Annotated in this window: 51 protein-coding genes, 2 tRNA genes and 1 pseudogene (2 of these 54 only partly in view); 17 read left to right on the top strand and 37 right to left on the bottom strand. The window is 68.5% G+C overall.

The window, feature by feature from the left end; all coding sequences use genetic code 11:
- From rplN to rpsL, 17 genes and pseudogenes are all read right to left on the bottom strand, one after another.
- Positions 1-272, bottom strand: the 5' portion of a protein-coding gene (rplN, locus tag JCR33_RS01035; protein WP_198880144.1) for a 50S ribosomal protein L14. 97 nt of this gene lie to the left of the window's left edge; 272 of the gene's 369 nt are visible here — the first part of the coding sequence; it begins with the start codon at positions 270-272; the stop codon falls past the left edge of the window.
- 228 nt (positions 273-500) lie between these two features.
- Positions 501-746 (bottom strand): annotated as a pseudogene (gene rpsQ / locus JCR33_RS24775) (30S ribosomal protein S17); the annotation flags it as partial.
- A 10-nt stretch (positions 747-756) separates the two neighbouring features.
- Positions 757-969 (bottom strand): 50S ribosomal protein L29, encoded by a 213-nt coding sequence (rpmC, locus tag JCR33_RS01025; RefSeq protein ID WP_198880142.1) that lies wholly within the window; start codon positions 967-969, stop codon positions 757-759.
- A gap of 3 nt (positions 970-972) precedes the next feature.
- The gene (rplP, locus tag JCR33_RS01020) at positions 973-1,386 is read right to left on the bottom strand and encodes a 50S ribosomal protein L16 (protein ID WP_198880141.1); all 414 of its coding nucleotides are present in this window, start codon (positions 1,384-1,386) and stop codon (positions 973-975) included.
- A gap of 12 nt (positions 1,387-1,398) precedes the next feature.
- Positions 1,399-2,109 (bottom strand): 30S ribosomal protein S3, encoded by a 711-nt coding sequence (gene rpsC, locus JCR33_RS01015; RefSeq protein ID WP_198880140.1) that lies wholly within the window; start codon positions 2,107-2,109, stop codon positions 1,399-1,401.
- Complete coding sequence (rplV, locus tag JCR33_RS01010; RefSeq protein WP_198880139.1) at positions 2,109-2,489, bottom strand: 50S ribosomal protein L22; 381 nt, start codon at positions 2,487-2,489, stop codon at positions 2,109-2,111. The genes rpsC and rplV overlap by 1 nt, the downstream gene beginning before the upstream one ends.
- A complete protein-coding gene (gene rpsS, locus JCR33_RS01005) occupies positions 2,489-2,767 on the bottom strand; it encodes a 30S ribosomal protein S19 (protein ID WP_198880138.1) in 279 nt (92 codons plus the stop codon). Before rpsS ends, rplV begins: the two co-directional genes overlap by 1 nt.
- Positions 2,768-3,601, bottom strand: coding sequence for a 50S ribosomal protein L2 (rplB, locus tag JCR33_RS01000; protein WP_198880137.1), 834 nt, complete (start codon positions 3,599-3,601; stop codon positions 2,768-2,770).
- Between the two features lie 4 nt (positions 3,602-3,605).
- Complete coding sequence (locus JCR33_RS00995) at positions 3,606-3,902, bottom strand: 50S ribosomal protein L23 (protein WP_198880136.1); 297 nt, start codon at positions 3,900-3,902, stop codon at positions 3,606-3,608.
- On the bottom strand, positions 3,902-4,561 hold the full coding sequence (gene rplD / locus JCR33_RS00990) for a 50S ribosomal protein L4 (protein ID WP_198880543.1): 660 nt from the start codon (positions 4,559-4,561) through the stop codon (positions 3,902-3,904). The genes JCR33_RS00995 and rplD overlap by 1 nt, the downstream gene beginning before the upstream one ends.
- A complete protein-coding gene (gene rplC, locus JCR33_RS00985) occupies positions 4,561-5,379 on the bottom strand; it encodes a 50S ribosomal protein L3 (RefSeq protein ID WP_198880135.1) in 819 nt (272 codons plus the stop codon). Before rplC ends, rplD begins: the two co-directional genes overlap by 1 nt.
- Before the next feature lie 80 nt (positions 5,380-5,459).
- Positions 5,460-5,768 (bottom strand): 30S ribosomal protein S10, encoded by a 309-nt coding sequence (gene rpsJ, locus JCR33_RS00980; protein WP_198880134.1) that lies wholly within the window; start codon positions 5,766-5,768, stop codon positions 5,460-5,462.
- 234 nt (positions 5,769-6,002) lie between these two features.
- Entirely contained in the window at positions 6,003-7,193 is a 1,191-nt protein-coding gene (gene tuf, locus JCR33_RS00975; RefSeq protein WP_198880133.1) for an elongation factor Tu, read from the bottom strand.
- Between the two features lie 81 nt (positions 7,194-7,274).
- Complete coding sequence (fusA, locus tag JCR33_RS00970) at positions 7,275-9,350, bottom strand: elongation factor G (RefSeq protein WP_198880132.1); 2,076 nt, start codon at positions 9,348-9,350, stop codon at positions 7,275-7,277.
- Between the two features lie 24 nt (positions 9,351-9,374).
- Positions 9,375-9,845, bottom strand: a complete 471-nt coding sequence (gene rpsG / locus JCR33_RS00965; protein WP_198880131.1) for a 30S ribosomal protein S7 — start codon at positions 9,843-9,845, stop codon at positions 9,375-9,377.
- Between the two features lie 3 nt (positions 9,846-9,848).
- The gene (locus JCR33_RS00960) at positions 9,849-10,229 is read right to left on the bottom strand and encodes a DUF4189 domain-containing protein (RefSeq protein ID WP_198880130.1); all 381 of its coding nucleotides are present in this window, start codon (positions 10,227-10,229) and stop codon (positions 9,849-9,851) included.
- A gap of 2 nt (positions 10,230-10,231) precedes the next feature.
- Positions 10,232-10,603, bottom strand: coding sequence for a 30S ribosomal protein S12 (gene rpsL, locus JCR33_RS00955; RefSeq protein WP_075219909.1), 372 nt, complete (start codon positions 10,601-10,603; stop codon positions 10,232-10,234).
- 659 nt (positions 10,604-11,262) lie between these two features.
- On the opposite strand from rpsL, the gene JCR33_RS00950 reads away from it, so the two are divergent.
- Entirely contained in the window at positions 11,263-12,039 is a 777-nt protein-coding gene (locus tag JCR33_RS00950) for a DODA-type extradiol aromatic ring-opening family dioxygenase (RefSeq protein ID WP_211109990.1), read from the top strand.
- Positions 12,040-12,135: 96 nt separating this feature from the next.
- Here JCR33_RS00950 and rpoC read toward each other — a convergent pair whose 3' ends face one another.
- From rpoC to JCR33_RS00905, 9 genes are all read right to left on the bottom strand, one after another.
- Positions 12,136-16,350, bottom strand: a complete 4,215-nt coding sequence (gene rpoC / locus JCR33_RS00945) for a DNA-directed RNA polymerase subunit beta' (protein WP_198880129.1) — start codon at positions 16,348-16,350, stop codon at positions 12,136-12,138.
- Positions 16,351-16,450: 100 nt separating this feature from the next.
- Entirely contained in the window at positions 16,451-20,593 is a 4,143-nt protein-coding gene (gene rpoB, locus JCR33_RS00940) for a DNA-directed RNA polymerase subunit beta (protein ID WP_198880128.1), read from the bottom strand.
- Positions 20,594-20,759: 166 nt separating this feature from the next.
- The gene (gene rplL / locus JCR33_RS00935; RefSeq protein WP_198880127.1) at positions 20,760-21,152 is read right to left on the bottom strand and encodes a 50S ribosomal protein L7/L12; all 393 of its coding nucleotides are present in this window, start codon (positions 21,150-21,152) and stop codon (positions 20,760-20,762) included.
- Between the two features lie 37 nt (positions 21,153-21,189).
- Positions 21,190-21,744, bottom strand: coding sequence for a 50S ribosomal protein L10 (gene rplJ, locus JCR33_RS00930; RefSeq protein WP_198880126.1), 555 nt, complete (start codon positions 21,742-21,744; stop codon positions 21,190-21,192).
- Positions 21,745-22,215: 471 nt separating this feature from the next.
- Positions 22,216-22,914: a 50S ribosomal protein L1 gene (rplA, locus tag JCR33_RS00925; RefSeq protein ID WP_198880125.1), complete on the bottom strand. Its 699-nt coding sequence runs from the start codon at positions 22,912-22,914 to the stop codon at positions 22,216-22,218.
- Positions 22,914-23,342, bottom strand: coding sequence for a 50S ribosomal protein L11 (rplK, locus tag JCR33_RS00920; RefSeq protein WP_198880124.1), 429 nt, complete (start codon positions 23,340-23,342; stop codon positions 22,914-22,916). Before rplK ends, rplA begins: the two co-directional genes overlap by 1 nt.
- Positions 23,343-23,459: 117 nt before the next feature.
- Positions 23,460-23,990 carry a transcription termination/antitermination protein NusG gene (gene nusG / locus JCR33_RS00915; RefSeq protein ID WP_198880123.1) on the bottom strand — a complete coding sequence of 177 codons (531 nt, stop codon included), beginning with the start codon at positions 23,988-23,990 and terminating at the stop codon, positions 23,460-23,462.
- A gap of 46 nt (positions 23,991-24,036) precedes the next feature.
- Entirely contained in the window at positions 24,037-24,222 is a 186-nt protein-coding gene (secE, locus tag JCR33_RS00910; RefSeq protein ID WP_198880122.1) for a preprotein translocase subunit SecE, read from the bottom strand.
- A 215-nt stretch (positions 24,223-24,437) separates the two neighbouring features.
- Positions 24,438-24,513: transfer RNA gene (locus JCR33_RS00905), tRNA-Trp, on the bottom strand.
- Between the two features lie 178 nt (positions 24,514-24,691).
- Between JCR33_RS00905 and mprF the strand changes: the two genes are divergently transcribed.
- Positions 24,692-27,388, top strand: a complete 2,697-nt coding sequence (mprF, locus tag JCR33_RS00900) for a bifunctional lysylphosphatidylglycerol flippase/synthetase MprF (RefSeq protein ID WP_198880121.1) — start codon at positions 24,692-24,694, stop codon at positions 27,386-27,388.
- A gap of 211 nt (positions 27,389-27,599) precedes the next feature.
- Positions 27,600-28,364 carry an HpcH/HpaI aldolase family protein gene (locus JCR33_RS00895; protein WP_198880120.1) on the top strand — a complete coding sequence of 255 codons (765 nt, stop codon included), beginning with the start codon at positions 27,600-27,602 and terminating at the stop codon, positions 28,362-28,364.
- Between the two features lie 3 nt (positions 28,365-28,367).
- On the opposite strand, the gene JCR33_RS00890 is transcribed toward JCR33_RS00895, so the two are convergent.
- Complete coding sequence (locus JCR33_RS00890) at positions 28,368-29,108, bottom strand: GntR family transcriptional regulator (RefSeq protein WP_198880119.1); 741 nt, start codon at positions 29,106-29,108, stop codon at positions 28,368-28,370.
- A gap of 283 nt (positions 29,109-29,391) precedes the next feature.
- Here JCR33_RS00890 and JCR33_RS00885 point away from each other — a divergent pair, with 283 nt between their 5' ends.
- The 10 genes from JCR33_RS00885 to JCR33_RS00840 all read left to right on the top strand — a co-directional run bounded on the left by JCR33_RS00885 (position 29,392) and on the right by JCR33_RS00840 (position 39,585).
- Entirely contained in the window at positions 29,392-30,657 is a 1,266-nt protein-coding gene (locus JCR33_RS00885; protein WP_198880118.1) for an ABC transporter substrate-binding protein, read from the top strand.
- A gap of 80 nt (positions 30,658-30,737) precedes the next feature.
- Positions 30,738-31,685 carry a carbohydrate ABC transporter permease gene (locus JCR33_RS00880; RefSeq protein ID WP_198880117.1) on the top strand — a complete coding sequence of 316 codons (948 nt, stop codon included), beginning with the start codon at positions 30,738-30,740 and terminating at the stop codon, positions 31,683-31,685.
- A complete protein-coding gene (locus JCR33_RS00875) occupies positions 31,685-32,554 on the top strand; it encodes a carbohydrate ABC transporter permease (RefSeq protein ID WP_198880116.1) in 870 nt (289 codons plus the stop codon). The genes JCR33_RS00880 and JCR33_RS00875 overlap by 1 nt, the downstream gene beginning before the upstream one ends.
- A 2-nt stretch (positions 32,555-32,556) precedes the next feature.
- On the top strand, positions 32,557-33,633 hold the full coding sequence (locus JCR33_RS00870) for an ABC transporter ATP-binding protein (RefSeq protein WP_198880115.1): 1,077 nt from the start codon (positions 32,557-32,559) through the stop codon (positions 33,631-33,633).
- On the top strand, positions 33,630-34,319 hold the full coding sequence (locus JCR33_RS00865) for an RraA family protein (RefSeq protein WP_198880114.1): 690 nt from the start codon (positions 33,630-33,632) through the stop codon (positions 34,317-34,319). Before JCR33_RS00870 ends, JCR33_RS00865 begins: the two co-directional genes overlap by 4 nt.
- 4 nt (positions 34,320-34,323) lie before the next feature.
- Positions 34,324-35,292 (top strand): NAD(P)-dependent oxidoreductase, encoded by a 969-nt coding sequence (locus JCR33_RS00860; RefSeq protein WP_198880113.1) that lies wholly within the window; start codon positions 34,324-34,326, stop codon positions 35,290-35,292.
- Positions 35,289-36,056: an amidohydrolase family protein gene (locus JCR33_RS00855; RefSeq protein ID WP_198880112.1), complete on the top strand. Its 768-nt coding sequence runs from the start codon at positions 35,289-35,291 to the stop codon at positions 36,054-36,056. Before JCR33_RS00860 ends, JCR33_RS00855 begins: the two co-directional genes overlap by 4 nt.
- Complete coding sequence (locus tag JCR33_RS00850; RefSeq protein WP_211109988.1) at positions 36,049-37,020, top strand: Gfo/Idh/MocA family protein; 972 nt, start codon at positions 36,049-36,051, stop codon at positions 37,018-37,020. The genes JCR33_RS00855 and JCR33_RS00850 overlap by 8 nt, the downstream gene beginning before the upstream one ends.
- A gap of 108 nt (positions 37,021-37,128) precedes the next feature.
- Positions 37,129-38,235: a CaiB/BaiF CoA transferase family protein gene (locus JCR33_RS00845; RefSeq protein WP_198880110.1), complete on the top strand. Its 1,107-nt coding sequence runs from the start codon at positions 37,129-37,131 to the stop codon at positions 38,233-38,235.
- A 144-nt stretch (positions 38,236-38,379) separates the two neighbouring features.
- Positions 38,380-39,585, top strand: a complete 1,206-nt coding sequence (locus JCR33_RS00840; protein ID WP_198880109.1) for a PQQ-dependent sugar dehydrogenase — start codon at positions 38,380-38,382, stop codon at positions 39,583-39,585.
- 47 nt (positions 39,586-39,632) lie between these two features.
- Here JCR33_RS00840 and JCR33_RS00835 read toward each other — a convergent pair.
- Positions 39,633-39,706, bottom strand: a tRNA-Gly gene (locus JCR33_RS00835).
- A gap of 72 nt (positions 39,707-39,778) precedes the next feature.
- On the opposite strand from JCR33_RS00835, the gene JCR33_RS00830 reads away from it, so the two are divergent.
- Positions 39,779-40,420 (top strand): pyridoxamine 5'-phosphate oxidase family protein, encoded by a 642-nt coding sequence (locus tag JCR33_RS00830; protein ID WP_332461088.1) that lies wholly within the window; start codon positions 39,779-39,781, stop codon positions 40,418-40,420.
- 3 nt (positions 40,421-40,423) lie between these two features.
- Here the strand turns inward: JCR33_RS00830 and JCR33_RS00825 are convergent, their stop codons facing one another.
- From JCR33_RS00825 to JCR33_RS00785, 9 genes are all read right to left on the bottom strand, one after another.
- Positions 40,424-42,274, bottom strand: a complete 1,851-nt coding sequence (locus JCR33_RS00825) for an ABC transporter ATP-binding protein (RefSeq protein ID WP_198880107.1) — start codon at positions 42,272-42,274, stop codon at positions 40,424-40,426.
- 186 nt (positions 42,275-42,460) lie between these two features.
- Entirely contained in the window at positions 42,461-42,925 is a 465-nt protein-coding gene (locus JCR33_RS00820) for a response regulator (protein WP_198880106.1), read from the bottom strand.
- A 202-nt stretch (positions 42,926-43,127) separates the two neighbouring features.
- A complete protein-coding gene (locus JCR33_RS00815; RefSeq protein ID WP_198880105.1) occupies positions 43,128-44,270 on the bottom strand; it encodes an FAD-dependent oxidoreductase in 1,143 nt (380 codons plus the stop codon).
- Positions 44,271-44,377: 107 nt separating this feature from the next.
- Entirely contained in the window at positions 44,378-45,484 is a 1,107-nt protein-coding gene (locus JCR33_RS00810) for an S-(hydroxymethyl)glutathione dehydrogenase/class III alcohol dehydrogenase (RefSeq protein ID WP_198880104.1), read from the bottom strand.
- Positions 45,485-45,689: 205 nt separating this feature from the next.
- On the bottom strand, positions 45,690-49,130 hold the full coding sequence (locus JCR33_RS00805) for an indolepyruvate ferredoxin oxidoreductase family protein (RefSeq protein ID WP_198880103.1): 3,441 nt from the start codon (positions 49,128-49,130) through the stop codon (positions 45,690-45,692).
- A gap of 369 nt (positions 49,131-49,499) precedes the next feature.
- Positions 49,500-50,456, bottom strand: a complete 957-nt coding sequence (locus JCR33_RS00800; RefSeq protein ID WP_198880102.1) for a M15 family metallopeptidase — start codon at positions 50,454-50,456, stop codon at positions 49,500-49,502.
- 239 nt (positions 50,457-50,695) lie between these two features.
- On the bottom strand, positions 50,696-52,150 hold the full coding sequence (locus tag JCR33_RS00795) for a L,D-transpeptidase family protein (protein WP_198880101.1): 1,455 nt from the start codon (positions 52,148-52,150) through the stop codon (positions 50,696-50,698).
- A gap of 147 nt (positions 52,151-52,297) precedes the next feature.
- The gene (locus JCR33_RS00790) at positions 52,298-53,254 is read right to left on the bottom strand and encodes an acetyl-CoA carboxylase carboxyltransferase subunit alpha (RefSeq protein ID WP_198880100.1); all 957 of its coding nucleotides are present in this window, start codon (positions 53,252-53,254) and stop codon (positions 52,298-52,300) included.
- A gap of 74 nt (positions 53,255-53,328) precedes the next feature.
- Positions 53,329-54,282, bottom strand: coding sequence for a tyrosine recombinase (locus tag JCR33_RS00785; protein WP_198880099.1), 954 nt, complete (start codon positions 54,280-54,282; stop codon positions 53,329-53,331).
- 374 nt (positions 54,283-54,656) lie between these two features.
- Between JCR33_RS00785 and JCR33_RS00780 the strand changes: the two genes are divergently transcribed.
- The 3 genes in view from JCR33_RS00780 to JCR33_RS00770 are tightly spaced (at most 22 nt apart) and all read left to right on the top strand, a layout consistent with a single transcriptional unit that may run on beyond the window.
- Positions 54,657-55,220, top strand: coding sequence for a shikimate kinase (locus tag JCR33_RS00780; protein WP_232372056.1), 564 nt, complete (start codon positions 54,657-54,659; stop codon positions 55,218-55,220).
- A gap of 8 nt (positions 55,221-55,228) precedes the next feature.
- Complete coding sequence (gene aroB, locus JCR33_RS00775; RefSeq protein ID WP_198880541.1) at positions 55,229-56,347, top strand: 3-dehydroquinate synthase; 1,119 nt, start codon at positions 55,229-55,231, stop codon at positions 56,345-56,347.
- Positions 56,348-56,369: 22 nt separating this feature from the next.
- Positions 56,370-56,709: the start of an HlyC/CorC family transporter gene (locus tag JCR33_RS00770; protein ID WP_198880097.1), read on the top strand. 944 nt of this gene lie beyond the right edge of the window; 340 of the gene's 1,284 nt are visible here — the first part of the coding sequence; its start codon is at positions 56,370-56,372; its stop codon lies beyond the right edge, outside the window.

The raw sequence follows: 56,709 nt of genomic DNA, 5'->3' as shown, positions 1-56,709 counted from the left end.
TTGTTGTTGTTGACGAGAACCGCCGCGTTGCCGTCGAAGCGAATCACCGACCCGTCGGGCCGCTTGATGTCCTTCGCCGTCCGCACGACCACGGCCTTCGCCACGTCGCCCTTCTTGACGCGCCCGCGCGGAGAAGCCTCCTTCACCGACACCACGATGATGTCGCCGACGGAAGCATATTTCCGCTTCGAGCCGCCCAGCACCTTGATGCACATGACCCTACGAGCGCCCGAATTGTCGGCAACGCTAAGGTTAGTTTGCATCTGGATCATACTATCGTCTTTCGTTGAGACCGCGTCGGCCTCGGTTGTCCTCCGTGCCTGGCGATCCTGGTCAATCCCCGGCGCGGTCGGCGCCTCGTCCTGAGCGGACGGCCGTCAAGCCGTCCCGCCCCCGGCCTCCGCGGCGGCCTCGGCCACCTTGGCGATCTCGGCATTGTCGGCACCAGCCGCCGACGCCGCGGCAGCGGCGGCCTGGGCCTCCGCATCCGCACGGATGAGCTCACCCGCAGGGGTCAGCGCGCCGATGACCCGCCAGCTCTTCAGCTTGGAGATCGGCCGGCACTCCTCGATCCGCACGCGATCACCGATGTGATAGCGATTGGTCTCGTCGTGCGCGTGGTAGTGCTTCGACCGGCGAACGGTCTTCTTCAGGAGGGGGTGCGAGAACCGGCGCTCGACCTGGACGACGATCGTCTTGTCGCCCTTGTCGCGGATCACGTTGCCCTCGAGGGTACGCTTCGGCATCTTGGCCCCCTTACTCGGCCGCCGCCGCAGCGGATTCCGCGCGGCGCTGGCCAAGGATGGTCTTGATCCGCGCGATGTCGCGGCGGATCGTGCGAACCCGCGCCGTATTCTCCAGCTGCCCGGTGGCACGCTGGAAGCGAAGGTTGAACTGCTCTTTCTTCAGGTCGCGAAGCTCGTCGACGAGCTCGTCCGACGTCTTCGCCCGAATCTCTTCCGGTCGCATGGCCTACTCCGCAATGCGCTGGACGAAGCGCGTCTTGATGGGAAGCTTGGCGCTGGCAAGGCGCAGAGCCTCGCGTGCCACGTCCTCCGACACGCCGTCGATCTCGAACATGATCCGCCCGGGGTGCACCCGCGCGGCCCAATATTCGACCGAGCCCTTGCCCTTACCCATGCGCACCTCGGTCGGCTTCTTCGACACCGGCACGTCCGGGAAGATGCGGATCCACACCCGGCCCTGACGCTTCATGTGACGCGTCATGGCCCGGCGGGCCGCCTCGATCTGCCGCGCGGTGACCCGCTCCGGCTCCATCGCCTTCAGGCCGTAGGCGCCGAAGTTGAGGTCCACCCCACCCTTCGCCACACCATGGATGCGGCCCTTGTGCTGCTTGCGGAACTTGGTCCGCTTCGGCTGCAACATTACTCCGCTCCCTTAGCGATCGTCGCCGCGACGGCGGCCCGACGAACCCTGGTTCGACGCCTCGGTGGCGCGCCGCTCGGACGCCATCGGGTCGTGCTCCAGGATCTCGCCCTTGAAGATCCACACCTTGACGCCGCAGGTCCCGTAGGCGGTCTCAGCGACGGCGGTGCCGTAATCGATGTCGGCGCGCAGCGTGTGGAGCGGCACGCGACCTTCGCGATACCACTCCGTGCGTGCGATTTCCGCACCGCCGAGCCGGCCGCCGCAGTTGATGCGGATGCCGCCGGCGCCCATGCGCATCGCCGTCTGCACCGCGCGCTTCATGGCGCGGCGGAACGCGATGCGGCGCTCGAGCTGCTGCGCGATGGACGCCGCCACCAGCGTGGCGTCGACCTCGGGCTTGCGCACCTCGACGATGTTGATGTGCACCTCGGAGTCGGTCATCGCCGACACCGCCTTGCGCAGACGGTCGATATCGGCGCCCTTCTTGCCGATCACAACCCCCGGACGCGCCGAATGGATCGTCACACGGCACTTCTTGTGCGGGCGCTCGATCACGATCTTGGAAACGGCGGCCTGCTTCAGCTCCTTCATGAGCATCGCGCGGATCGCGAGATCCTCGTGCAGCAGCTTGCCGTACTCGCCGCCCTCGGCGTACCAGCGCGAATCCCAGGTGCGGTTGATGCCGAGCCGGAGCCCGATCGGCGAAACTTTCTGACCCATCAGGCGGCCTCCTCAACTTCGCGAACGACGATCGTGAGGTGCGAGAACGGCTTCTGGATGCCGCCCACACGACCGCGACCGCGGGGCCGAAAGCGCTTCATCACGAGCGCCTTGCCCACATAGGCTTCCTTCACGACCAGCGCGTCGACGTCGAGGTCGTGGTTGTTCTCCGCGTTGGCGATCGCCGACTCGAGCGTCTTCTTGACGTCGACCGAGATGCGCTTGCGCGAGAATTCGAGCTCCGCGAGCGCCTTCGCCACGGGCTTGCCACGGATCATGGCCGCCACGAGGTTCAGCTTCTGCGGGCTGACACGAATCATCTTGTTGACCGCGCGTGCCTCGGTGTCGGCGAGGGCGCGGGGGCGCTTTGCCTTACCCATTACTTCCTCTTCGCCTTCTTGTCGGCGCCGTGGCCGTAGTAGGTGCGGGTCGGCGAGAATTCGCCGAACTTGTGGCCCACCATGTCTTCGGTCACCATGACCGGCACATGCTTCTGACCGTTGTAGACGCCGAACGTCAGACCCACGAAGTGGGGCAGGATGGTCGAACGCCGCGACCAGATCTTGATGACCTCGTTGCGACCGCTCTCGCGGACCTTTTCCGCCTTCTTCAGGAGGTATCCGTCGACGAACGGACCTTTCCAGACTGAGCGAGTCATTTACTTCTTCCGTGCGTGCCGCGAGCGGACGATGAACTTGTCCGTCGACTTGTTGGAGCGGGTGCGCTTGCCCTTGGTCGGCTGGCCCCACGGGGTGACCGGGTGGCGGCCGCCCGAGGTGCGACCCTCACCACCGCCGTGCGGATGGTCGAACGGGTTCATCGCGACACCGCGGGTCTGCGGGCGACGGCCGAGCCAGCGCGAGCGACCCGCCTTCGACATGTTGGTGTTCGAGTTGTCGGGGTTCGACACCGCACCGCAGGTCGCAAGGCACGCGCCCGGAACGCGACGCTGCTCGCCCGACTGGAGACGCAGGATCGCATAGCCCTGGTCGCGGCCGACGAGCTGCGCGTAGGTGCCGGCCGAGCGGGCGATCTGGCCACCCTTCATCGGCTTCATCTCCACATTGTGGATGATGGTACCGACGGGGATCGACGACAGCGGCATCGCGTTGCCCGGCTTCACGTCCACCTTCTCGCCCGAAATCACCGTGTCGCCGACGGCGAGACGCTGCGGGGCGAGGATGTAGGCGAGCTCGTCGTCCTCATACTTGATGAGGGCGATGAAGGCCGTGCGGTTGGGGTCATACTCGAGACGCTCGACCGTGCCCGGCACGTCGAACTTGCGCCGCTTGAAGTCGATGATGCGGTAGGTGCGCTTGTGCCCGCCACCACGATGGCGGCTCGTCTTGCGACCCACGTTGTTGCGACCGCCGGACTTCGTCAGACCCTCGGTGAGCTGCTTGACGGGGGCACCCTTGTGGAGCCCGTCGCGCTTCACGATGATGAGCTGACGCTGACCCGGCGACGTCGGCTTGTACGCTTTCAATGCCATTGGATCAGAGCCCCGTCGTCACGTCGATGTGCTGACCGTCGAGGAGCGTCACGACAGCGTGCTTCACGTCCGACTGGCGTCCCTTGACGCCGCGGAAGCGCTTCACCTTGCCCTTGCGCACCAGCGTGTTGACGGCCTTGACCTTGACCGAGAAGAGCGCCTCGACGGCGGCCTTGATCTCGGGCTTGGTGGCCGTCTTCGCCACGCGGAAGACGATCTGGTTGTTCTCGGACGCCTCGGTCGACTTCTCGGTGATCACCGGCGACACGATGACGTCGTAGTGGTTGAGCGCGATGGCCATCAGTTGGCCTCCCCTTCGGCCTCGGCCGCCTCGGCCTTCACGCCGGAGAAGCGTGCCTCGATGCCTTCGACGGCCGCGCGCGTCAGCACCAGCTTCTCGCGCCGCATGATGTCGTAGACGTTGAGCCCGGTGACCGGCAGCACGTCGATGAGCGGAATGTTGCGCGCCGCCTTGGCGAAGTTCGCCTCGACGCTGCCATCGATGATCAGCGCGTTCGCAAGGCCGAGCGCCTTGAACTGGGACACCAGGGCCTTGGTCTTGGCCTCGCCGACGGTGGCGCTGTCGAGCACGATCAGGTCGGCGCCCTTCGCCTTCGCCGACAGGGCGAGCTTCAGGCCGAGCGCGCGCACCTTCTTCGGCAGCTCGTGGGCGTGGTCACGGACCTTCGGGCCGTGCGCCTTCGAGCCGCCGCGGAACTGCGGCGCCTTCTTGTCGGAATGGCGGGCGCGGCCCGTCCCCTTCTGGCGGTACATCTTCTTGCCGGTGGCGTTGATCTCGCCGCGCGTCATGGACTTGTGGGTACCGGCCTGGCGGCGTGCCAGCTGCCAGCGCACCACGCGGTGGAGAATGTCCGCGCGAGGCTCCAAACCAAACGTCGCGTCGGGCAGACTGATCGTGCCCGCGTCCTCACCGGCGAGCGTTTTGACCTGAATGTCCATCACGCGTCACCCTTGTTCGCATCGTCATCCGCCGCGGGGGTCTCGGTGACCTCGGCGGGCGCAGCCGTCTCTTCGGCGGCGGCTGCCTCGGCAGCAGTCACCTCGGCGGCCGTCACGGTCTCGTCCTCGGCCGCCTCGTCGGTCGGCAGGCGAAACGCACCCGGCATCGCCACGCCCTCAGGCAGCGCGCGCTTCACCGCGTCGCGCACCATGATCCAGCCGCCCTTGGAGCCCGGCACCGAGCCCTTCACGAGGAGCAGACCGCGCTCGACGTCGATCTTCGCCACCGTGAGGTTCTGCGTGGTCACCCGCTCGGAGCCGAGATGACCGGCCATCTTCTTGCCCTTGAACACCTTGCCGGGGTCCTGGCACTGGCCGGTGGAGCCGTGCGAGCGGTGCGAGATCGACACGCCGTGCGAGGCGCGCAGACCACCGAAATTGTGCCGCTTCATGGCACCGGCGAAGCCCTTGCCGATGGAGGTGCCGGTCACGTCCACGAACTGGCCCGGCATGAAGTGGTCGGCGGTCAACTCCGCGCCCACCTCGATCATCGCGTCCTCGGACACGCGGCACTCCGCCAGCGTCCGCTTCGGCTCCACGTTCGCCTTCGCGAAGTGGCCGCGCATGGCCTTCGTCGTGTTCTTGGCCTTGGCGCGGCCGGCGCCAAGCTGGAGCGCCACGTAGCCGTCACGCTCGGTCGTGCGCTGCGCCACGACCTGGCAGCCATCCAGCGCCAGCACCGTCACGGGCACGTGCTCGCCCGCATCGTTATAGATGCGGGTCATCCCGATCTTCTTTGCGATGATCGCCGAACGCATCGCTCTACCCTTCTGCCCTCAGGCCTCATCAAAACTCGGAACGCCCCGTCCCGGGGCGTCATTCACGTGGTCGGTCAAGCCTAGAGCTTGATCTCCACATCGACGCCGGCCGCGAGGTCGAGCTTCATCAGCGCGTCCACCGTCTGGGGCGTCGGATCGACAATGTCCAACAGACGCTTGTGCGTCCGGATCTCGAACTGCTCGCGGCTCTTCTTATCGATGTGCGGCGAACGGTTCACGGTGTAGCGTTCGATGCGGGTCGGCAGCGGCACGGGGCCGCGGACCTGCGCACCCGTGCGCCGCGCCGTCTGCACGATCTCCCTGGTGGAGGAGTCGAGCACACGATGATCGAACGCTTTCAGACGTATGCGAATATTCTGGTTCATCACGCTCTTCTTGCACCCGCCGCAACGGACGACACCGCCTGCCCGGTCCCCCTCTTGGGAACCGACAGACCTATGAATCACACTCAGTGGCTGACGCTCCATCAAGAGGAGCGGCGCGGAACTTAATCAATGCCCACGCCAATTGCCAGCGATTTCTCGGCCCGAATGTCAAAAAGATGACATCCGATAGAAAGGGGCGCGGCCAGAAGCCGCGCCCCTCCTTTGCAGCGCTCGAGCTTACTCGATGATCGAGGCGACGACGCCCGCGCCCACCGTGCGACCACCTTCGCGAATGGCGAAGCGGAGCTGCTCCTCCATGGCGATCGGCTGGATCAGCTCGACGTTGATCTCGACGTTGTCGCCCGGCATCACCATCTCGGTGCCTTCCGGCAGCGTCACCACACCCGTCACGTCGGTCGTGCGGAAGTAGAACTGCGGACGGTAGTTGGTGAAGAACGGGGTGTGACGACCGCCCTCTTCCTTGGTCAGGATGTAGGCCGACGCCTTGAACTTCGTGTGCGGCGTCACCGAGCCCGGCTTGCAGAGCACCTGGCCACGCTCCACGTCGTCGCGGCCGATACCGCGCAGCAGCGCGCCGATGTTGTCGCCCGCCTGGCCCTGATCGAGCAGCTTGCGGAACATCTCCACGCCCGTGACGGTGGTCTTGGCGGTGTCCTTGATGCCGACGATCTCGACTTCCTCGCCCACCTTGACGATGCCGCGCTCGACGCGGCCGGTCACCACGGTGCCGCGACCGGAGATCGAGAACACGTCTTCGATCGGCATCAGGAAGGCGCCGTCGATCGGACGCTCCGGCTCCGGAATGTACGCGTCGACTTCCTTCATCAGCTCCAGGATCGCGTCGTGGCCGATCTTCGGATCGGAATCCTCGAGCGCGGCCAGCGCCGACCCCTTCACGATGGGGATGTCGTCGCCCGGGAACTCGTACGAGCTGAGGAGCTCACGCACCTCGAGCTCGACGAGCTCCAGGAGCTCCTCGTCGTCGACCTGGTCCACCTTGTTGAGGAACACCACGATCGCCGGCACGCCGACCTGACGGGCGAGCAGGATGTGCTCGCGGGTCTGCGGCATCGGGCCGTCGGCGGCCGACACCACCAGGATCGCGCCGTCCATCTGCGCCGCGCCGGTGATCATGTTCTTCACATAGTCGGCGTGGCCCGGGCAGTCGACGTGGGCGTAGTGGCGGTTCTCGGTCTCGTACTCCACGTGAGCCGTGGAGATCGTAATGCCGCGCGCCTTCTCTTCCGGCGCCGCATCGATCTGGTCGTACGCCTTGAACGTCGCGCCACCCGTTTCCGCCAACACCTTCGTGATCGCCGCCGTCAGCGACGTCTTACCATGGTCGACGTGACCGATGGTACCGATGTTCAGGTGCGGCTTGCTGCGGTTAAACTTCTCCTTCGCCATTGGCGATCTCCACTATCCTCTTAGGTCTGGCGCTGGCGCTAGATTTTTTGGGGAATACCGCCCGATTCGGACGGCGCTGGGTCAGGCGTACTTGGCCTGAACTTCTTCCGCAACAGCCTGCGGAACTTGTTCGTAGTGATCGAACTGCATCGTGTACTGCGCACGACCCTGGGTCATCGAGCGCAGGTTCGACACATAGCCAAACATGTTGGCGAGCGGCACGAAGGCGTTCACCACCGAAGCGATGCCGCGGGTCTCCGTACCCTGGATCTGGCCGCGACGGGAGTTGATGTCACCCATCACGGTGCCGGCAAACTCGTCCGGCGTCACCACCTCGACCTTCATGATCGGCTCGAGGAGCTTGGGCTTCGCCTTCTGACAGCCCTCGCGGAACGCCGCGCGGCCCGCGATTTCGAAGGCGAGCACCGAGGAGTCGACGTCGTGGTAGGCGCCGTCGATGAGGCGCGCCTTGATGTCGACCATCGGGAACCCGGCAATCGGTCCGGAGGTGAGAACGGACTGGATGCCCTTCTCGACGCCCGGGATGTATTCCTTCGGCACCGAGCCGCCGACGATCTCGGAAGCGAACTCGAAGCCGGCCCCCGCCTCGTTCGGCTCGATCACGAGCTTCACGCGGGCGAACTGACCCGACCCACCCGACTGCTTCTTGTGGGTGTAGTCGATCTCGGCCGAGGACGTGATCGTCTCGCGATACGCCACCTGCGGCTGACCGATGTTCGCCTCGACCTTGAACTCGCGCTTCATGCGGTCGACCAGAATGTCGAGGTGAAGCTCGCCCATGCCCGAGATGATGGTCTGACCCGATTCGGGGTCCGACTTCACCCGGAAGGACGGGTCTTCGGCCGCCAGGCGGTTGAGGGCGAGGCCCATCTTTTCCTGGTCCGACTTGGTCTTCGGCTCGATCGCGATGTCGATGACCGGATCCGGGAACTCCATCCGCTCCAGGATCACCGGCGAGTTCGGATCGCACAGCGTGTCGCCCGTGGTGGTCTCCTTGAGACCGGCGAGCGCCACGATGTCGCCGGCATAGGCGATCTTGATCTCTTCGCGCGAGTTCGAGTGCATCTGCAGCATGCGGCCGACGCGCTCACGCTTCTCCTTCACCGTGTTCATCAGCGTGCCACCCTGCTCGAGCACGCCCGAGTAGATGCGGCAGAAGGTGAGCGTGCCCACGAACGGGTCGTTCATCACCTTGAAGGCGAGCATCGCGAGCGCCGCCTCGTCCGACGAGCGGCGCTTCACCGGCTCTTCGGTCTTGGCGTCGATGCCGCGGATCGACTCCACGTCCACCGGAGACGGCAGGTAGTCGACGACGGCGTCGAGCAGCGGCTGCACGCCCTTGTTCTTGAAGGCCGAGCCGGTGAGGATCGGCACGAAACTGTTGTCGATGGTGCCCTTGCGGATGAGCGCCTTGAGGGTCGCCTCGTCGGGCTCGTTGCCCTCGAGGTAGGCTTCCATCGCCGCCTCGTCGAGCTCAACCGCGCTCTCGACGAGCTTCTCGCGATACTCCTGCGCCTGGTCCACGAGGTCGGCCGGGATGTCGACATAGTCGAACTTCGCGCCCAGCGACTCGTCGTGCCAGATGATCCCCTTCATCTTCACGAGGTCGACCACGCCCTTGAAGTCGGTCTCGGCACCGATGGGGAGCTGGAGAACGATCGGGTTGGCGCCGAGGCGCTCCTTGATCATCTCGAGGCAGCGGAAGAAGTCCGCGCCGGTCTTGTCCATCTTGTTGACGAAGATCATCCGCGGCACCGAGTATTTGTCGGCCTGACGCCAAACGGTCTCGGTCTGCGGCTCCACGCCGGCGTTGGCGTCGAGCAGCGCGATGGCGCCGTCGAGCACGCGCAGCGAACGCTCCACCTCGATGGTGAAGTCCACGTGGCCCGGGGTGTCGATGATGTTGAGCCGCTTGTCCTGCCAGAAGCAGGTGGTCGCGGCGGAGGTAATCGTGATGCCCCGCTCTTGCTCCTGCTCCATCCAGTCCATCGTCGCCGCGCCATCGTGCACTTCGCCGATTTTGTGGCTGCGGCCCGTGTAGAACAGGATGCGCTCGGTCGTGGTCGTCTTCCCGGCATCAATGTGCGCCATGATGCCGAAGTTACGATAGTCTTCGATTTTGTGCGTGCGGGACATGATGCTCTCGGAAATTCGGGGTGACTACCAGCGGTAGTGCGAGAAGGCGCGGTTCGCCTCGGCCATCTTGTGGGTGTCTTCGCGCTTCTTCACGGCGGTGCCGCGGTTGTTGGCCGCGTCCATCAGCTCGCCGGAGAGGCGGTCGATCATGGTCTTCTCGTTGCGCTTGCGGGCGGCCGCGATCAGCCAGCGGATCGCGAGCGCCTGGCGGCGCTCCGGACGCACCTCGACGGGCACCTGATAGGTGGCACCGCCGACGCGGCGGGAGCGAACCTCCACCTGCGGCGACACGTTGGACAGCGCATCGTGGAACAGCTGGACCGGATCGGTGCGGGACTTCGACTGGCAGATATCGAGGGCGCCGTAGACGATCTTCTCGGCAGCCGACTTCTTGCCGTCATACATGATGGCATTCATGAACTTCGACAAAATGACATCGCCGAACTTGGGGTCCGGCAGAACTTCCCGCTTCTCAGCGCTGTGACGACGGCTCATTCGTTACATATCCAGATCTGTGGGAGCGCAGTAAGTGTCGTGCACGTTGCACCCGCTGCCGCCCGATTCGCTGCATTCCTTGACGGCCCCCTGCTGGGCGCCCGCACGGCTCTTCGACAGATAGAGCCCATAAGTCTTGTCGTCCGCCGACCGCGCGAGGGAGACGCAGCCGTGGTCGAACACGGCGATGCCCTCGCAGTTGTCGCTGTCCTTGGCGCACTCCGCGGTCGCCGCCTCTTCCGCGTCCTGCTTCGAGGGCGCGCCCGACACGAAGCCGAACGTGCCCGTCGCCTTGTCGCCCGCGACGGCGACATATTCCGCCGCATGCGCGCCGGTGGCGGCCCCCGCGACGGCGAGGAGAACGGTGAGCGCGGTCAGCTTCATGACTATTTCGGCCGCTTCGCGCCGTACTTCGAGCGGCGCTGCTTGCGGTTCTTGACGCCCTGCGTGTCGAGAACGCCACGCAGAATGTGGTAGCGCACGCCCGGAAGGTCCTTCACGCGGCCGCCGCGGATCATCACCACGGAGTGCTCCTGAAGGTTGTGACCCTCACCCGGGATGTAGCCGATCACCTCATAGCCGTTCGTCAGGCGGACCTTGGCCACCTTACGCAGCGCGGAGTTCGGCTTCTTCGGCGTCGTCGTGTAGACGCGCGTGCACACACCCCGCTTCTGCGGGTTCGCCTCCATCGCCGGGACCTTGTTGCGCTTCACCGGCGCGACACGCGGCTTGCGGATCAACTGGTTGATCGTCGGCATCAAACCTTCCCAACGCGGCTTCCGCCGCAAATCAATTGGCAACCCTTGCCAAACGGACAAAGGCGCCGCCACGACTTCGACATCAAGAAGCCGAGCCAGCGCACGAACCTGAGCGGACACGGAGTTGGCCGGCCCGCACTCGAAACGGGGTACCGGACAGCGTTTCGCGCGCATGCCACAAGGACCGCGACGACGGCCTGTCATTCGGTTGGGCTCACATAGAGGGTTGGCCGCCGAGCGTCAAGCCTCGCGCCACGTTTCGATTGCGCGAATGCCGAAGTTGACTTGCGCCAACGGCATCGTGCGGCCCGCTTCGCCCGGTTGCCCCGACCAGGACCACCCGTACATATCAGTCCATGTGGATCGACGCACGCGCCGAATAAAGAGGACTCGTGGTGGAATCGTCAGATTTTCTCGGCGTTCGCCGTGCCCCCCGTCGCAGCGGGCGATCCGTCGCCGCGCGCCGGTCCACCATCGGCCCGGCCACGCCGCCCACTCCATCGCCCGCCGCATGGCAGATGTGCCCGAGAGCGGTCGCGATGTGCACGGCCGAGCGTTCCGCCTCCTCGACGCCGCGGCCGCCCTCGCCGCGTCCCGCCGTCCCCCGCTGTGACGCGATTCGCTCCGGATCGCCGTCGCCTCACGCCTAAGGCACCATCATGCGCAGTCTCTTCGTCTCCCACGGAGCTCCCAACCTGGTGCTCCACAACTCCGCCGCTCGCGACTTTCTGGCGCGCTACGCCGAGGCGCTCCCCCGGCCGAAGGCGATTGTCGTCGCTTCCGCTCACTTCGAGGCGCCCGGCCCGGTCGTCAGCGCCGCGAGCGCGCCGCGGATGATCTATGATTTCCGCGGCTTCGAGCCGGAGCTCTACGAGATCACCTACTCCGCCCCGGGCGATCCCGCCCTTGCCCGCGACTGCGCCGAACGCCTCGCCGAGGCCGGCTTCGCGCCCCGCCTCGTCGAGCGCGGCTTCGATCACGGAACCTGGGTGCCGCTCTCGCTGCTGTGGCCGGCGGCGGACATTCCGGTGGTGACGATGTCGGTCGATCCGGGATCCGACGCCGCGACCCACGTCGCGATGGGCGCCGCCCTCGCCCCACTCACCGAAGAGGGCGTTCTCGTCGTCGGCTCGGGCTCCCTCACCCACAACCTCATGGAGTTCTTCCGCGGCGGCTATCGGCCGGACAGTCCGGCGCCCGAGTGGGTCAAGGCGTTCGGCGCGTGGGTGCACGAGACGATCAGCGCCGGCGCGCTCGACGATCTCGTCGCGTGGCGAACGAAGGCACCCTACGGGCCGGAGAACCACCCGACGCCGGAGCACCTTCTCCCCCTCTTCGTCGCGCTTGGCGCGGCGGGGGCCGGCGCGACGACGGAGCGCGTCCACTCGAGCCACAGCCACGGCATCCTGCAGATGGACGCCTACGCGTTCGGCTGAGCTGAAACCCGCCGCGGACGGCCGCGACCTGTCCGCACAACAAAAAAGCCCCGCGGATCGCTCCGCGGGGCCTTTTGTCGTCTTCGGCGTGCCGGCCTATTCGCCCGGCATCCCTTCCGGCGCACGCATGTCGGCGATCATCGCCGCGCCCTCGCCGGCCTGCTGAGCCTGACGCTCGGCCTCCTCGATGAGGTCGTCGCGCTTGGCCGCGACCTCGCGGATGCGGTTGATCATGCCGCCGGTACCCGCCGGGATGAGGCGGCCGACGATCACGTTCTCCTTCAGCCCCTCGAGCTGGTCGGCCTTGCCGGAGACCGCCGCCTCGGTCAGTACCCGCGTCGTCTCCTGGAAGGAGGCGGCGGAGATGAACGAGCGCGTCTGCAGCGACGCCTTGGTGATGCCGAGAAGCACCGGCTGGCCCGACGCCGGCTTCTTGCCGTCGGCGATCAGGTCGTCGTTGAGCTCGTCGAGCTCCTGACGGTCCACCTGCTCGTTGACGAGAAGGTCGGAATCGCCCGGATCGGAGATCTCCACCTTCTGCAGCATCTGCCGGACGATCACCTCGATGTGCTTGTCGTTGATGCCCACGCCCTGCAGCCGGTAGACGCCCTGGATCTCGTTGACGAGGTAGGCGGCGAGCGCCTCGACGCCGTGGATCGCCAGGATGTCGTGCGGCGCCGGGTTGCCGTCGAGGATGTAGTCGCCCTTCTCGATCGGGTCGCCGTCCTGAAGGTGAATATGCTTGCCCTTCGGGACCATGTACTCGATCGGCTCGAGGCCGGAGTCGGCCGGCGGCTCGATGATGATCCGACGCTTGTTCTTGAAGTCCTTGCCGAACCGCACCGTGCCGTCCATCTCCGCGATGATCGCGTTGTCCTTCGGACGACGCGCCTCGAAGAGCTCGGCGACGCGCGGCAGACCACCCGTGATGTCGCGCGTCTTGGCGCTCTCGAGCGGGATACGCGCCAACACGTCACCGGCATGCACCTTGTTGCCGGTGTCGACCGAAAGCACGGTGTCGACAGACAGGAGGTAGCGCGCCTCGCCGCCGCGCGGCAGCTTGATGATGGTGCCATCGACGTCCTTCACCACCACCGCCGGGCGCAGCGAGGAGCCGCGGGTGTGGGTGCGCCAGTCGGTGACGACGCGCTTGGTGATGCCCGTCGCCTCGTCCGCCGCCTCCGACACCGAGATGCCGTCGACGAGATCCTCGAAGTCCACCGTGCCTTCCACCTCGGTGAGGATCGGGCGGGTGTAGGGATCCCACTCGGCGATGCGCTGGCCGCGCTTGATCATGTCGCCTTCGTCGACGTGGAGCTTGGCGCCGTAGGTGAGCTTGTAGCTTGCCCGCTCGGTGCCGTCGGTGTCGATCACCGCCACCTGCACGTTGCGACCCATGACCATGAGGTTGCCCTCGGAGTCGCGCACCAGGTTGCGGTTCTTGACCTCGATCTTGCCCTCGAAAGAGGACTCGATGAACGAGGAGTCCACCACCTGCGCCGTGCCGCCGACGTGGAAGGTGCGCATGGTGAGCTGGGTGCCCGGCTCGCCGATCGACTGCGCCGCGATGACGCCGACCGCCTCGCCCATGTTGACGGGCGTGCCGCGGGCGAGGTCGCGCCCGTAGCACGCCGCGCAGACGCCGTTGCGCGTCTCGCAGGTCAGCACCGAGCGGATCTTCAGCGACTGGATGCGCGCCGTCTCGATGGCGTCGACATCCTTCTCGTCGAGCAGCGTGCCGGCCTTGGCGATCACCTCGCCGGTCGACGGGTTCACCACGTCTTCCGCCGCGGTGCGGCCGAGGACGCGGCTGCCGAGCGTCGCGATCACCTGCCCGGCATCGACGATGGGCTCCATCGTGATGCCGCGCGTCGAGCCGCAGTCCCGCTCGTTGATGATCGAGTCCTGCGCCACGTCCACGAGGCGGCGGGTGAGGTAGCCCGAGTTCGCCGTCTTGAGCGCGGTGTCGGCGAGGCCCTTACGCGCACCGTGGGTGGAGTTGAAGTACTCCAGCACGGTGAGGCCTTCCTTGAAGTTCGACGTGATCGGCGTCTCGATGATCTCGCCCGAGGGTTTCGCCATCAGGCCGCGCATCGCCGCGAGCTGCCGCATCTGGGTCGGCGAACCGCGCGCCCCGGAGTGGCTCATCATGTAGACCGAGTTCATCTGCTTGGTCCGCCCCGTCTCCGGGTCGGTCTCCACGGCAGAGATCTTCTCCATCATGGCCGCCGCGACGCGGTCGGTGCACTTCGCCCAGGCGTCGATGACCTTGTTGTACTTCTCGCCCTGGGTGATCAGGCCTTCGTTGTACTGCTGCTCGTATTCCTTGGCGAGCTCGGCCGTCTCTTCGACGACCTTATACTTCTCTTCGGGGATGACCATGTCGTCCTTGCCGAAGGAGATGCCCGCCTTGAAGGCGTTGGTGAAGCCCAGCGACATGACGCGGTCGCAGAAGATCACCGTCTCCTTCTGACCGGTGTTGCGGTACACCGCATCGATCATCTTGGAGATGTTCTTCTTCGTCATCAGCTGGTTGCAGATGTCGAACGGCACCTTGGGCGAGCGCGGCAGGAGATCGCCGATCAGCGCGCGACCAGGGGTGGTCTCGTGGATCTCGGTGATCGGGTTGCCGTCCTCGTCGACGGTCTTGTAGCGGACCTTCACCTTGGAGTGGACGGTCACCACCTTCGCGTCGAGGGCGTGCTGCAGCTCGGCCATCGAGCCGAACGTCATCCCCTCGCCCGGCTCGTTCTCCCCCATGATCGAGAGATAGTAGAGGCCGAGCACGATGTCCTGCGACGGCACGATGATCGGCTGGCCGTTCGCCGGGTGAAGGATGTTGTTCGTCGACATCATCAGGACGCGCGCCTCGAGCTGAGCCTCGAGGCTCAGCGGGACGTGCACGGCCATCTGGTCGCCGTCGAAGTCGGCGTTGAAGGCGGTGCAGACCAGCGGGTGAAGCTGGATCGCCTTGCCTTCGATGAGCTTGGGCTCGAACGCCTGAATGCCGAGGCGGTGGAGTGTCGGCGCGCGGTTGAGAAGCACCGGATGCTCGCGGATCACCTCGTCGAGGATGTCCCAGACTTCCGGCTTCTCCTTTTCGACGAGCTTCTTCGCCTGCTTGACGGTGGACGAATAGCCCTTGGCGTCGAGACGCGAGTAGATGAACGGCTTGAAGAGCTCGAGCGCCATCTTCTTCGGCAGACCGCACTGGTGGAGCTTCAGCTCCGGACCCACCACGATCACCGAACGGCCCGAATAGTCGACGCGCTTGCCGAGAAGGTTCTGGCGGAAGCGGCCCTGCTTACCCTTCAGCATGTCCGACAGCGACTTCAGCGGGCGCTTGTTGGCGCCCGTGATGACGCGGCCGCGACGACCGTTGTCGAACAGCGCATCGACGGATTCCTGCAGCATCCGCTTTTCGTTGCGGATGATGATGTCCGGCGCGCGCAGCTCGATCAGCCGCTTCAGGCGGTTGTTGCGGTTGATGACGCGGCGATAGAGATCGTTGAGGTCCGACGTCGCGAAGCGGCCGCCGTCGAGCGGCACCAGCGGGCGCAGGTCGGGCGGGATCACCGGGATGACCGTCATCACCATCCACTCGGGGCGGTTGCCGGACTCCAGGAACCCGTCGACGATCTTCAGCCGCTTGGCGAGCTTCTTCGGCTTCAGCTCGGAGGTCGATTCGGCGATCTCCTTCCTCAGCTGCTCACGCTCGCGCTCGAGGTCGAGCTGGAGGAGAAGCTCGCGGATCGCCTCCGCGCCGATCATCGCGGTGAAGCTCTCGCCGTACTCGTCCTGCAGGTCGAGATACTCGTCCTCCGACAGGAGCTGGCCCTTCTTGAGCGACGTCACCATGCCCGGCTCGGTGACGATGTAGGACTCGAAGTAGAGGACGCGTTCGAGGTCCTTCAGCGTCATGTCGAGCAGAAGGCCGATGCGCGAGGGCAGCGACTTCAGGAACCAGATGTGCGCGACCGGGGCGGCGAGCTCGATGTGGCCCATCCGCTCGCGGCGCACGCGCGACAGGGTCACCTCCACGCCGCACTTCTCGCAGATGACGCCCTTGAACTTCATCCGCTTGTACTTGCCGCACAAGCACTCGTAGTCCTTGATCGGCCCGAAGATGCGGGCGCAGAACAGCCCGTCCCGCTCCGGCTTGAACGTGCGGTAGTTGATCGTCTCGGGCTTCTTGATCTCGCCGAACGACCAGGAACGGATCTTTTCCGGGCTCGCGATGGAGATCCGGATGCGGTCGAACGTTTCCGTGGGCGCCTGCGTGTTGAACAGGTTCATGACTTCCTGATTCAAGGCGGCTCTCCTTTCATGTCCGCGCAGCCCGTGGGCGGCGGGGCGCGGCGAAAAACGGGACGGGCAGCGGCGTGCGCTGCCCGCTGTGAGCGTCAGGCGCCTACTCGGCGGCGTAGAGCTTGCGCGCGTCGATGTCGTTGTTGATGACCATGTCGCGCTCCACGTCCGTCAGCTCCACGTTGAGGCCGAGCGAGCGGATTTCCTTCACGAGAACGTTGAAGCTCTCCGGAATGCCCGCCTCGAACGTGTCGTCGCCACGCACGATGGATTCGTAGACCTTGGTGCGGCCGGCGACGTCGTCGGACTTCACCGTCAGCATCTCCTGCAGCGTGTAGGCGGCGCCGTAGGCTTCGAGCGCCCACACCTCCATCTCGCCGAAGCGCTGACCGCCGAACTGCGCCTTGCCACCCAGCGGCTGCTGGGTCACGAGCGAGTACGGGCCGATGGAGCGGGCGTGGATCTTGTCGTCCACCAGATGGTGCAGCTTCAGCATGTAGATGTAGCCCACCGTCACCGGGCGGTCGAACTGCTCACCGGTGCGCCCGTCGAACAGGATCGACTGGCCGGACCGGTCGAGACCCGCCTTCTCCAGGAGCTCCACGATGTCCGGCTCGCGGGCACCGTCGAACACCGGCGTCGCGATCGGCACGCCCTTCGTCAGCTGCTCGCCGAGCTTGATCACCGAGTCGTCGTCATACTCGGCGATCGGCTCGGAGGTGCCGCCGTCGTAGATGTCGAGCATCGTGGTCCGGAGCTGATCGGTCGAGCCGGACTCCTTGGCAAGGCGCACCATCTCGCCGATCTTGCGACCGAGCCCCGCGCAGGCCCACCCGAGGTGGGTCTCGAGGATCTGCCCCACGTTCATGCGCGAAGGCACGCCCAGCGGGTTCAAGACGATGTCGACGTGGGTGCCGTCTTCCAGGAACGGCATGTCCTCGACCGGAACGATCTTCGACACCACGCCCTTGTTGCCGTGACGGCCGGCCATCTTGTCGCCCGGCTGGATCTTGCGCTTCACCGCGACGAAGACCTTGACCATCTTCATCACGCCCGGCGGCAGCTCGTCGCCGCGCTGCAGCTTCTCGACCTTGTCCATGAAGCGCTCCTCGAAGCGCTTGCGGGCATCGTCGTACTGCACGCGCATCGCTTCGATGTCGGCCTGCAGCTGCTCGTCGGTGAGGGCGAACATCCACCACTGCGACCGGGGCGTGTTGTCGAGCGCCTCGGCGTCGATCACCGAATCCTTGCGGAAGCCCTTGGGGCCGGAGACGGCCGTCTGGCCTTCGAGCAGCTCGCGCAGGCGGGCATAGACGTTGCGGTCGAGGATCGCCTGCTCGTCGTCGCGGTCCTTGGCGAGACGCTCGATCTCTTCGCGCTCGATCGCCTGAGCGCGCTCGTCCTTCTCGATGCCGTGGCGGTTGAAGACGCGCACCTCGACGATGGTGCCCGTCACCCCCGGCGGCACGCGCAGCGAGGTGTCGCGCACGTCCGACGCCTTCTCGCCGAAGATCGCGCGCAGGAGCTTTTCCTCCGGCGTCATCGGCGATTCGCCCTTCGGCGTGATCTTGCCGACGAGGATGTCGCCCGCCTGCACTTCCGCGCCGATATAGGCGATGCCCGCCTCGTCGAGGTTCCTGAGCGCCTCTTCCGACACGTTCGGGATGTCGCGGGTGATCTCCTCCGGCCCGAGCTTGGTGTCGCGAGCGGCGACCTCGAACTCCTCGATGTGGATCGAGGTGAACACGTCGTCACGCACGATGCGCTCGGAGAGGAGGATCGAGTCCTCGAAGTTGTAGCCGTTCCAGGGCATGAACGCGACGAGCACGTTGCGGCCGAGGGCGAGGTCGCCGAGCTCGGTCGAGGGGCCGTCGGCGATGATGTCGCCCTTCTTCACCGTCTCGCCGACCGTCACCAGCGGGCGCTGGTTCACGGTGGTGTTCTGGTTCGAGCGCTGGAACTTCATCAGCTGGTAGATGTCGACGCCCGACTTGGTGGGGTCGAGATCTTCCGTCGCGCGGATGACGATGCGGGTCGCGTCCACCTGGTCCACCACGCCGGTGCGGCGGGCGGCGATGGCGGCGCCGGAATCGCGGGCGACGGTCGCCTCCATGCCGGTGCCGACGAACGGCGCCTCGGCGCGCACCAAGGGCACGGCCTGCCGCTGCATGTTCGAGCCCATCAGCGCGCGGTTGGCGTCGTCGTTCTCGAGGAACGGGATCAGCGCCGCGGCGACCGACACGAGCTGCTTCGGCGACACGTCCATCAAGTCGACGCGCTCCGATGGCATCATCGACACGTCGCCCTGGTGGCGGGCGATCGTGAGCTCCTCGGCGAAGGCGCCGTCGGCGGTCAGCTCGGCGTTCGCCTGGGCGACGGCGTGCTTGGATTCCTCCATCGCCGACAGATAGACGACGTCGTCCGTGACGTGGCCGTTCACCACCTTGCGGTAGGGCGCCTCGATGAAGCCGTACTTGTTCACCCGCGCGAAGGTGGCGAGCGAGTTGATGAGGCCGATATTCGGGCCTTCCGGCGTCTCGATGGGGCAGATGCGGCCGTAGTGCGTCGGGTGCACGTCACGCACCTCGAAACCGGCGCGCTCACGGGTGAGACCGCCCGGGCCGAGCGCCGAGAGACGACGCTTGTGCGTCACCTCGGAGAGCGGGTTGGTCTGGTCCATGAACTGGGAGAGCTGCGAGGAGCCGAAGAACTCGCGCACCGCCGCCGCCGCCGGCTTGGCGTTGATGAGGTCCTGCGGCATCACCGTGTCGATCTCGACAGACGACATGCGCTCCTTGATGGCGCGCTCCATCCGCAGGAGACCCAGACGGTACTGGTTCTCCATCAGCTCGCCGACCGAGCGGACGCGGCGGTTGCCGAGGTTGTCGATGTCGTCGATCTCGCCCTTGCCGTCCCTGAGGTCGATCAGCGTCTTGATGACGGCCATGATGTCCTCCTTGCGCAGCGTGCGCTGCGTGTCGGGGGCATCGAGGTCGAGGCGCATGTTCATCTTCACGCGCCCGACGGCGGAGAGGTCGTAGCGCTCCGGATCGAAGAACAGCGACTCGAACATCGCCTCGGCGGTCTCGATCGTGGGCGGCTCGCCCGGGCGCATGACGCGGTAGATGTCGAAGAGAGCCTGCTCGCGCGTCTCATTCTTGTCCGCAGCGAGGGTGTTGCGGATATAGGCGCCCTTCGTCACGTGGTCGATGTCGAGGACGGTGACCTCGTCGAGACCGGTGTCGAGAAGGGCGTTCAGCTTCTTCTCGTCGAGCTCGTCGCCGGCCTCGGCGTAGATCTCGCCCGTCGCCATGTTGACGACGTCGTCGCCGAGATAGCGGCCGTAGAGCTCGTCGTCGGTGACGCGCAGCGCCTTCACGCCCTTGTCGATGAGCTGGCGGATGGTGCGCGCGGTGATCTTGCGCCCCTCCTCCACCACGAGCTCGCCGGTGTCGGCGTCGATGAAGTCGGAGACCGCCTTCAGACCCTTCATCCGGTCGCCGTCGAAAGGCATGCGCCAGCCGTCGCCGTCACGGGTGTACGTGACGCGGTCGTAGAAGGTGTGCAGGATCTCTTCCGGCGAGAACCCCAGCGCCATCATCAGGCTGGTCACGGGGATCTTGCGGCGGCGGTCGATGCGCGCGTGCACGATGTCCTTGGCGTCGAACTCGATGTCGAGCCAGGAGCCGCGATAGGGGATGATGCGACCGGCGAAGAGCAGCTTGCCCGAGGAGTGGGTCTTGCCCTTGTCGTGGTCGAAGAAGACGCCCGGCGAACGGTGCATCTGGGACACGATCACGCGCTCGGTCCCGTTGATGATGAACGTGCCGTTCTCGGTCATGAGCGGCATGTCGCCCATGTACACGTCCTGCTCTTTGAATTCCTTCGGGCTCTTGGCGCCCGTGTCCTCGTCGACGTCGAACACGACGAGGCGCAGCTTCACCTTCAACGGAGCGGCGAAGGTGATGTCGCGCTGGCGGCACTCGTCGACGTCGAACTTCGGCGCCTCGAACTCGTAGTCGACGAACTCGAGCATCGCCGTGCCGGCGAAGTCGGAGATGGGGAAGACGGACCGGAACACGCCTTCCAGACCCTCGTCGCCACGCCCGCCTTCCGGCTTGTCGACCATCAGGAACTGATCGTAGGACGCCTTCTGCACCTCGATCAGGTTCGGCATCTCCGTGACCTCACGGATCGAACCGAAGAATTTCCGAACTTGCTTTCGACCGCTGAACGCCTGCGTCATATGTGCTGTGTGCCCTTTCTGCGTGGCCTCCGGGCCACCACCCGCGCCGCTGCCCCTATCGACGCGAAAGGCCGGCGCTCACCCAAAGGGGAGCGCCGGCGGTTCATGCTGCGGCGACGACGAGGCCGCCGCGGAAGAGCCAGAGCGTCCGGCTCACAGGCGTCCCTTACTTCAGGGAGACCTTCGCGCCAGCCTCTTCGAGCTGCGTCTTGATCTTCTCGGCCTCGTCCTTCGACGCGGCTTCCTTCACCGTCTTCGGGGCGCCTTCCACGAGGTCCTTGGCCTCCTTCAGGCCGAGACCGGTGATGGCGCGAACTTCCTTGATGACGTTGATCTTCTTGTCACCAGCGGCGTCGAGGACGACGTCGAACTCGGTCTTCTCTTCGGCCGGAGCCGCAGCTTCGGCACCGCCGCCGGCGCCCGGAGCCGCCATCATCATGGCCGGCGCCGCAGCGGCCGCGGACACGCCCCAGCCCTCTTCGAGCTTCTTCACGAGCTCGGAGACTTCCAGAACCGTCAGCTTGGACAGTTCGTCATATAGGTTGTCGAGGTTGCTCATTTAAGTGTTCCGTTCAGGTTGTCGGTTCGAATGGCCGTCAGGCCGCCGCTTCCAGTTTCGCCTTTTGCGCCTGAAGCACGCCGAGAAGGTTCTGGCCCGGCGCGTTGAGCTGACGGGCGAGCTTCTCACCCGGCTGGTTCAGCACACGCGCGAGGTTCGATGCCGGCTGGAGCATGCAGCCCAGAAGCTTGGAGCGCATCTCTTCGATGGACGGCATCTTGGCCAGAGCCTCGACACCCTTCGCGTCCATCGCCGTGGTGCCCAGAAGGCCGCCCACGATGATCAGCTTCTCGTTCTTCTTGACGTACTCCGTCAGCACCTTCGGCGCCGCCACCGGATCCATCCCGTAGGCAATGCCCACGGGACCGGTGAACATGGGCGCCGCCACGCTTCGGTCGACGTTGTCGAGCGCAATCTTGGCGAGCCTGTTCTTGATGACCTTGAAGGTGGCCCCGGCGCCTTTCATCTGGCGGCGGAGATCGGTCATCTCGGCGACGGTCAAACCCGCATACTGGGTCACGACCACGGAGCCGGAGTTGGCGAACACCTCGTCGAGGAAGCTCACCATTTCGCGCTTTTCGGCTCTGTCCACCGTTCTCTCCAAGACTTGGACGAGGAAGCCGATGGCCGCCCCGCCCGCTCAATTTGCCCGGCATGCCCCAAGGCAGACCGGACGGCTCAGACCCGTCCCGAGAGACGAACGGTGCACCCGTTCCGACCCCCGTCTGTGCAGGGCGATTAAGCGGACCCGTCGGCCCCCACCTGCAGTCTCGGACAGGCTGCCCCGTCAGGCCGAAGCCGGTCGGGGCGACCCTCACCCGGCTCAGCCGGGCAAAGCTCTTCGCGGGCCACGGCCCGCATATTTCAAATCGTCGTCGGGCCGCAGCCCGCCTATCCCAAACGGCTCGCGGGCCCTACTCGGCCCGCGCATCCCGGATCGGCGGAGACCCGAGGCCTCCGTCAGGCGCCGATACCGAACACGACGCGCATCACGATCATCGTCGCCACGGCGACCGCCGCCGCGAGGGCCATGCGACGCCAGCGCGACGGCTGCTCCATCCCGTCAGGCCGCCGGAACGGTCGACAGGTCCACCTTCACGCCGGGGCCCATGGTGGAGCTCATGGCGGCCTTCTTCATGTAGGTGCCCTTGGCGCCGGTCGGCTTCGCCCGGTTCACCGCGTCCCAGAAGGCGCGGATGTTCTCGACGAGCTTCTGCTCCTCGAACGACACCTTGCCGACGCCGCCGTGGACGATGCCGCCCTTCTCGACGCGGAACTCGACCGCGCCGCCCTTGGCGTCACGCACCGCCTGTGCCACGTCCGGCGTCACCGTGCCGACCTTCGGGTTCGGCATCAGGCCGCGGGGGCCGAGCACCTTACCGAGACGGCCCACCAGCGGCATCATGTCGGGCGTCGCGATGCAGCGCTCGAAGTTGATGTTGCCGGCCTGCACCTCGGCGACGAGATCCTCGGCGCCGACGATGTCGGCCCCGGCGGCCTTCGCCTCCTCGGCCTTGTCGCCGCGGGCGAACACGGCCACCTTCACGTCCTTGCCGGTGCCGTTGGGCAGGATGCACACGCCGCGCACCATCTGGTCGGCGTGACGCGGGTCGACGCCGAGGTTGATGGCGATCTCGACGCTCTCGTCGAACTTCGCCGAGGCGCGCGACTTGATGAGCTTCACCGCCTCCTCGAGCGCATACGACTTGTTGCGGTCGATGCCCTCGTAGGCGGCCTTCATGCGCTTCGCGATCTTGCCCATTATTCGACCACCTCGAGACCCATGGAGCGGGCGGAGCCCTCCACCATCTTCATCGCCTGCTCGACCGTGTCGGCGTTGAGGTCCTTCATCTTGGCCTCGGCGATCTCCTGCACCTGCGCCTTCGTGACGGTGCCGGCCTTCTCCTTGCCCGGCGCCTTGGAGCCGGACTTCAGGCCCGTGGCCTTCTTCAGGAAGTGCGTCACCGGCGGCGTCTTGATCTCGAACGAGAACGACTTGTCGGTGTAGTAGGTGATGATCGTCGGACAGGGAGCACCCTTCTCCAGGTCCTGGGTCTTCGCGTTGAACTCCTTCGTGAACATCACGATGTTCAGACCGCGCTGACCGAGCGCCGGGCCGATCGGCGGCGACGGAGTCGCGACGCCCGCCGGCACCTGCAGCTTGATGTAGCCGGCAATCTTCTTTGCCATTCAGTTCTCCTCGGGCCGAAGCCCTGCCAAGTTCGGGCCGAATTGCCCGTTTGCGGTGCGGCTCTCCGGGTTGGCCGCCCGGGTCGCCTTCCGCCGTTCCTGTCGACGCCGTGGCGCCTACATCTTCTCCACTTGCGCGTACTCGAGCTCGACGTTGGTCGGCCGGCCGAAAATCGACACCGCCACCTTCACCCGCGCCCGCTCGTCGTCGACCTCCTCCACGAGGCCGTTGAAGCTCGCGAACGGGCCGTCCGACACGCGCACCTGCTCGCCCACCTCGAAGGAGACGGTCGGCCGCGGCCGCTCCACCCCTTCGGTCACCTGATGGAGGATCCGTTCGGCCTCCTTGTCGGGGATCGGCTGCGGACGCTGGGTCGCGCCCAGGAACCCCGTCACCTTCGGCGTGTTCTTGATGAGGTGGAACACCTCGTCGGTCAGCGCGCACTTCACGAGCACGTAGCCCGGGTAGTAGTTGCGCTCCGTGTCCACGCGGCGACCGCGGCGCACCTCGGTCACCTTCTCCTTGGGAACCAGCACCTCGTCGAACATGTCGGTCAGGCCGCGCAGCTCCGCCTCCTGCAGGATGGCATCGCGCACCTTGTTCTCGAAGTTCGTGTAGGCGTGGACGATGTACCAGCGTTTCTTCATTCGAATCTGCCTTGATGGTCCGTCGCGGGCGGCCGCAGCGGGCGCCCTAGCCGAGGACCAGCCCGAGCCCGAAGCCCAGGATACGGTCGACCAGGAAGAAGAAGACCGAAGCGAACGCGCACATGATGAACACCATCACCGTGGTGATGATCGTCTCCCGCCGCGTCGGCCAGACCACCTTCGCGGTCTCGGTCCGCACTTCCTGGATGAATTGAAACGGATTTATCGCCACGAGGACCCCTATACTTCTCCCAGACGCAGTGAAGCCCTGCGACACCGTCACAAGGCCCTGTCACCACTGATCGTCTGAGTGGCGAGGCGCGCGACCCCCTCCGCGCACCTCGTAAGCGTGCTAGCTAACAAGTCGCGATCGCTTATGCAAGCCCCTCCGATCACGAAAGATCGTCGCGACGTTCCATCGGCTGGGGATCGCTGTTGCCGCGGGATTGGCAGGGGCGGAGGGACTCGAACCCCCGGCCTACGGTTTTGGAGACCGCCGCTCTACCAGCTGAGCTACACCCCTTCGGTGCCACTGCAATAAGACGCTTCGCCCTCGCCTGCAAGCCCGCCGTGCCCCTCCGCGCGTCGGTCCCGACGCCTCGCCCGTAGTGCCGCTGACGCGACCGCTCGTCGGTTCCGGCGGGGCGGCGGCCGTCCGGTGTGGCACCGCACAAGGGTGGCGCCAGTCGCGCGGCGCAATCATGCGGCCGATGGACCACCGCCTCACCCCCTTGCGCGCCGCCGCGACCGCGATCGGCGCCCACCTTGCTGCCCCCTCCCAGAAGGTGGAAGCGGGGCTGCGCTCGGCCTATCGCCTGCTGCGCGGCCCTGCCGGCGTCGCCCTCGCGGTGGCCGTCGCCGTCGCGATCCTCGCCCTCCTCGCCGACACCTTCCGCCACATCCGCTGGCAGGAGATCGAGGCCGCCATCGCCGCGACCGAAGCGCGCTGGGTGCTCGTCGCGATCGCGGCGACCGTCGGCTCCTACGCCGCCCTCGTCGGCTTCGAGTGGCTGGCGCTGCGCCAGGTGCAGGCGCCGGTGCGACCGGCGGCGGCGGCGATCACCGCGCTCATCGCCTACAGCTTCACCTTCGTCCTGGGCTTCGGCGTCCTGACGGGGGGCGCCGTCCGGCTGCGTCGCTACAAGACCCGCGGGCTCACCAACGCCGCGATCCTCGCCGTCACCCTCCTCGGCACGGTCAGCTTCTGGCTCGGCATCGCCGGGCTCGCCGGCCTCTGCCTCCTCGCCGCGCCGGACGCGCTCGCCCCGACCTTCGGCATCGACGATCGCGTCGGGCGGGTCGCCGGCGCACTCATCGTCCTCGCCCTCGGCGGGTGGGTGGCAAGCTGCGGCCTCACCCGCCGCACGATGGCCGTCGGCGACTGGCAGCTCAGCCTGCCGGGCGCCGGGACGCTCCTCGCCGTGCTCGCCCTCGGCATCGCGCAGACGGGGCTCGCCGCCCTCGCCCTCTGGCTCCTCCTGCCCGAGAGCGTCGCCGTCGCCTTCCCGGCCTTCCTCGTCGTCTTCACCATGGCGACGGTCGCCGGGGTCGTGAGCCACGCGCCGGGCGGGCTCGGCGCGTTCGAGGCGGTGATGCTCCTATCCTTTCCCCCGGAGCACCGCGCCGCCCTCGTCGGCGCCCTCATCTGCTTTCGCGCCGTCTACTACGCGCTGCCCTTCGCCCTCGGCGGGGCGGCCTTCATCGCGCTCGAGATCGGCACCCCCTCGCCGAAGCTCATCGCCGCGCGCGAGGCTCTCGCCCGCACCATCCGCCCGCTCCTGCCGCGACTCGCCGGGATGATGGTGTTCGTCGCCGGCCTCATCCTCCTCCTCTCCGCCGCGATGCCCGCTGACACCGGCCGCGCCGCCCTCCTCGACCGGGTGCTGCCGCTCCCCTCGGTGGAAGCCTCCCACTTTGTCGCGAGCCTTGCGGGCGCCGCCCTCCTCATCGTCGGCTACGGCCTGATGCGGCGCCTCCACTCCTCCTGGCGAATCGCGGTGGCGATCCTCTCGGGCAGCGCGCTGCTATCGCTCCTGACCGGCATCGACGGCGAGATCGCCGGCCTCTGCATCCTGATCCTCGCCCTCCTCGTGGTGTCGCGCCGCGAGTTCTACCGCCGGAGCGCCGACGCGGCGATGTCGCGCCGCTGGCTCTGCGCGGTGACCCTCGCCCTCGCCGCCAGCGTGCTCGCCGGGCTGATGGTCTATGGCGGCCCCGGCGACCGCCCGCTCCTGTGGTGGCAGATCGGGCCGCGCGGCGAGATCCCCCGCGTGATACCGATCCTTGCCGGCGCCGTCCTGGTGATCGCGTTCGCGGCCGCCTGGCGCGCCCTCCATCGCCCCTGCCGCCCGCTCGCCGACGCCCCCGACGCCCGCCGCATCGCGCACGCCCTCGCCGCGGCGGAGGAGCCCTCCGCCCACCTCGCCCACCTCGGCGACAAGCACTTCCTCTTCTCCGACCTCGGCGACGGCTTCGTGATGTACGCCGTCTACGGCTCCACCTTCCTCGCCATGGGCAATCCCGTGGGCGCCGACTCCCGCACCACGGTGGACCTCATCTGGCGCTTCAAGGAGCTCGCGGACCGGCATGGCGGGCGCGCCGCCTTCTACCAGGTCTCCTCGCAATATCTGCCGCTCTATATCGATGCCGGCTTCTCCTTCGCAAAGCTCGGCGAGGAGGCGGTGGTCGATCTCGGCGCGTTCTCGCTGGCGGGCTCGCGGGCGGCGCGCCACCGCCAGCGCATCGCCCGGGCAGAGCGCGCGGGCCTGCGCTTCGAGCTACTCTGCGCCGCCGACGTGCCCGAGCGGCTCGGCGCGCTCAAGGCCGTGTCCGACACCTGGCTCCAGCGCCAGAAGGGGCGGGAGAAGGGCTTCTCCCTCGGCTTCTTCGATGCCGCCTATCTCGCCCGCTTCGACCACGCCGTACTGCGGCTCGACGGCGCGCCCGTCGCCTTCGCCAGCCTGTGGCGCACCGCGGACGGTCGCAGCGCCGCCATCGACCTGATGCGCCACGTGCCCGGCCTGCCACACGGGGCGATGGACTATCTCTTCCTCTCCCTCCTCGGGGCGATGAAGGCGGCCGGCGTCGAGCGGCTCAATCTCGGCATGGCGCCGCTCTCCGGGCTCACCGCCCACCGCCTCGCCCCGGCGTGGAGCCGGCTCGGCGACAGCATCTTCCGGCACGGGAGCCAGCTCTATAATTTCCGCGGCCTGCGCGCCTTCAAGGAGAAGTTCGACCCCGAGTGGTGCCCCCGCTACCTCGCCCACACCGGCGGCTTCTCGGCGGCGAGGGCGCTGGTCGACGCGACGCTCATCATCTCGCGCGGGCCGCGCGGCGTGGTCGGCCCGCCGAGCCGCCCCGCGCCGGTGCCGATCCCGCGACCCGTCCCGGCCCCCTGAACCCCGAACCCTGACCCCTGACCTCAGCGACCACACGAAAGCCACTGCCGTGTGAGGACAGGGCGGTGCCCGCCCTCGCCGTTCCCTCTCCACCGCCCGCCGCTGCGTTTGGACGAATCCCGCCGCAAGCCGCATGGTCACGATGAGGGAGGCCTCGCGCCTCCCACGATGTCCGACGGCCGAGATGCCGCGCGAGGAGGAGACGGACGCCATGGATCTGAAGCCCAACATCTTCAAGGCCGCCATCGCACGGGGGGAGCCTCAGATCGGCCTCTGGTGCTCGATCGGCGACCCGCTCGTGGCGGAGATGCTCGCTGGTTGCGGCTTCGACTGGATGATGTTCGACACCGAGCACAGCCCGCTCGATTCCTCCACCATCACCCCCCTCCTGCAGGCGGTCGCGCCCTACGCCGTCTCGCCCGTGGTGCGGCCGGCCTCGCTCGACCCGGTGGAGATCAAGAAGCTCCTCGACTGCGGCGCCCAGACCCTCCTCGTACCGTTCGTCCAGTCTGCCGAGGAAGCGCGCCTCGCCGCCGCGTCGGTCGCCTATCCGCCGGAGGGGATCCGCGGCGTCGCCGGCGTCACGCGGGCGAGCGGCTTCGGCGCCATCGCCGGCTACCACCGCAGGGCGCGGGAGGAGATCTGCCTTCTCGTCCAGATCGAGACCCGCACCGCACTCGACGCGCTGGAAGAGATCGCCGCGGTGCCGGGGGTGGACGGGGTGTTCATCGGCCCGTCCGACCTTGCCGCCAGCCTCGGTTTTCCCGGCGAGCCCGCCCATCCGACGGTGAAGGCCGCCGTGGTCGACGCGGTGAAGCGGGTGCGCGCGACCGGCAAGCCCGCCGGCTTCCTCAACGCCGATCAGACCTACGTCGCCGAGGTGATGGCGGCGGGCAGCGTGTTCACCGCCGTCGACGTCGACCTCGCCATCCTGCGCCGCGGCGCCCTCGCCCGTGCCGAGGGGTGGAGGAGGTAGGCTTCACTCCTCGTCGACCTCGGCGCGCCCCTCGGGCACCACGCGCTCGTCGAGGACGGCCCGATCGTCGAGATAAAGGTGGAGCGAGGGCAGGATGTGGCGCACCGCGAGCTCGGCAAGGCGCGCGCGATCCCCTTCCGCCGCCACGGCGATCAGCTCGCGATGCTCGCGGGCGGCCTGGTTGAGGCGCACCGGATCGCCGACCCGGTAGGAGCGGATGGCGCGGCTCGCGCTGTCCACCCGCCGCACCGCCTCCACCACGAAGCGATTGCCGCACTCGGCGAAGAAGAGATGGTGGAACGCGTCGTTGTGGCGGATGACGGCGGCGAGGTCCCCCTCGGCGATGGCGCTCTCGTGCGCGGTGCACTCGGCGGCGAGCCCGGCGATCACCTCCGGCGCGAAGGGGAGCGGCATCGCCGCCACCGCGAGGCGGTAGAGGTCGGCGCGGAAGGCGTAGAGCTCGCGCACCTCGTCGGCCTGATACTCGCGCACCAGCGCGCCGCGGTGCGGGCGGCGCTCCACCAGCCCGCCGGCGACGAGCGCATCGAGGGCGGAGCGGATCACGTGCCGCTTGGCGCCGAAGCGCAGCATCAGCTCGTCCTCCACCAGGCGGACCTGGGGGCGGAGACGGCCGAGCACGATCTCGAGCTCCAGCGCGTCCACCACCTCCCCGACGGCGGCGCCGGCGCGGGAGGGCGCCGCATCCGACAGGGTCTCGCCGGCGACGCCCATGCGCTCCGTCATGGCCGCGGCACGCCGAACGCGCGATCTCGTCGTCGCAAAACCATGCCCTCCATCCTCGCCATCCATCGACCCGCGACAGGGACACCGCCCGCCCGCCGCTTCCCATAGAAAGCGGGCCGTGGCCAGCCCGACGCGACGCGCCCCCTGCGCGATCATCCGATCCGTCGCCTCGGTGCGTTCGCTAGTTTTCGATAATATCATTAATAATATTATTGACGAACCTGTCGCAACCATCGATGCTCACGTTTCGAGAGCGTCGCAAAGGCGCCGATGGGGAGGAACGATGACAGGAAAGACACTCGCCGCGGCGACCATTGCCGCGCTCGCCGCAGCCGCAGCCACCGGCGCCTCGGCGCAGGAGCTCACCCTCTGGTCCCACTGGGCCGACCAGACGGCCAAGGTGAAGTTCGTGGAGGATGCGGCCCGCGCCTTCGAGGCCGCCCACCCCGGCGTCACCATCAAGATCAGCTGGTATCAGAAGGAGCCGCTCTACGCCGCGCTCAAGACCGCCCTCAGCGCCGGCCAGGCCCCCGACATCTTCTACGCCGAGACCGATCAGACCGAGTACATGAAGACCGGCCTGATCCTCGACCTGAAGGACAAGCTGAACTGGGACGCCATCGAGCCTTGGGCGCAGGAGGTGTGGGGCTACGACGGCGGCGTCTACGGCTTCCCGCTGGAGGCCTGGACGGTGGAGACCTACACCAACGAAGGGATGCTGGAAGAGCTCGGCATCGCGATCCCGGTGGACGGGCTCGAGGGCGAGGCGTTCGTCGAGGCGGTGAAGACGATCGCCGGCGCCGGCATGACGCCGATGGCTCAGGGCGTCGGCGACCGCCCCTACCCCGGCGCCTTCCTCACCCACGAGATCCTCGTGAAGCGCCTCGGCAAGGCGGACTACGAAAGCCTCCTCAAGGGCGAGGGCGTCGAATGGAGCGACCCACGGGTGCGCGAGGCGCTGGAGTACGCGAAGGAGATCATCGACGCCGGAGCCTTCCCCGCCTCCTTCTCCTCCATCAAGCTCGGCGAGGCGCACCGCTACTTCCACACCGACCCCGGCGCGGCGATGCTCCAGATGGGCTCCTTCTATCCCTCGCGCGCCTTCGCCGCGCCCGATGCGGGCGGCCAGCCGGAGAACTTCGCCCTCGGCATCGTCAACGGCCCGATCCCGCCCGACGCCGCGTGCCCGCAGTGCAAGACCATCGCCGTCGGCGGCTCCTTCGTGGTGAACGCCGCGAGCGAGCATCCCGACCTCGCGGTGGACTTCCTCAACTCCATGGCGACGCCCGAAATGGGCAACGCCTGGCTCGAGGCGAACCTCGTCCAGACCGGCATCAAGGCCGATCCCTCGGCCATCACCGGCGACAAGGCCGACTATTTCAAGAAACTCGCCGCCGCCAACGAGGGCGTGACCTACACCTACGGCATCCCGGTGCAGCAGATGCACGGCACCGCGCGCGAGACCTTCACCCAGACGGTGAACCAGGCCTTCCCCGCCGGCCTGATCGGCGTCGACGAGGTGATCGACATGATGGGCTCCTCCTACTGAGCTGACGTGGCTGAGCCGACTGGCTGAGCCAACTGCGGCCCCTTCGGGGGCCGCCCTTTTCCCGCCGCCGAGGGCTCCCGATGGCCATACCCCGCGACATGAACGCCCCCGCGACGGCGCTCACCGACGTGCCGCCCGCGCGCGACCACGCCAACCCGCGCAGCGCCATCGCGGCGTTCCTCACCCCCGCTCTCCTGATCTACGCCGCCTTCACGGCGCTGCCGGTGGCGCGGACCTTCTTCAACTCGGTCCACCTCGTCGTCCCCAACCGGCCGGACGAGTGGGTCGGCTTCACCCACTACGCCGAGCTCTGGACCGACAAGATCTTCTGGAAGGCGGTGCACAACACGCTCACTTGGGCGGTGGCGGCGCCGATCCTGGAGGTCACCATCGCGACCCTCCTCGCCCTCTGCCTCTACGCCAAGGTGCCCTTCGCCCGCTTCCTGCGCGTCGCCTGGTTCACGCCGGTGCTGATGTCCTACGTCGTCGTCGGCATCCTGTGGATGTGGATCCTCAACTACGACTGGGGGGCCCTCAACGAGATCCTGCGCGGCATCGGCCTTGGAGGCCTCGCCCAGCCCTGGCTCGGCCACCCCGCGACCGCGCTGCCCTCCCTCATCGGCGTCACCACCTGGATGTGGACGGGCTTCAACATGGTGGTGATCCTCGCCGCCATGTCGTCGCTGCCCTCCGAGGTGCTCGAAGCGGCCGAGCTCGACAATTGCGGCTGGTTCGCCAAGCTGTGGTTCGTCATCCTGCCGCTCATCCGGCCGACGCTCCTCAACCTCGTCATCCTCTCCTTCATCGGCAAGATGAAGATCTTCGACCTCGTCTGGGTCACGACGCGGGGCAACCCGCTGTGGTCCACCGAGACGGTGTCGACCTACGTCTACAAGCGCGCCTTCCAATGGTCCGAATTCGATCTCGGCTACCCCTCGACCATCGCCGTCGTGTGGTTCGTGATCGTGCTTGCGGGCGTCCTCCTCCTCACGGCCATCTTCCGCCAGCGCGACAGGATCGAATATTGATGGCGTTCGCATCCGACAGGACGGCCGTCGCGAGCCGGCCGCGCATATCCACCGCGGCGCTGCGCTCGGCGGCGCTGATCCTCTTCATCGCCCTCTACACGGCCTTCGCCGCCGGCCCCTTCGTGTGGGTCGCCTCGATGAGCCTGCGCACCACCACCGAGATCAACGCCGACCACTACGCCTTCCCCTGGCCGATGCACTTCGAGAAGTTCGCCGTCGCCTGGACCGAGAGCAACTACGACACCTACTTCTTCAACTCCGCCGCCGTGGTGCTCGCGGCGGTGGCGATCCTCACGGTTGTCGGCGGCATGGCGGCGCACTGCTTCGCCCGCTACCGCTTTCCGCTGAAGGGGGTGGTCTACTTCCTCATCTTCTCCACCATCATCTTCCCGCCACAGGTGACGGTGATCGGCCTCTTCCAGCTGATGGTGGACTACGGCCTCTACAACTCGCGGATCGGCCTCGTCCTTGTCTACGTCGCGATCCAGCTGCCGATCACGATCTACATCCTGGAGGCCTTCTTCGCCCGCATCCCCGGCGACCTCTTCGACGCGGCGCGGATCGACGGCTATTCGGAGTGGGCGATCTTCTGGAAGATCTCGCTGCCGGTGGCGCTGCCGGCGATCTCCACCACGATCATCCTCAATACCATCCTGCTGTGGAACGAGTTCCTCTACGCCGTGGTGCTCATCACCGACGACGATAAGCGCACCCTGCCCCTCGGCGTGCTGCGCTTCATGGGCGATCAACTCGAGGACGTCGGCATGATCGCCACCGGCCTCATGATCGCCATCGTTCCCGTCGTCCTCATCTACGTCTTCTTTTCCGAGCGGCTCATCCAGGGGATGACCGCCGGCGCGGTGAAGTGAACATGGCCGTCGTCACCCTTCAGAACATCGTCAAGCACTACGAGAGCGGCGGCGCGCCCGCCGTCGACGACGTCTCCTTCACCGTGGAGGACGGCGAGTTCATGGTGCTGCTCGGACCCTCGGGCTGCGGCAAGTCCACCACGCTGCGCATGGTCGCGGGGCTCGAGAGCATCACCTCCGGCCGCCTCGCCATCGACCATCAGCTGATGAACGCTGTGCCGGCGAAGAACCGCGACATCGCCATGGTGTTCCAGTCCTACGCGCTCTATCCGCACATGAGCGTGCGCGACAATCTCGGCTTCGGCCTGAAGCGGCGGCACACCAACCGGCGTCTGGTGCGCCAGCGCGTGGAGGAGGTCGCCGCCTCGATCGGCCTCACCGCCTATCTCGACCGCAAGCCGCACGCCCTTTCCGGCGGCCAGCGCCAGCGCGTCGCCCTCGGCCGCGCCATCGTGCGCGACCCGAAGGTGTTCCTGTTCGACGAGCCGCTGTCGAACCTCGATGCGGCGCTGCGCGTCTCGACGCGCGCCGAGCTCGTCCGCCTGCATCGCGAGCTCTCCGCCACCATGATCTACGTCACCCACGATCAGGTGGAGGCGATGACGATGGGCGACCGCGTCTGCATCATGGAGCACGGCCGCGTCGCCCAGATCGGCACGCCGATGGAGGTCTACCTCAACCCGGCCAACGCCTTCGTCGCCGCCTTCCTCGGCAATCCGCCGATGAACCTGATGCCGGCGACGGCGGATGGCGGCGCCGTGCTCCTCGGCGGTCGGCGGGTCGCGGCCGTCGCGGCCGAGGGCGACGTCCTCTTCGGCATCCGCCCGGAGGACCTCACCCCCACCGACGACGCGCGGGCGGCGGTGATCTCCGGCCGCGTCGCCTCGCTGGAGCCGCTCGGCGCGGAGACCCTCATTCACGTCGACCGCGGCGATAGCACCGTCATCGTGCGCGGCCCCCGCGTCCCCTCGGCCCGTCTCGACGAGCCGATCCACCTCCGCGCCGACCCCGGCATGATCCGCCTCTTCGATGCGGCGACGGGCGAGGCGATCCGGCTTCCCGAAGAGGCAATGACATGAGCTACGCCAGCGTGCTGAAGGCCGCACGAGTGATCGCCCGCGCCAGCGACGAGGATGTCGACGCCTTTGCCGACGCGCCCGTCGGCAATATCGTCGACGCGCTGGGGCGCAGCGGCGCGATGGTGCACACCATCAAGCCCGTCACCGGTCTCGACCGCTTCTGCGGCCCCGCCCTCACCGTCGACGCCGGGCCGCGCGACAACCTCGCCCCGTGGGCGGCGATGCGCCTCGCCAAGGCCGGCGACGTGATGGTGATCGCGACCGGCGGCCACGACGCCCACTCCGTCGCCGGCGACATCCTCGTGACCATCGCCAAGAATGCCGGCGTCGCCGCCATCGTGACCGACGGCATGGTGCGCGACATCACCGGCATCGACGAGGCGGGCATCCCGGTGTTCAGCGCCGGCGTCAGCCCCAACTCGCCGCAGAAGAACGGACCCGGGGCCGTCGGCCTGCCGATCATCGCGGGAGGCGTCGCCGTCGCGGCCGGCGACATCGTGTGCGGCGACGAGGACGGGGTGGTGGTGATCCCCGGCGCCCGCATCGCCGAGGCGAAGGCGGCGCTCGCGGTGGTGCGCCGGAAGGAGGCCGCCATGGAGGCGAACGCCAAGGGCGGCGCCACGGCTCCCGACTGGCTCGCCGAGATGTCGCTCGACGACCTCTTCACGTTCGTCGACGCCGACTGAGCCCATGACGCCGCTCAAGGTCTTCTACAACTCCCTCGGCACGCCCGAGATGTACGCGATGATCCGCAGCAAGATGGCCGCGGACATGACCCTCGTGACGCTCGACACCGACGAGGACGCGGAGCGGCGCGACAAGGTCGCCGGCTGCGACGTCGCGATCGTCGCCGCCAAGCCGCTCACCGGCCCGACCATCGCCGCGGGGGACCGGCTGCGCCTCATCCATCACCAGGGCGTCGGCTATCACGACACGGTGGACCTCGCGGCGGCCCGGGCGCGGGGGCTGCGGCTCGCCCTGACGCCCGAGGGCACCACCATCGGCGTCGCCGAGCATGCGGTGCTCCTCGCCCTCGCCGCGGCCCGGCGGGTCACCTTCGCCGATGCCGAGCTGCGGCGCGGGCACTGGCACGTCAACGCCCTTCGCCCCGTCTCGCTGGAGCTCTACGGCAAGACGGTGGGCTTCGTGGGCTTCGGCCGCATCGGCCGGGAGGCGGCGCGCCGCTTCGCCGCTTTCGGCACCCGCACCGTGTTTCACGACCCCGGCGTCGCCGACGATGCGGCGCATGGCGCCGAGCGCCGCCCGCTCGACTGGATCGCCGGAAACGCCGACTTGATCTCGATCCACGTCCCCCTCACCGAGGCGACGCGCCATCTGGTGGATGCCGCCTTCATCGCCCGGATGAAGCCCTCCGCGATCCTCGTCAACACCGCACGCGGCGGCGTGGTGGACGACGCCGCTCTTGCCGCCGCGCTCGCTGAAAAGCGCATCCTCGCCGCGGGTCTCGACGTGTTCGAGGGCGAGCCCATCGGCCCCGACCATCCCTATTGCGCGCTGCCCAACGTCGTCCTGACGCCGCACATCTCGGCCGGCACGCGCGACGCTCTCAGCCACAAGATGGCCGCGGTGTTCCTCAACCTCGAGCGCTTCCGCAACGGCGAGCCGCTCGCCAACGAAGTGGACCTCGCGACGGCGTGATCGACACCCATCTCCATATCCTCGATCCCGCCCGCTTCCCCTACCCTTTGGCGAGCAAGGGCTACGTCCCCGCCCCACACGAGAGCGCGACGGCGGCCGACGTCCTCGCCGTCCTCGCCGCACACGGGGTCGAGCGGGCGATCGCCGTGCAGCCGACCGTCTACGGCACCGACAACACCGCCCTCCTCGCCGAGGTCGATCGTCGGCCGACCCGGTTCCGCGCCGTCGTGATGGCCGAGCCCGGCGACGTGGCGAGGCTCTGCCGGCGCCCCGGCGTCGCGGGCCTGCGCCTCAACCTCGCCGACTTTCGCGGCCAGGCGGCCGAGAGCGCCGCAGCCGCCGGGCGCATCGCGCTGCGCGAGGGAAAGGTGGTGATCCTCCAGGCGAGGCCGGATGCCCTCCCCGCCCTCGTCGATGCGCTCGGCGACGGGCCGGTCGTGCTCGACCATCTCGGCCGCGTCGACCTCACCGTGCCCGGCGGCGCCGACGAGGTGAAGGCGCTCGCCGCCCGCCCCGAAACTTACCTCAAGGTCTCCGCCCCCTTCCGCGTGGCGGGCGCGATCGCGGGCGGCGCCCCGAGCCCCTCCCTCACCGATCTCGTCGCCGCCTTCCCGCCGGCGCGGCGGCTCTGGGGCTCGGACTATCCGTTCATCAACGCCGGCACCCGCCCGACCTACGCCGAGGTCGTCGCATTCGGCCGTGCCGTTCTCGACATGGACGTCGCCACCCGCACCGCCGCCCGCCTCTTCGGCTTCGATGACTGAGCTTCGGGTGGGTCTCGTCGGGGCCGGCATGGTGTCGGCCCACCACGTCGCCGGCTGGGCGGCCTGCCGCGGCGCCCGGCTCGTGGCGATCGCCGATCCGAGCCCCGACGCCGCGCGCGCCCGTGCCGCCGCGGCGGGCGTACCGACCTTCCCTTCGCTCGCCGAAATGCTCGGCGGGGTCGCGGTCGACGCTGTCGACCTCGCGACGCCGGTCGCCACCCACGCCCCGCTCGTCCTCGAGGCGACGGCGGCGGGGCTGCCGGTGCTCTGCCAAAAGCCCCTCGCCGAGACCGCCGCGGCGGCGGCCGCGCTGATCGATGCGCTCCCGCCCGACGCGCGGGTGATGGTGCACGAGAACTGGCGCTGGCGTGGCCCCTACCGCTCGCTCGCCGCCGCGTTGCGCCGCGGCACGCTCTGGCGGCCGACGCACTTCCATTTCGACGTCGCGAGCGCCGGCCTGCTTCCCGATGCGACGGGCGCCTTGCCCGCCCTCGCCCGCCAGCCCTTCTTCACCACCATGCCGCGCCTCGTCGTGCTCGAGCTCCTCATCCACCACCTCGACACGCTGGAATTCCTGTTCGGCCCGCTCACCATCGACGCGGCGCGGACCGCCCGCCGCTGCGATCGGGTCGCGGGCGAGGACCTCGCCGTGATCAGCCTCAGTGCCGGGGGCCTCACGGGCGAGCTCGTCGGCGACCTCTGCCGCCCCCATGCGCCGCCGATGCCGCGCGACCGCCTCACCCTGTTCGGGCCGACGCGAGCGACGGTCGACGGATGGACCTTCGCGATCGGCCCTGACCGGCTGTTCGCGGTCGACCCTGTCGTCGGGTATCAGGCGAGCTACACCGCCGCCCTCCAGCACTTCGCCGACTGCGTGGCGACGGGCGCTCCGTTCGAGACGCCGGCCGAAGCGGGCCTCCAAACGCTGCGCCACGTCGAGCGGATCTACCAGCTCGCCGCCTGACGCCGCCCGGCCGCACGAGGACGGGCGCTCTTGCCGAAGCCGCGCGCGGCATGGCCAACTGTCGCCGACCCGAGCCCTTCGCCCCGCCCCCTTCGAGGAGACATGCCGATGCCTGCCCGCCCCCTCGACGGCGTCCGCGTGCTCGACCTCACGACGCTGCTGCCGGGGCCGCTCGCCACGCTGATCCTTGCCGAGGCGGGCGCCAAGGTGGTGAAGATCGAGCGGCCGGGCGGCGACGACATGCGCCACTATCCGCCGCTTTGGGGCGGCGACGGTGCCCTCTTCGCCCTCCTCAACCGCGGCAAGACGAGCCTCGTCCTCGACCTCAAGACGGAGGCGGACCGGGACCGGCTCCTCGCGATGCTGCCGGAGTTCGACGTTCTGGTGGAACAATTCCGCCCCGGCGTCATGGCGCGGCTCGGGCTCGGCCGGGAGCGGCTCCACGCCGTCAATCCGCGTCTCGTCGTCTGCGCCATCACGGGCTACGGCCAGACCGGGCCGAAGGCGCAGCGCGCCGGCCACGACCTCAACTATATGGCCGAAACCGGACTGCTCGGCCTGACGGACCGCGGCGACGGCGCGCCGGCGATGCCCCCGGTGCTCACCGCCGACATCGGCGGCGGCTCGCTGCCCGCCGTCCTCAACATCCTCCTCGCGCTGCGCCTTGCCGAACGCACCGGCACCGGCGCCTTCCTCGACGTCGCGATGAGCGACAACCTCTTCACCTTCGCCTTCTGGGCGATCGCGACGCGGGCGGCCGATGGGCGCGACCCGACTCCCGGAGGCGAGATCTTCACCGGCGGCTCGCCGCGCTACCAGATCTACCGTACCGCCGACGACCGCTTCCTCGCCGCCGCCCCGCTGGAGCAGAAATTCTGGGAGCGCTTCGCCGAGCTCATCGGCCTCCCGCCGCCGCTTCGCGACGATGGCCGCGATCCCGCTGCGACCATCCGCGCCGTTGCCGGGATCATGGCCAGCGCGCCGTCGCACCACTGGCAGAGGCTGTTCGAAGGTGAGGACGTGTGCTGCAGCATCGTCGCGACGTTCGGCGAGGCGATGGCCGAACCGCACGTCGCCTCCCGCCACCTCTTCGACGCCGAGATTCTTGGGCCGGCCGGGCGTCTCCCCGCGCTGCCCGTTCCGCTCGCACCGGCCCTTGCCGCCCCGACCGGCCCCGCCCCCTTTCCCTCGACCGCGGCCCCGGCCGACGACTGAGGCGCGGTCGCCCGGCCCGATGCGGCGCATCGAAGCAAGCCCCCGGCGTGATCCCGTCCACCTCCCATATGGCACGTCATGGGCGCCCCCCGCCCCACTCCGCCCCACCATGTGACGCGCCACGAGATGAGACGGACCGCTTCGATGACACGAACAGCCCATCCGAGGCCGCCGCGCCTCGCCCTCGCCGGCCTCTTCGCCGCCTGCGCCACCGCCGCCTCGGCGCAGGACTTCAACGCCGCCCCGCCCAACAGCCCCGATCAGCGCCCCGCCTTCGCCGGCCAGACGCGCGCCCCGATCATCGCCGACTCCGTCGCCCTCGCCACCGAGGTGGTGGTCGACGGGCTGGAGCATCCCTGGGGGATGGCCGAGCTTCCCGGCGGGGGCATCCTCGTGACCGAGCGACCGGGGCGGATGCGGCTCGTCGGCCCCGGCGGCACTTTGTCGGCGCCGATCGATGGCCTTCCGGAGGTCGACGCCCGCGGCCAGGGTGGCCTGCTCGACGTCGCGGTGAAGGACGACTTCTCCGCCACGCGCCGCGTCTGGTGGAGCTATGCGGAGCCTCGCGGCGGGGGTCGCAACGGCACCGCCGTCGCGACCGGACTCCTCTCCCCCGACGGCCGCACCATGGAGGACGTCGCGGTGATCTTCCGCCAGCAGCCCGCCTGGGCCTCGACCCGCCACTTCGGCTCGCGCCTGGTGTTCGACGACGCCGGCGCGCTCTTCGTCACGACGGGTGAGCGCTCCCTCCCCGAGCCGCGCCAGCTCGCCCAGGACGTTGCCACCCACCTCGGCAAGGTGCTGCGCATCGCCCCGGACGGCGGCCCCGCCGAGGGCAACCCCACCATCCCCGGCGGGCTCCCCGAGATCTGGTCCTACGGTCACCGCAACCTCCAGGCCGCCACCCTCGGCCCCGACGGAGCGCTGTGGACCGTGGAGCACGGCCCGCGCGGCGGCGACGAGCTCAATCGTCCAGAGCCCGGCCGCAACTACGGCTGGCCGGTGATCACCTACGGCGAGGACTATAGCGGGCGGCCGATCGGCGCGGGGATCACCGCCCACCCGGGGATGGAGCAGCCGGTCTACTATTGGGACCCGGTGATCGCGCCGAGCGGCATGGTCTTCTACGACGGGCCGCTTTTTGCCGACTGGCGGGGCAGCCTTCTCGTCGGCGGGCTGTCCGGGTCGCTGGTGCGGCTCGTCCTCGACGGCGGCCGCGTCACGGGCGAAGCGCGCTACCTTGAAGGGATCGGCCGGGTCCGCGACGTCGCCGTCGCCTCCGACGGTGCGGTGATGATCCTGACCGACGCCGACAACGGCGCCCTCGTCCGCGTCACGCCGGCCCGATGATCAGGCGCCGCGCAGGGCGGGATGGTCGAGGGATGCGGTGCGCGGGATGGAGCGGGTGAAGGGAATCGAACCCTCGTCGTCAGCTTGGAAGGCTGCTGCTCTACCATTGAGCTACACCCGCGCGGCCCCACCAGATACTCTGTCGCGACCGGCCCGTCCAGACGCCGGCGGCCAACCCCGGAAGGAGACAGTGGTGGACGAGATCACCGCCCATGCCATCCACGACGAAGCGAGCCTGCGCGGCCATTTCGGCGCGACGAGCCCGCTCGCGGTCGCCAAGGCCCATACGCGGCTCGACCGCAACGACCGCGCCTTCATCGCCCGCACCCCCTTCCTCACCATCGGCACCCAAGGCGCCGATGGGCGGGCCGACGTCAGCCCGCGCGGTGATCCGCCAGGCTTCGTCAAGGTGCTCGACGACGCGACCATCGCGATCCCCGACCGGCCGGGCAACAACCGGCTCGACACCATGACCAACATCCTCGCGAACCCCGCGGTGGGGCTTCTCTTCATGGTGCCGGGGTTCGACGACACGCTGCGCATCAACGGGCGGGCGAGGCTCACCACCGCGCCCTCGCTGCTCGCCACGATGGCGATGCGCGGGCGCACCCCGACCCTCGCCATCGTGGTGGCGATCGACGAAATCTTCCTCCATTGCGCCAAGGCCTTCCGCCGCTCCAAGCTGTGGGACCCGGCGAGCCGGCAGGATCGCTCGGAGCTGCCGAGCCTCACCGCCATCATCATGGAGCAGACCGAGGGCCAGAAGCCCGACGAGGCGCGCATCGCCGAAGCCGACGAGCGTCTCGAAGCGGCCTACGTGGAACGGCTCTACTGAGCCCTACTCGGCCGCGTCCGCCACGGCGGAGACGTCGATGAAGCCGCCCGACTGGCGCTTCCAGAGGCGGGCGTAGAGGCCGCCCGCCTCTGCGAGGTCGGCGTGCCGCCCCTCCTCCACGATGCGGCCCTTGTCGAGCACGACCAGCCGATCGAGCGAGGCGATGGTGGAGAGGCGGTGGGCGATGGCGATCACCGTCTTCCCCTCCATCAGGTCGAAGAGACTCTCCTGGATCGCCGCCTCGATCTCCGAATCGAGCGCCGACGTCGCCTCGTCGAGCACCAGGATGGGGGCGTTCTTCAGGAAGACGCGGGCAATGGCGATGCGCTGACGCTGTCCACCCGAGAGCTTCACGCCCCGCTCGCCGACATGGGCGTCGAAGCCCCTGCGGCCGCCGAGGTCGCTGAGGCCCTCGATGAAGCCGAGCGCGTTGGCGCGGCGGGCGGCGTCGCAGATCTCCGCCTCGGTCGCATCCGGACGGCCGTAGGCGATGTTCTCGCGGATCGAGCGATGCAGCAGAGCGGGTTCCTGCGTCACCACGCCGATCGCCGCCCGCAGCGAATCCTGCGTCACGTGGGCAATGTCCTGATCGTCGATCAGGATGCGCCCCGCCTCCAGATCGTGGAGGCGCAGGAGGAGGCTCATCAGCGTGGTCTTGCCCGCCCCCGACGGGCCGACGAGGCCGATCTTCTCGCCCGGCGCCACGGTGAGATCGAGATGGTCGATCACCCCGCTCGCCTTGCCGTAGTGGAAGCGGATGCCGTCGAACCGGATCTCGCCGCGCGGCACGCTGAGCTCCTTCGCGGCGGGCGTGTCCACCACCGTCGGCTCGCGCGTCAGCATGGTGAGACCGTCGGCGATGGTGCCGACGGCCTCGAACAGCATGGTCATCTCCCACATGATCCAATGGGAGAGACCGTTGAGGCGCAGCACCAGCGTCACCGACACCGCGAGCGCGCCGAGCGACACGGTGTCGGCGAGCCAGAAGCGGATACCGAGAAAGCCCACCGCAAAGAGGAGCAGCGCGTTCAGCACATAGTTGGTGACGTTGAAGGCCGCGATCAGCCGCATCTGGCCATGGACGGTGCCGAGGAACTCGTCCATCGCGCCACGCGCATAGTCGCGCTCGCGGCTTGCGTGGGAGAACAGCTTCACCGTCTGGATGTTGGTGTAGCTGTCGACGACGCGGCCGGTCATCGTGGAGCGGGCATCGGCCTGCAGGGCGGAGGCGTGTCCGAGCCGAGGCACGAAATAGACGAGCATCACCGCATAGGCCGCGGCCCAGACGAGAAGCGGCAGCATCAGCCGCCAGTCAGCCTGCGCCGCCACCATCACCATGCCGACGAAGTAGGCGAGCACGTAGGCGAACATGTCGAAGATGCGCATCACCACGTCGCGCACGGCGACGGCGGTCTGCATCACCTTGGTGGCGATGCGGCCGGCGAACTCGTCGGCGTAGAAGCTCATCGACTGGCGCAGGAGATGGCGGTGGGCGAGCCAGCGTACCACCATCGGATAGTTACCGGCGAGCGTCTGGTGCACGATCGCCGTCTGCAGCGCCACGAGCCCCGGCAGGCCAACGAGGATCACGGTGCCGATGAAGGCGAGCGTCGGCCATTCGGCAGCGAGGAAATCGGCCCGGTCGCGCACGGTGAGCCAGTCCACCAGGGTGCCGAGGAAGCCGTAGAGGAAGGCCTCGCCGAGACCGATGGCGATGGAGAGCAGCGCCGTCATCCCGACCCACGGCCACACGTCGCGCGAGTAGTGGAGGATGAAGGCCAGGAAGCCGGACGGCGGCGTGACGATCTGACGGCTCGGAAATGGGTCGACGAGCCGTTCGAAAAATCTCAGCATGGACGTCTCCGTTGCGGCCGATATAGGGGCAACGGAGCAAGAACGCGAATGGCAGTTTCGTGTCGGAGCCTCGGACGCGCACCGTCGCGACCGGCTCGAGCCGCTCCCACCCGATCGGAAGCGGTTCCTCGGAGGACGCCGCTCGCTCGCGAAGAGCCGAAGCGGCCCGATCCGGCGCGGGCGATCCTAGGCGGCTTCGGCCTTGAAGCGTCCTTCGAGGGCGTCGACGAGACGTACGTCGACGTAGGGCTTCGTCACCACGGCGATGTGGCGGAACGGCTCCGGCAGATCCTCGTCGTCGTAGCCGCTCGCGAAGATGAAGGGGATGCCGTCGGCGAGCAGACGCTCGGCGACCGCGAAGCTCGTCTCGTTGCCGAGATTGATGTCGAGGACGGCGCAGCCGATGCCGCCGGCGTCGATCTCCTTGAGGGCCGCGCTGGTGCTGTTGGCGAGACGCACCTCACGGAAGCCGGACGCGGCGAGCATCGTCTCCGCATCCATCGCGATCATCAGGCTGTCTTCCACCAACAGCACGGTGAGGTGCGCGGGATCGAGCGCGCGGCGGGACACGGGGCTCTCGTCCACCGGTACCGGGCGTGCGTCGTCGCCCGCAGCGCTGTCGACCGGAGTCGCCCCGGAGCCTGCGGCCATCTCACCCCCGATCTCCCGACCTGAGAACAAATTCATACTTTCCGTGTTCCGGTTCAAGGTGTGCGTTAGCGAGGCGGCATTAGAGGAGATTATTCACCTAAATGCATTATCCTAGTTTCACCAACCGCACAATCGTGAAACGATCTGTGCGTGAAATTGTGGTATTTTAGTGGACTACCATTCCCCGGCCACGCCATCGCGCCTAAACTGACCCCGCAGCGGGCTCTTGCTCCAGCCCCGCCATGCGGTGGGCGACTACGGAGACCGTCTCCGCTGCGGTCGCGGCATCGGCCACGTCGCGCCCCGAGAGGGCGCCGAACTTGAAGCCATGGCCGGAGCAGGCCGATACGACGAGGCTGCGCCCCCGCTCCTCCAGGAAGAAGCGCTCCTCCGGTGCGCGGGTCCAGAAGTTGGCCGCGCCGTAGCGCACGCGGAAGCGCTCGATGCCGCGCAGGCGCCCCCGATAATCGCTGAGGACGAGGCCGATCTCCTCCGGCGTGATGGTGCGGTCGGCGTCGTCGAGCGGACGCGTGCCGGTGGCGGCGTTGCCGAACTTCGCCGGCAGCCCGTCGACCGGCGGCATGCCCCACAGATGGGAGGCGCCACCGAGATCATTCCAGCACGGCGCGTCCCGCCAGGCGTCCACGAGGTCCTCCGGCGGATCGGCGTAGACGACGAGGCTGCGATTGAGGGTGAGCGTGCCGGCAAGGTCCGGAATGAGCCGACCCGTCTCGATACCGGTGGAAACGATCACCCGGTCGGCACCGAGCGTGCGGCCGTCGGCGAGGATCACGGTGCCGGCGGTCTCGTCGATCGCGGTGGCGGGGGAATATTCCAGAAGCGTCGCGCCCTCGGCCCGCAACCAGTCGGCGAGGTCGGTGATGATGTGGTTCGCCATCAGCGCACCGCCCTCGGAGAGCACGCCGTAGGCGAGGTTCGCGACCTCGAGGAAGGGGAAGCGCTCGGCAAGCTCGGCGGTGCTGTCGATCCGCTCGTAGGGGATCGACAGGATGTCCATGGTCCGGCGGGCGCGGTCGGTGTAGTCGCCCTCCTCCTGGCTCACGGTGAGCATGCCGACATCGGCGTAGTAGCGCCGCTGCGGCCCCGGCAGATGGCCCCACATCTCACGCCAGGCGTCGAGCACCCCCAGCATCCGCGCGGCGTAGCCGACCTTGTCCGGATAGGTCAGGCGGATGAGGCGGTGGTGATCGCAGGAGGCGGCGAGCGGATTGGGGATCGGCCCCCGCTCGATCACCGTGACGCCGGCGCCGCGACGCGTCAGGTGATAGGCGGTGGAGAGGCCGACGATCCCGGCCCCAACCACGATGAAGGACGCGTCTGTCATAGCGGTGCCTGCGCTCCTCGGCTCATGCGACGCGGGATTCTTAGAGCCGTCTCCACGCCGTTGCCAAGGGCGGCATCGGGATGGGAGGCTCCCATCCCGACATCGCGTCAGTAGATGACGACGCCGCGGATCGACTCCCCGTGGTGCATCAGATCGAAGCCCTTGTTGATGTCCTCGAGTGGCATCGTGTGGGTGATCATCGGGTCGATCTGGATCTTGCCGTCCATGTACCAGTCGACGATCTTCGGCACGTCGGTGCGCCCGCGCGCGCCACCGAAGGCCGTGCCGCGCCAGACGCGGCCGGTGACGAGCTGGAACGGGCGGGTGGAGATCTCCTGCCCGGCGCCGGCGACGCCGATGATGATCGATTCGCCCCACCCCTTGTGGCAGCACTCGAGCGCCTGGCGCATGGTGGTGGTGTTGCCGATGCACTCGAACGAATAGTCGGCGCCGCCCTTCGTCAGCTCGACGATGTGGGGCACCACGTCGCCCACCTCCTTGGCGTTGACGAAGTGGGTCATGCCGAACTTTTCGCCCCAGGCCTTGCGCTCGGGGTTGAGGTCGACGCCGACGATCATGTTGGCGCCGACGAGCTTGGCGCCCTGGATCACGTTGAGGCCGATGCCGCCGAGGCCGAACACCACGACGTTGGAGCCGGGCTCAACCTTCGCCGTATTGACCACCGCGCCGACGCCCGTCGTCACGCCGCAGCCGATGTAGCAGACCTTGTCGAAGGGAGCGTCCTTGCGGATCTTCGCCACGGCGATCTCGGGCAGCACCGTGAAGTTCGCGAACGTGGAGGTGCCCATGTAGTGGTGCAGCATCTTGCCGCCGATGGAAAAGCGCGAGGTGCCGTCCGGCATCACGCCCTGGCCCTGGGTGGTGCGCACCTTCTGGCACAGATTGGTCTTCGGGTTCAGGCAGTATTCGCACTCCCGACACTCGGCGGTATAGAGCGGGATCACGTGGTCGCCGACCTCCACCGAGGTGACGCCCGGCCCGACCTCGCGCACGATGCCGGCCCCTTCGTGACCGAGGATCGCCGGGAAGAGGCCCTCGGGATCGGCGCCGGAGCGGGTGAACTCGTCGGTGTGGCAGATGCCCGTCGCCATGATCTCGACGAGCACTTCGCCCTGTCGCGGCCCTTCGAGCTGAACCGTCGTCACCTCGAGCGGCTTGCCCGCCTCGAATGCCACTGCCGCACGCACGTCCATGGGTGCCCCCTTCGTCACTTGTCGAATTCGAGACAGACACCGAAGGCGCCCGGCACGCAAGCCCCGACCGCCGGTGAACGGCGCTTGCCCAAATGTCGAGGAAGACGCGGCGGCTCGGCTGCGCAGGAGCGGCGGGCCGCCCCCTCACCTCACGTCGCTGCGCTGGTGCGGCGGACGGAGGGCAGCGCGTCGCCGCGGATCAGGCTCACTCGGCCGCGATCAGCGTGGTGCTGCCGACGGCGTCGTAGGCCGCCGTCAGCGCCTCGCGCGCCTTGTCGGCGCGGTCCATGTTGGCGGCACGCACCGGGCCGTAGCCCTTCACGACGTCCGGCCAGGCGGCGAGCGCCTCGGCAGCGGCCTGTCGCTCCACCGTCAGCGTCGCCACCAGGTGATCGACGGTGGCCTCGTAGTCGGCGAGCATCTGCCGCTCGCGGCGCCGCTCCGCCGTCTTGCCGAAGATGTCGAGCGGACCGCCGCGCAGCCGCTTCATCCGAGCGAGGATCGGCAGGACGCGCAGCATCCAGGGCCCGAAGGTGCGCTTGGCCGGCCGCCCGGTCTTGGCGTCGATGTTCGTCGCGATCGGCGGAGCCATGTGGAAGGTCAGCGACCGGTAGCTCGCGAACTGGTGCTTGAGCTGATCGGCGAAGCCGCCGTCGGTGAACAGGCGGGCGACCTCGTACTCGTCCTTCACCGCCATCAGCCGGTAGAGCGCATCGGCGACGGTGCCGACGAGCGGCTCCCCGTCGAGGCCGGCGATCTCGGCGGCGGCGCGGACCGAGCCGACGCGGAGCTGGAAGCGGCGGGCGTAGTCGGCATTCTGGTAGGCCGTGAGGCTCTCGGCGTAGCGGGCGATGCGCTCGTCGAGCGTCTCGGGCAGCACGCGGTGGGGCATCGGCGCGGCCGCCGCCTCGTTCAGCATCGCGCCGAAGCGCTCCGGATCGGCGATCGACAGGCGGCCCAGGCGGAAAGCGGCGAGGTTCATCGGCACCGCCGCCCCGTTGAGGCGGATCGCCTCCTCGAGCGAGGCGGACGAGAGCGGCAGCGCGCCGGACTGGTAGGCCGCCCCCATCACCATCATGTTGGCGGCGATGGCGTCGCCGAAGAGGGCGACGGCGGCGCCCGTCGCGTCGAAGGCGACGGTGTCGGCCCGCTCGTCGAGCGCCTGCAGGATGCGGCGGGTCGGCAGCGAGAAGTCGATGTTGCGGGTGAACTCGCCAGGCAGCTGCTCGTGGGTGTTGGCGATCACCACCGCCCCCGGGGCGAGCGCGGAGAGGACCTTCGCCGACCCCGCCACCGCGATGTCGCAGCCGAGCACCGCCGAGGCGCCACCGGGGCCGACGCGGATGGTGGTCACGTCCTCGCGGCGCGGGGCGATCTTGATGTGGGAGAGCACCGCCCCGCCCTTCTGGGCGAGCCCCGCCATGTCGATGATGCCGGCGCCGAGGCCCTCGAGATGCGCCGCCATGCCGATGACCGCACCGACGGTGACGACGCCGGTCCCGCCCACGCCGGTGACGAGGATGCCCTTCGCCTCCGTCAGCGCGGCGCGCGCCGGCTCGGGCAGATCATCCGGCGCCTGCGGAACGTCGGCCTTCTTCAGCACCGCGCCGTTGACGGTCACGAAGCTCGGACAGAAGCCCTTGAGGCAGGAGAAGTCCTTGTTGCAGGTCGACTGGTCGATCTGCCGCTTGCGGCCGAAGGCGGTCTCCACCGGCTGGATCGCCACGCAGTTCGACTGCACGCCGCAGTCGCCGCAGCCCTCGCACACGCGCTCATTGACGACGATGCGCTTGTCGGGATCGGGGAAGGCGCCGCGCTTGCGGCGCCGGCGTTTCTCCGAGGCGCAGGTCTGATCGTAGATCATCACCGTCACGCCCGGGATTTCGGAGAGCCGCTGCTGGACGGCGATCACCTCGTCCCGATGCTCCGCCGCGACGCCGTGCGGCAGATCGGAGACGCCGTATTTCTCCGGCTCGTCCGACACCACCACCACCTGGCGCGCGCCCTCCGCCCTCATCTGGGCGGCGATGTCGGGAACGGTGAGGCCGCCGTCGTGGGCCTGGCCGCCAGTCATCGCGACCGCGTCGTTGAAGAGGATCTTGTAGGTGATGTTCACACCCGCGGCGTGTGCGGCGCGGATCGCGAGCGAGCCGGAGTGGTTATAGGTGCCGTCGCCGATATTCTGGAAGAGGTGCTTGCGGGTGGAGAACGGCGCTTCGCCGATCCACTGAGCCCCTTCCCCGCCCATCTGAGTGAAGCCCTCGGTGGAGCGATCCATCCAGAGCGCCATGAAGTGGCAGCCGATGCCCGCCGCCGCACGCGCCCCGCTCGGCACCACGGTGGAGGAGGAGTGAGGGCAGCCGGCGCAGAAATAGGGTTTTCGCTCCACGATGCTGGTGGTGGCGACGAGGCGGCGGGCGAGCGCCTCCACCTCGCGCAGCGGTCCTTGGAGCCGCGTGGCGCCGCGCGCCAGCAGGCGCTTGCCGATCTCGGTGGCGACGTGGTTCGCATCGAGCGCCCCGGCCTCGCGGAAGAGCGGCGCGCCGTTCTCGTCGCTCTTGCCGATGATGCGCGGCGCGTTGGCCGTGCCGTAAAGGATGTCCTTCATCTGCGGCTCGATGAGGCCGCGCTTCTCTTCCACCACGATGATCTCGTCGAGACCGTCGGCGAAAGCGCGCACGTCCTCCGCCGGCATCGGCCAGGGCATGCCGACCTTGAAGAGGCGGATGCCGAGATCGGCGCAGGCGACCTCGTCGAGGCCCAGCGCGTGGAGCGCTTCGAGCACGTCGAGCCAGCTCTTGCCGGTGCCGACGATGCCGATCTTGGCGTTCGGCCCGCCGCGCACCATCACGCGGTTGAGGCGGTTGGCGGTGGCGAACGCCTTGGCCGCCGGTAGCTTCACGCCGTGGAGGCGCGCCTCCTCGCCGAGCGCATCGAAGCCCACGCGGATATGGACGCCCTCGGCGGGCATCGCAAAGTCGGGCGCGGCGATGGCGAGGCGGTCGATCCGCCCGTCGATCGAGGCGGTCGACTCCACCGTGTCCTTGACGCACTTGAGACCCACCCAGAGGCCGGCATAGCGGCTCATCGCAAAGCCGAGCAGGCCGAAGTCGACGATGTCCTGCACGCCGGAGGGCGACAGCACCGGGATCAGCGCGTTGACCATCCCGAACTCGGACTGGTGGGCGGTGGTGGAGCTTTCGCAGGTGTGGTCGTCGCCCATCAGCGCCAGCACGCCGCCGAGTGGGGCGGTGCCGGCGAGGTTGGCGTGGCGGAAGGCGTCGCCGGAGCGGTCGACGCCCGGCCCCTTGCCGTACCAGACGCCGAACACGCCGTCGTAGGCGTTCTCGCCGTTGAGGGCGGTGCGCTGGGTGCCCCACAGCGCGGTGGCGCCGAGGTCCTCGTTCAGCGCGGGCTGAAACAGGATGTCGTCGCCGAGCACCTTCTTCGCCCGACCGAACTGCTGGTCGAGCCCGCCGAGCGGCGAGCCGCGATATCCCGTGACGAAGCCGGCCGTGCGATGGCCCGCCGCCCGGTCGCGCTCTCTCTGGGCGAGAACCAGGCGGACGAGGGCCTGGGTGCCGGAAAGATATACGTCGTGGGTGTCGAGATCGTACTTGTCGTCAAGGGAGACGGAAGTTCGCAAGGGCCGGCCTCATGGATTGACATTGTTCTATCTCGAACACCGGCCTCGGCGCGACACGACGCCCCGCCGTGGGGCGGTGCGTCGGCCGAAGCGGCCGGCGCCGAGGGCAGCGCATCCTGATCGTTGCGCCGATCTTAAAACGCTTTGCTGAGAATTGCACGGCATGGCGCGCAATTGAGCAATCGAGCACACAATAGTACGTACATTTCGCCAGCGTTTTCCGGCGTTGTCGGGCGTCCGCCCCGCCCTCGATTTCGCCCCGCGCGGCGGCGGATACGGGCTCTCACGGTGCGAAATGGTCCCGCCTGTGCGGGTAGTCGCCGCCCGCCGGCGTCATGCTTGGGCGCGGCGATCCGACACCTTCGGCCGTCAGCGGCGGCAAGCAGGCAGCAGCTCGGGTCGATACTCGAAATGCATCGTGTCGTAGTGGTACCAGCGGCCGCCCCAGATGAAGCAGTAGCGCTCGAACACCTCCACGATCTCCAGCGGAATCTGGTTGCGATAGGGGATCACGCCCCCCGCCGCTGCCTTGTCCCAGCGCCAGTAGTTGGTGAAGCGGGTGTTGATGTCGACGGCCGCGCCAAAGGAGTGCACCGAGAGGCGCCGCGTGCCGGCGATGGTGCGCCACAGGAAGCCCCCGCCCGGCGGCGTCAGATATTTGTGGAAACGCTTGGGCAATCGCTCCAGCTCGGCGGAGACCTTCTCGAGCTTGTCGTCGATGCCGAAGCGGGTGGTGACCGTCAGCCCCGCGTTGCCGAGGGACGGGACCCAGCGGATGGTGCGGACGTTGCGCCGCACCGCCCCCTCGCTGCCGCCATAGAGCGCGGTGAAGAATTCCTGGCTGCGGATCCGCCCCGGATCGTGATCGCGCGGCGGCGCCATCTCGCCTTCGCGCGCCGAGGGATAGGGGTAGGCGAACATGTCCTCGACGTCGGCGTCGGTGAGGAGCTCGGCGGGTGACTTGCGGCGTCCGTCGTCCCAGACGACGCGCTCGCCGGAGGGGAAGACCAGCACGTTCCCCTCGAAGCGGAAGGCGCCGGGATAGGCGTCGAGGAGACGCTGCTTGTTGCCGGCCGCGTCACCGCCCCCGCCCCCACCGCCGCCGAAGAGGCTGCCGAGGAAACCTCCGCCCGACGGCGCTTGCGGGCGCACCACGGAGGTGGCCGCGTTCGGCGCCACGGGCTTCCTCGGCGGCACCTGCGCGAGGGCGCCGCCGAGGAAGCCCGTGCCGAGACCCACGACGAGACACGCGACGCCCACCGCCCTCGGCATGGCGATCGATGACGAAATCTCGGTGAAGCGGTGTGCGATGCGTCGCACGAGCATGGCTGTCCTCCCCGCCGGTCGCCCCTCGCCTAGCACCCCTTGCCTGGCACGCCTCGACTAGCACGCCTCAACTAACACGGGGGCGCGCCGGACCCGCCCCGATCCGGAAGGCATAGGCCCCGCCTCCCATCGGGAGACGGCCGGGCGCTCGCGTCGTCCATGCGAACGCTCGCATTTTTACCGGGTGGGCGCGTCTCATCCCCGATCGGCGAAGCGCGCGACCGCTGGCGCGCCGCGCCTCAGTCGAAGAGCTGGCCGGCGCGGCGGAAGAGGCCCTTGCTGCCCTTGGCGATGGAGGAGAAGAAGCCGCTTTCCTCCTCGGCCGGGGCGAAGCCGAGGACTTGGGTGTCGCCGGCCTCGGTATCGGGCTCGTTCGGCTTGGCGGTGGAGGCGACCGGCACCTCGCTGGGCGTCACGACGGGGGTCGGTATCGCGGCGGGGGCCGGCGTCGCGGCGGCAGGCGCCGGTGTGGCGGCCGGTTCCGTCTCGTCCACCGCGGCGACGGACGCGACGGGCGGCTCCTCGTTGCGGCGGAACGGGTTGGGGATGCGGAAGCCGCCGGAGGACGCCTCCTCAACCGGAGCCGCGCGCGGCGAGCGACGCGGCATCGGCACGCCGGCGGCGGTCGTGCCGGCGGCATCGTCCACCGAGGCCACCGCGGTGTCGGCGGCGGGCGCGGCGGCCGAATCCGCTTCCGGACCGGTGGAGCGGTTCTGGTTGAAGAAGGAGGCGATGGCCTTCTCGCGCTCGGCCCAGCGCTCCTCGCGGTTCTCGCGGTTCTGCATCTGCGCGATCACCGTCTCGCGCTTGGCGAAATCCCTGTCCCGCTTCTCTTCCACCAGGCGGGCGATGTGGGTCGGCACCGTGTAGCTCGGGCAGGTCGCGGAGGCGTTGAAGCTGCCGCCCGCCGCATTGAACACGTAGCGATGCTCGCACACGTCGATCCGCGGCGGCTGACGCGTCACCTCGAAGTGGTCGGAGCCTTCCTTCAGCATCTCCCAGAACTGGAGATTCTCGGAATCGGCGTGGCGCGCCATGTTTTCCGGCGTCATGCGGAAGGGGAAGGCCTGCACCTGGAACGCGCGCTGGCCGCCGGCGAACGCCTCGCGGGCGAGGGCGTAGATCTCCTGCACCGGCTCGTCCTCCATGGCGTAGCAGCCGCGGGAGGAGCAGTCGCCGTGGACCATCAGGTTGGAGCCGGTCCGGCTGAGGCTGCGGTCGAACGAGTTCGGAAAGCCGAGATTGAACGACAGGTGGTAGCTGGAGTTGGGGTTCATCTGCGCGCGGGACACGAGATAGAAGCCTTCGGGAGCCTGGCGGTCCCCCTCCTTCAGCTTCGGGCCCAGCTCGCCGGACCAGGCGCAGATCGGGTACTCCTTGAGGAGCTGGAACTTGCCCGTCCGGTCTTCCTTCCAGACCTCGAGGATCGACTCTTCCTTGTAGATCCGCAGCATGATCGGCGAGCGGACCTTCATGTCCATCCGATCGATCTTGCGCTCGAGGCCGGCCGGCAGCGGGGCGAGATGGGCCGCGGTGGAGAGCTCGCTGACCTGGCAGCCGGCGAGCACGGCGCCGGCCAGGGCGAGCGCCGCCACCGTGCCGGACAGACGCCGCAGACGGTCGCCGCCACGCGGGCGGGGCAAGCCGGAAGCTGTGGCGGTCGTCGAAGGCGTGCGGAGAAGATATCGGGTCATGCGATCATCCCGCGGGTCGGGGGCGTTACGAACATTCGCCGTCCACTTTCGCGTGTAACCTGTTGGGGCGAGCCTTTACAAATCCTCAACGAGGCTTTCCCACCGCTGGTCTTGCTGTGGAGAAGTTGTGTGGCTGGCAAGCCACACTCAAGCGTCGAGCGTACGGCCGATGGCGAGGAACCGCTCGGCGCGTTGCTTCTTGAGGCCGGCGCCGTCGAGCGGAGCGAGACCGTCGAGGGCGTCGCTGATCGCAGAGCCCACGCGGTCGATGGTGGCGAGGGGGTCGCGATGGGCGCCCCCGAGCGGTTCGTCGATGATCGCGTCGATGACGCCGAGACGCAAGAGGTCCTGGGCGGTGATCTTCATGTTGGCGGCCGCCTCCTGGGCGCGCGCGGCATCGCGCCACAGGATGCTCGCGGCGCCTTCGGGGGAGATCACCGAGTAGACGGCGTGCTCGAGCATGATCACCCGGTTGGTGGCGGCGAGCGCCAGCGCCCCGCCGGAGCCACCCTCCCCGATCACCACGGCGACCGAGGGAACGGTGAGGGTGAGGGCCTGCTCGGTGGAGCGGGCGATGGCCTCGGCCTGGCCGCGCTGCTCCGCGCCGACGCCCGGATAGGCGCCGGAGGTGTCGACGAGCGTCACGAGGGGCAGGCGGAAGCGCTCGGCGAGCTGCATGATGCGCTTGGCCTTGCGGTAGCCCTCCGGCCGCGCCATGCCGAAATTGTGCTTCAGCCGGCCCTCGGTGTCGTGCCCTCTCTCGTGGCCGAGAAGCGCCACCGAGCGCCCGCCGAGCCGGCCGACCCCGGCGATGATGGCGGCATCCTCCTTGTAGGAGCGGTCGCCGGCGAGCGGCGAGAAGTCGGTGAGGAGGCGGGCGACGTAGTTGGAGGTCTGCGGCCGGTCGGGGTGACGGGCAACCGCCGTCTTCTGCCAGGGGCTGAGCTTGGCATAGAGCTCGGCGAGGGCGCGCTCGGCCTTGTCCTCGAGCTTGGTGATCTCGTCGCCGCCGTCGACGGTGGAGCTGTCACCGAGGGCCCGCAGCTCCTCGATCTTGCCGATCACGTCGGCCACGGGCTTTTCGAAATCGAGGAAGGTACGCATCAAACGCTTCGCGGATGTTGGGGTGAGGCCGGACCCTTAAATCGGCCGCCAGCGAAGTCAACCCGAGGTGGGGGTCAGGCGAGCGGATGGCAGTCGTTGAGCACGGCGACGAGGTGGTCGCTCTGGAGATGGGTATAGATCTCGGTGGTGGCGAGGTCCTGGTGGCCGAGAAGCGTCTGCACCACCCGCAGATCGGCGCCGTTGACGAGGAGATGGGTCGCGAACGCGTGCCTTAGGACATGCGGCGAGACCTTCGCGGCGGAAAGGCCGGCGGCGGCGGCGAGCGTCTTCAGCTCGCGCGCGAACGCCTGGCGGGTGAGGTGCCCTTCCTTCGAGGCGGCGGGAAAGAGGTAGCGCGCGGCAATGCCCGTGACCGCGCCGCGGCTCGCCCGGTGGCGCTCGACGGCCCGGTGGGCGGCGTCGGTGATCGGCACGAGGCGCTCGCGCCCGCCCTTGCCCTTCACGATCATCGTCGGCCGGCCGGCGCTCACGGCGCGCTCGGGCAGCGAGACGAGCTCCGATACGCGCAGCCCCCCCGCATAGAGAAGCTCCACGAGGGCGGCCCGCCGCGCCGCGCCCGGCACCCCCGCCGCGGCCGCCTCCTCGGCGGTGGCGAGCAGACGGCGCACCTCGTCCATCGACAGGATCTTCGGGAGCGGGCGGCTCTTCTTGGGGCTGTCGACGAGCGCGCCCGGATCGTCGTCCCGCTGGCCTTCCACATAAAGAAAGCGCAGGAAGCGCCGCACGGCAGAGAGGCGGCGGTTCTGCGTCGTGCGGGCCTCGCCGGCGGCCGCCATCGCCTCGACGAAGGCGTTGAGCTCGCCCTCCCCCGCCGCCGTCGGCGCGACGCCGCGGCCGGCACAGAGCTCGCCGAAGCGGACGAGGTCGCGGCGATAGGCCTCGAGCGTGTTGGGCGAAGCATCGTGCTCCACCGCCATCATCTCCAGGAACGCTTCAGCCGCGGCGGGCAGCGGCACGGTCGATTTCGGTGCGGCGGGTTTCGGTGCGGCGGGTTTCGGTGCGGGCATCGCAGGTTCCATCGCGGCGCCCGGCGTGGCGCGTCGGCGCCATCATGGGACGCGGCGGTTGCGGAGCGGTGGAGGCGGTGCGGACAATTGACACGGCCGGCCGGCGAACGGCGCTCAGCCCGCCCGGACCGTCATCGCCCGGTCGCGTGAGATGCCTAAGAGGCGCCGACAGAGGTTGACCCGGGCCCATGCGTTGCGGCAGCAGGATGCGTTCGATCGGCATGCCGGGGATCGCGACACGATCCCCAGGAGGCGTATTGCCGTCTCGGGGGGCTTGCGGTCGGGCGCGTTATCCTGTCCGCTGTTGCGGGGCGCGGCGCGCTCTGCACGTCGGAAGGGAGGATTCGTTGGGACACGATGGGCCAAAGGGCCTGTTGCAGGCACTCGATGGCCGCAACCTCGTGCTCGTGGGACTGCCCGGAGCCGGGAAGTCGAGCGTCGGGCGCCGCCTCGCCGCGCAGCTCGCGATTCCCTTCGTGGACGCCGACAGCGAGATCGAGAAGGCCGCCGGAATGTCGATCAGCGATATCTTCGCCACCCACGGCGAGGCGGCCTTTCGCGAGGGCGAGACGCGCGTGATCTCCCGCATCCTGCAGGACGGGCCGCTGGTGCTTGCGACCGGCGGCGGCGCCTTCATGTCGGCCGACACGCGCCGGGCGATCGCCGCGCACGGCATCGCCATCTGGCTCGATGCGGCGACCGACATTCTCGTGGCGCGCATCAGCAAGCGGACCCACCGGCCGATGTTCCACAACGTGGACGCGCGGGCGAAGCTGAAGGAGCTGCGCGCTGTGCGCGATCCGGTCTTCGCCGAGGCGCCGATCCGCGTGGTGTCGTCGTCCGGCCCGCAGGAGCGGGTGGTCGGCGCGATCCTGCGCGCCCTTCGACAATATTCCCTAGCGGCCGAGCCCACCCCCCAGCAGGCGGCCTCCCAGTGAGCGAGACGATGGAGAAGAACACCGCGCGCGAGACGATCACCGTCCCGCTCGGCGAGCGTGCCTATGACGTGCTGATCGGCGACGGGCTGATCGCGGAGGCGGGCCGGCTGATCGCCGACCGGCTGAAGCGGTGCCGCGCGCTGGTGGTGACGGACGAGACGGTGGCGGCGCTCCACCTCGCCGCGCTCGACGCCTCGCTCGAGGCGGCCGGCATCCGGGCCGCCCATCACGTCGTGCCGGCGGGCGAGGGCTCGAAGTCCATCGCCGGCCTCGTCGGCACCGTCGACGCGATCCTCGACGCCGAGCTCGAGCGCGGCGACCTGGTGATCGCCCTCGGCGGTGGGGTGGTCGGCGACCTCGCCGGCTTCGCGGCCGCCGTCGCCCGGCGCGGCATGCCATTCGTTCAAGTGCCGACGACCCTCCTCGCCCAGGTGGACTCCGCAGTCGGCGGCAAGACCGGCATCAACACGCGGCACGGCAAGAATCTCGTCGGCGCCTTCCACCAGCCCTCGCTGGTGATCGCCGACACCAGCGTGCTCGACACCCTGCCCGAGCGCCATCGCCGGGCGGGCTATGCCGAGATCGTCAAGATCGCCCTCCTCGGCGACGCCGACTTCTTCGCACGGCTGGAACGGCAGGGCGCCGGGGCGCTGCGCGAGGGGCTGCCCGCCGCGATCGCCCGCGCCGTCGCCGCCAAAGCCGCGGTGGTGACCGAGGACGAGCGCGAGGCGGGCCGGCGCGCCCTCCTGAATCTCGGCCACACCTTCGGCCACGCGGTGGAGCGCTCGGCCGGCTATGACGATCGCGTGGTGCACGGCGAGGCCGTCGGCCTCGGCCTCGCCCTCGCCTTCCGCCTCTCCGTCGCCCTCGGGCTGTGCCCGCCGGAGGACGCGGCGCGGGTCGCCCGCCACCTTCAGGCGGTCGGCCTTCCCACCCGCTTCGCCGACGTCCCGGTGCCCCTCGACGCGACCTCGCTCACGGCGGCGATGGCGCAGGACAAGAAGGTGAAGGACGGCGTGATCCGCTTCATCCTGGTCAATCGGATCGGCGACGCGTTCGTGTCGAACGGCGTCGATCCGGGTGCCCTCGCCGCCTTCCTCGCCGCGGAAGGCCTCGCCCCCTCATGACCCAAGGCTGAAAGACAGTCACATGATCGCGTGGGATCTCTGGCTGACCGTCGGTTCCATCGTTCTCCTCCTTGCCATGTCGGCATTCTTTTCGGGATCGGAGACGGCGCTGACGGCGGCCTCGCGCGCCCGGCTGCACCAGCAGGAAAAGCAGGGCTCGCAGCGGGCGGCGACGGCCGCGCGCCTGATGCAGGCGCGCGAGCGGCTGATCGGCGCCCTCCTCGTCGGCAACAATCTCGTCAACATCCTCGCCTCCGCGCTCGCGACGTCGGCGCTGATCCGCCTCTTCGGCGAGACGGCGGTGGTCTACGCCACCTTCCTCATGACCGCGCTGGTGCTGATCTTCTCGGAGGTACTGCCGA

This window comes from Acuticoccus mangrovi, from assembly GCF_016411865.1.
Taxonomy (GTDB): domain Bacteria; phylum Pseudomonadota; class Alphaproteobacteria; order Rhizobiales; family Amorphaceae; genus Acuticoccus; species Acuticoccus mangrovi.
This window is presented reverse-complemented; position numbering and strand designations above follow the sequence as displayed.

What these genes read in the sequence shown, in the direction of transcription:
- rplC (WP_198880135.1), bottom strand. Translation starts at nt 5,379, where the DNA reads ATGCGTTCGGCGATCATCGCAAAGAAGATCGGGATGACCCGCATCTAT.
- rpsC (WP_198880140.1), bottom strand. Translation starts at nt 2,109, where the DNA reads ATGGGTCAGAAAGTTTCGCCGATCGGGCTCCGGCTCGGCATCAACCGC.
- JCR33_RS00850 (WP_211109988.1), top strand. Translation starts at nt 36,049, where the DNA reads ATGACTGAGCTTCGGGTGGGTCTCGTCGGGGCCGGCATGGTGTCGGCC.
- rpsS (WP_198880138.1), bottom strand. Translation starts at nt 2,767, where the DNA reads ATGACTCGCTCAGTCTGGAAAGGTCCGTTCGTCGACGGATACCTCCTG.
- rplD (WP_198880543.1), bottom strand. Translation starts at nt 4,561, where the DNA reads ATGGACATTCAGGTCAAAACGCTCGCCGGTGAGGACGCGGGCACGATC.
- JCR33_RS00890 (WP_198880119.1), bottom strand. Translation starts at nt 29,108, where the DNA reads ATGACGGAGCGCATGGGCGTCGCCGGCGAGACCCTGTCGGATGCGGCG.
- rplA (WP_198880125.1), bottom strand. Translation starts at nt 22,914, where the DNA reads ATGGGCAAGATCGCGAAGCGCATGAAGGCCGCCTACGAGGGCATCGAC.
- rpmC (WP_198880142.1), bottom strand. Translation starts at nt 969, where the DNA reads ATGCGACCGGAAGAGATTCGGGCGAAGACGTCGGACGAGCTCGTCGAC.
- JCR33_RS00785 (WP_198880099.1), bottom strand. Translation starts at nt 54,282, where the DNA reads ATGCCCGCACCGAAACCCGCCGCACCGAAACCCGCCGCACCGAAATCG.
- JCR33_RS00950 (WP_211109990.1), top strand. Translation starts at nt 11,263, where the DNA reads ATGCGCAGTCTCTTCGTCTCCCACGGAGCTCCCAACCTGGTGCTCCAC.
- JCR33_RS00895 (WP_198880120.1), top strand. Translation starts at nt 27,600, where the DNA reads ATGGATCTGAAGCCCAACATCTTCAAGGCCGCCATCGCACGGGGGGAG.
- JCR33_RS00795 (WP_198880101.1), bottom strand. Translation starts at nt 52,150, where the DNA reads ATGACCCGATATCTTCTCCGCACGCCTTCGACGACCGCCACAGCTTCC.
- rplP (WP_198880141.1), bottom strand. Translation starts at nt 1,386, where the DNA reads ATGTTGCAGCCGAAGCGGACCAAGTTCCGCAAGCAGCACAAGGGCCGC.
- rplV (WP_198880139.1), bottom strand. Translation starts at nt 2,489, where the DNA reads ATGGGTAAGGCAAAGCGCCCCCGCGCCCTCGCCGACACCGAGGCACGC.
- rpoB (WP_198880128.1), bottom strand. Translation starts at nt 20,593, where the DNA reads ATGACGCAGGCGTTCAGCGGTCGAAAGCAAGTTCGGAAATTCTTCGGT.
- JCR33_RS00870 (WP_198880115.1), top strand. Translation starts at nt 32,557, where the DNA reads ATGGCCGTCGTCACCCTTCAGAACATCGTCAAGCACTACGAGAGCGGC.
- aroB (WP_198880541.1), top strand. Translation starts at nt 55,229, where the DNA reads ATGGAGAAGAACACCGCGCGCGAGACGATCACCGTCCCGCTCGGCGAG.
- tuf (WP_198880133.1), bottom strand. Translation starts at nt 7,193, where the DNA reads ATGGCGAAGGAGAAGTTTAACCGCAGCAAGCCGCACCTGAACATCGGT.
- JCR33_RS00815 (WP_198880105.1), bottom strand. Translation starts at nt 44,270, where the DNA reads ATGACAGACGCGTCCTTCATCGTGGTTGGGGCCGGGATCGTCGGCCTC.
- rpsG (WP_198880131.1), bottom strand. Translation starts at nt 9,845, where the DNA reads ATGAGCCGTCGTCACAGCGCTGAGAAGCGGGAAGTTCTGCCGGACCCC.
- JCR33_RS00995 (WP_198880136.1), bottom strand. Translation starts at nt 3,902, where the DNA reads ATGGCCATCGCGCTCAACCACTACGACGTCATCGTGTCGCCGGTGATC.
- JCR33_RS00825 (WP_198880107.1), bottom strand. Translation starts at nt 42,274, where the DNA reads ATGCTGAGATTTTTCGAACGGCTCGTCGACCCATTTCCGAGCCGTCAG.
- JCR33_RS00810 (WP_198880104.1), bottom strand. Translation starts at nt 45,484, where the DNA reads ATGGACGTGCGTGCGGCAGTGGCATTCGAGGCGGGCAAGCCGCTCGAG.
- rplK (WP_198880124.1), bottom strand. Translation starts at nt 23,342, where the DNA reads ATGGCAAAGAAGATTGCCGGCTACATCAAGCTGCAGGTGCCGGCGGGC.
- JCR33_RS00790 (WP_198880100.1), bottom strand. Translation starts at nt 53,254, where the DNA reads ATGCGTACCTTCCTCGATTTCGAAAAGCCCGTGGCCGACGTGATCGGC.
- JCR33_RS00960 (WP_198880130.1), bottom strand. Translation starts at nt 10,229, where the DNA reads ATGAAGCTGACCGCGCTCACCGTTCTCCTCGCCGTCGCGGGGGCCGCC.
- JCR33_RS00885 (WP_198880118.1), top strand. Translation starts at nt 29,392, where the DNA reads ATGACAGGAAAGACACTCGCCGCGGCGACCATTGCCGCGCTCGCCGCA.
- rplL (WP_198880127.1), bottom strand. Translation starts at nt 21,152, where the DNA reads ATGAGCAACCTCGACAACCTATATGACGAACTGTCCAAGCTGACGGTT.
- JCR33_RS00800 (WP_198880102.1), bottom strand. Translation starts at nt 50,456, where the DNA reads ATGCTCGTGCGACGCATCGCACACCGCTTCACCGAGATTTCGTCATCG.
- mprF (WP_198880121.1), top strand. Translation starts at nt 24,692, where the DNA reads ATGCGGCCGATGGACCACCGCCTCACCCCCTTGCGCGCCGCCGCGACC.
- JCR33_RS00860 (WP_198880113.1), top strand. Translation starts at nt 34,324, where the DNA reads ATGACGCCGCTCAAGGTCTTCTACAACTCCCTCGGCACGCCCGAGATG.
- JCR33_RS00820 (WP_198880106.1), bottom strand. Translation starts at nt 42,925, where the DNA reads ATGGCCGCAGGCTCCGGGGCGACTCCGGTCGACAGCGCTGCGGGCGAC.
- JCR33_RS00875 (WP_198880116.1), top strand. Translation starts at nt 31,685, where the DNA reads ATGGCGTTCGCATCCGACAGGACGGCCGTCGCGAGCCGGCCGCGCATA.
- JCR33_RS00845 (WP_198880110.1), top strand. Translation starts at nt 37,129, where the DNA reads ATGCCTGCCCGCCCCCTCGACGGCGTCCGCGTGCTCGACCTCACGACG.
- JCR33_RS00840 (WP_198880109.1), top strand. Translation starts at nt 38,380, where the DNA reads ATGACACGAACAGCCCATCCGAGGCCGCCGCGCCTCGCCCTCGCCGGC.
- rplB (WP_198880137.1), bottom strand. Translation starts at nt 3,601, where the DNA reads ATGGCATTGAAAGCGTACAAGCCGACGTCGCCGGGTCAGCGTCAGCTC.
- JCR33_RS00880 (WP_198880117.1), top strand. Translation starts at nt 30,738, where the DNA reads ATGGCCATACCCCGCGACATGAACGCCCCCGCGACGGCGCTCACCGAC.
- rpsL (WP_075219909.1), bottom strand. Translation starts at nt 10,603, where the DNA reads ATGCCGACGATCAACCAGTTGATCCGCAAGCCGCGTGTCGCGCCGGTG.
- JCR33_RS00865 (WP_198880114.1), top strand. Translation starts at nt 33,630, where the DNA reads ATGAGCTACGCCAGCGTGCTGAAGGCCGCACGAGTGATCGCCCGCGCC.
- nusG (WP_198880123.1), bottom strand. Translation starts at nt 23,990, where the DNA reads ATGAAGAAACGCTGGTACATCGTCCACGCCTACACGAACTTCGAGAAC.
- fusA (WP_198880132.1), bottom strand. Translation starts at nt 9,350, where the DNA reads ATGTCCCGCACGCACAAAATCGAAGACTATCGTAACTTCGGCATCATG.